The organism is Streptomyces sp. NPDC031121 (genome assembly GCF_055570615.1).
Genome location: NZ_JBVIGV010000011.1, coordinates 68,293 through 125,963 on the forward strand (window position 1 = coordinate 68,293; position 57,671 = coordinate 125,963).

At 72.5% G+C, this 57,671-nt stretch carries 43 protein-coding genes (2 of these 43 only partly in view); 22 read left to right on the forward strand and 21 right to left on the reverse strand.

The genetic code is table 11. The features are described from left to right. A protein-coding gene (locus tag ACZ462_RS21525) for an NAD(P)/FAD-dependent oxidoreductase (RefSeq protein WP_467802987.1) crosses the window boundary here: on the reverse strand, positions 1-1,166 show its 5' portion. It extends 37 nt beyond the left edge of the window; the window shows 1,166 of its 1,203 coding nt (coding positions 1-1,166); it begins with the start codon at positions 1,164-1,166; its stop codon lies beyond the left edge, outside the window. A 403-nt stretch (positions 1,167-1,569) separates the two neighbouring features. Between ACZ462_RS21525 and ACZ462_RS21530 the strand changes: the two genes are divergently transcribed. After that, on the forward strand, positions 1,570-2,265 hold the full coding sequence (locus ACZ462_RS21530) for a hypothetical protein (RefSeq protein WP_467802988.1): 696 nt from the start codon (positions 1,570-1,572) through the stop codon (positions 2,263-2,265). Between the two features lie 26 nt (positions 2,266-2,291). Here ACZ462_RS21530 and ACZ462_RS21535 read toward each other — a convergent pair whose 3' ends face one another. Continuing rightward, on the reverse strand, positions 2,292-2,912 hold the full coding sequence (locus ACZ462_RS21535; protein ID WP_467802989.1) for a PadR family transcriptional regulator: 621 nt from the start codon (positions 2,910-2,912) through the stop codon (positions 2,292-2,294). Positions 2,913-3,080: 168 nt separating this feature from the next. Here ACZ462_RS21535 and ACZ462_RS21540 point away from each other — a divergent pair, with 168 nt between their 5' ends. The 4 genes from ACZ462_RS21540 to ACZ462_RS21555 all read left to right on the forward strand — a co-directional run bounded on the left by ACZ462_RS21540 (position 3,081) and on the right by ACZ462_RS21555 (position 6,106). Further along, the gene (locus ACZ462_RS21540) at positions 3,081-4,022 is read left to right on the forward strand and encodes an ATP-binding cassette domain-containing protein (protein WP_467802991.1); all 942 of its coding nucleotides are present in this window, start codon (positions 3,081-3,083) and stop codon (positions 4,020-4,022) included. After that, positions 4,019-4,852, forward strand: coding sequence for an ABC transporter permease (locus ACZ462_RS21545; RefSeq protein ID WP_467802993.1), 834 nt, complete (start codon positions 4,019-4,021; stop codon positions 4,850-4,852). Before ACZ462_RS21540 ends, ACZ462_RS21545 begins: the two co-directional genes overlap by 4 nt. Positions 4,853-4,913: 61 nt before the next feature. Further along, positions 4,914-5,579, forward strand: a complete 666-nt coding sequence (locus ACZ462_RS21550; RefSeq protein ID WP_467802995.1) for a DUF5701 family protein — start codon at positions 4,914-4,916, stop codon at positions 5,577-5,579. A gap of 131 nt (positions 5,580-5,710) precedes the next feature. Beyond that, positions 5,711-6,106: a VOC family protein gene (locus ACZ462_RS21555; RefSeq protein WP_467802996.1), complete on the forward strand. Its 396-nt coding sequence runs from the start codon at positions 5,711-5,713 to the stop codon at positions 6,104-6,106. Between the two features lie 81 nt (positions 6,107-6,187). Here the strand turns inward: ACZ462_RS21555 and ACZ462_RS21560 are convergent, their stop codons facing one another. The 3 genes from ACZ462_RS21560 to ACZ462_RS21570 all read right to left on the reverse strand — a co-directional run bounded on the left by ACZ462_RS21560 (position 6,188) and on the right by ACZ462_RS21570 (position 10,704). After that, positions 6,188-8,644: a D-alanyl-D-alanine carboxypeptidase family protein gene (locus tag ACZ462_RS21560; protein ID WP_467802997.1), complete on the reverse strand. Its 2,457-nt coding sequence runs from the start codon at positions 8,642-8,644 to the stop codon at positions 6,188-6,190. Positions 8,645-8,778: 134 nt separating this feature from the next. Then, positions 8,779-9,189, reverse strand: a complete 411-nt coding sequence (locus tag ACZ462_RS21565) for a hypothetical protein (RefSeq protein ID WP_467802998.1) — start codon at positions 9,187-9,189, stop codon at positions 8,779-8,781. Between the two features lie 201 nt (positions 9,190-9,390). Beyond that, positions 9,391-10,704, reverse strand: a complete 1,314-nt coding sequence (locus tag ACZ462_RS21570) for a preATP grasp domain-containing protein (protein WP_467803000.1) — start codon at positions 10,702-10,704, stop codon at positions 9,391-9,393. 268 nt (positions 10,705-10,972) lie between these two features. Here ACZ462_RS21570 and ACZ462_RS21575 point away from each other — a divergent pair, with 268 nt between their 5' ends. The 8 genes from ACZ462_RS21575 (at position 10,973) to ACZ462_RS21610 (ending at position 20,247) form a co-directional block, all read left to right on the forward strand. Beyond that, positions 10,973-11,086, forward strand: a complete 114-nt coding sequence (locus ACZ462_RS21575) for a pheganomycin family RiPP precursor (protein WP_467803002.1) — start codon at positions 10,973-10,975, stop codon at positions 11,084-11,086. Between the two features lie 90 nt (positions 11,087-11,176). Then, positions 11,177-13,171, forward strand: a complete 1,995-nt coding sequence (locus ACZ462_RS21580) for a RiPP maturation radical SAM C-methyltransferase (protein WP_467803004.1) — start codon at positions 11,177-11,179, stop codon at positions 13,169-13,171. After that, positions 13,168-14,343 (forward strand): glycine amidinotransferase, encoded by a 1,176-nt coding sequence (locus tag ACZ462_RS21585; RefSeq protein WP_467803006.1) that lies wholly within the window; start codon positions 13,168-13,170, stop codon positions 14,341-14,343. The genes ACZ462_RS21580 and ACZ462_RS21585 overlap by 4 nt, the downstream gene beginning before the upstream one ends. Continuing rightward, positions 14,340-15,425, forward strand: a complete 1,086-nt coding sequence (gene dpgA, locus ACZ462_RS21590) for a 3,5-dihydroxyphenylacetyl-CoA synthase DpgA (RefSeq protein WP_467803008.1) — start codon at positions 14,340-14,342, stop codon at positions 15,423-15,425. The genes ACZ462_RS21585 and dpgA overlap by 4 nt, the downstream gene beginning before the upstream one ends. Before the next feature lie 53 nt (positions 15,426-15,478). Further along, positions 15,479-16,267 (forward strand): enoyl-CoA-hydratase DpgB, encoded by a 789-nt coding sequence (gene dpgB, locus ACZ462_RS21595; protein WP_467803009.1) that lies wholly within the window; start codon positions 15,479-15,481, stop codon positions 16,265-16,267. 229 nt (positions 16,268-16,496) lie between these two features. Next, positions 16,497-17,723 carry a (3,5-dihydroxyphenyl)acetyl-CoA 1,2-dioxygenase DpgC gene (dpgC, locus tag ACZ462_RS21600; RefSeq protein ID WP_467803260.1) on the forward strand — a complete coding sequence of 409 codons (1,227 nt, stop codon included), beginning with the start codon at positions 16,497-16,499 and terminating at the stop codon, positions 17,721-17,723. Continuing rightward, positions 17,720-19,048, forward strand: coding sequence for an aminotransferase-like domain-containing protein (locus ACZ462_RS21605; RefSeq protein WP_467803011.1), 1,329 nt, complete (start codon positions 17,720-17,722; stop codon positions 19,046-19,048). Before dpgC ends, ACZ462_RS21605 begins: the two co-directional genes overlap by 4 nt. Continuing rightward, complete coding sequence (locus ACZ462_RS21610; RefSeq protein ID WP_467803012.1) at positions 19,045-20,247, forward strand: cytochrome P450; 1,203 nt, start codon at positions 19,045-19,047, stop codon at positions 20,245-20,247. The genes ACZ462_RS21605 and ACZ462_RS21610 overlap by 4 nt, the downstream gene beginning before the upstream one ends. A gap of 71 nt (positions 20,248-20,318) precedes the next feature. On the opposite strand, the gene ACZ462_RS21615 is transcribed toward ACZ462_RS21610, so the two are convergent. Further along, positions 20,319-22,625 carry an FtsX-like permease family protein gene (locus tag ACZ462_RS21615; protein ID WP_467803013.1) on the reverse strand — a complete coding sequence of 769 codons (2,307 nt, stop codon included), beginning with the start codon at positions 22,623-22,625 and terminating at the stop codon, positions 20,319-20,321. Next, positions 22,622-23,332 carry an ABC transporter ATP-binding protein gene (locus ACZ462_RS21620; RefSeq protein ID WP_467803015.1) on the reverse strand — a complete coding sequence of 237 codons (711 nt, stop codon included), beginning with the start codon at positions 23,330-23,332 and terminating at the stop codon, positions 22,622-22,624. Before ACZ462_RS21620 ends, ACZ462_RS21615 begins: the two co-directional genes overlap by 4 nt. A 153-nt stretch (positions 23,333-23,485) precedes the next feature. Between ACZ462_RS21620 and ACZ462_RS21625 the strand changes: the two genes are divergently transcribed. Both ACZ462_RS21625 and ACZ462_RS21630 read left to right on the forward strand, forming a co-directional pair. Then, the gene (locus ACZ462_RS21625; RefSeq protein ID WP_467803017.1) at positions 23,486-24,316 is read left to right on the forward strand and encodes a sensor histidine kinase; all 831 of its coding nucleotides are present in this window, start codon (positions 23,486-23,488) and stop codon (positions 24,314-24,316) included. Then, positions 24,313-25,029 (forward strand): response regulator, encoded by a 717-nt coding sequence (locus ACZ462_RS21630; RefSeq protein ID WP_467803018.1) that lies wholly within the window; start codon positions 24,313-24,315, stop codon positions 25,027-25,029. Before ACZ462_RS21625 ends, ACZ462_RS21630 begins: the two co-directional genes overlap by 4 nt. A 30-nt stretch (positions 25,030-25,059) precedes the next feature. Here the strand turns inward: ACZ462_RS21630 and ACZ462_RS21635 are convergent, their stop codons facing one another. The 4 genes from ACZ462_RS21635 to ACZ462_RS21650 all read right to left on the reverse strand — a co-directional run bounded on the left by ACZ462_RS21635 (position 25,060) and on the right by ACZ462_RS21650 (position 30,965). After that, positions 25,060-26,871, reverse strand: a complete 1,812-nt coding sequence (locus ACZ462_RS21635; protein WP_467803020.1) for an ABC transporter ATP-binding protein — start codon at positions 26,869-26,871, stop codon at positions 25,060-25,062. Continuing rightward, positions 26,868-28,586: an ABC transporter transmembrane domain-containing protein gene (locus ACZ462_RS21640; protein WP_467803022.1), complete on the reverse strand. Its 1,719-nt coding sequence runs from the start codon at positions 28,584-28,586 to the stop codon at positions 26,868-26,870. The genes ACZ462_RS21635 and ACZ462_RS21640 overlap by 4 nt, the downstream gene beginning before the upstream one ends. After that, on the reverse strand, positions 28,583-29,659 hold the full coding sequence (locus ACZ462_RS21645) for a methyltransferase (RefSeq protein ID WP_467803024.1): 1,077 nt from the start codon (positions 29,657-29,659) through the stop codon (positions 28,583-28,585). Before ACZ462_RS21645 ends, ACZ462_RS21640 begins: the two co-directional genes overlap by 4 nt. A gap of 265 nt (positions 29,660-29,924) precedes the next feature. Then, the gene (locus ACZ462_RS21650) at positions 29,925-30,965 is read right to left on the reverse strand and encodes a hypothetical protein (protein ID WP_467803026.1); all 1,041 of its coding nucleotides are present in this window, start codon (positions 30,963-30,965) and stop codon (positions 29,925-29,927) included. A 190-nt stretch (positions 30,966-31,155) separates the two neighbouring features. On the opposite strand from ACZ462_RS21650, the gene ACZ462_RS21655 reads away from it, so the two are divergent. The 4 genes from ACZ462_RS21655 to ACZ462_RS21670 all read left to right on the forward strand — a co-directional run bounded on the left by ACZ462_RS21655 (position 31,156) and on the right by ACZ462_RS21670 (position 34,251). Continuing rightward, positions 31,156-31,791, forward strand: coding sequence for a Tat pathway signal protein (locus ACZ462_RS21655; RefSeq protein WP_467803028.1), 636 nt, complete (start codon positions 31,156-31,158; stop codon positions 31,789-31,791). Between the two features lie 227 nt (positions 31,792-32,018). Further along, a complete protein-coding gene (locus tag ACZ462_RS21660) occupies positions 32,019-32,288 on the forward strand; it encodes a hypothetical protein (protein WP_467803030.1) in 270 nt (89 codons plus the stop codon). Between the two features lie 365 nt (positions 32,289-32,653). Further along, a complete protein-coding gene (locus ACZ462_RS21665; protein WP_467803031.1) occupies positions 32,654-33,022 on the forward strand; it encodes a hypothetical protein in 369 nt (122 codons plus the stop codon). Further along, positions 33,019-34,251 (forward strand): hypothetical protein, encoded by a 1,233-nt coding sequence (locus ACZ462_RS21670; protein WP_467803032.1) that lies wholly within the window; start codon positions 33,019-33,021, stop codon positions 34,249-34,251. The genes ACZ462_RS21665 and ACZ462_RS21670 overlap by 4 nt, the downstream gene beginning before the upstream one ends. 237 nt (positions 34,252-34,488) lie before the next feature. On the opposite strand, the gene ACZ462_RS21675 is transcribed toward ACZ462_RS21670, so the two are convergent. Then, entirely contained in the window at positions 34,489-34,905 is a 417-nt protein-coding gene (locus ACZ462_RS21675; protein ID WP_467803033.1) for a hypothetical protein, read from the reverse strand. Between the two features lie 34 nt (positions 34,906-34,939). Then, on the reverse strand, positions 34,940-41,527 hold the full coding sequence (locus tag ACZ462_RS21680; protein WP_467803035.1) for a polymorphic toxin-type HINT domain-containing protein: 6,588 nt from the start codon (positions 41,525-41,527) through the stop codon (positions 34,940-34,942). Between the two features lie 546 nt (positions 41,528-42,073). On the opposite strand from ACZ462_RS21680, the gene ACZ462_RS21685 reads away from it, so the two are divergent. After that, complete coding sequence (locus ACZ462_RS21685) at positions 42,074-46,012, forward strand: FG-GAP repeat domain-containing protein (RefSeq protein ID WP_467803036.1); 3,939 nt, start codon at positions 42,074-42,076, stop codon at positions 46,010-46,012. A 56-nt stretch (positions 46,013-46,068) separates the two neighbouring features. Here the strand turns inward: ACZ462_RS21685 and ACZ462_RS21690 are convergent, their stop codons facing one another. After that, entirely contained in the window at positions 46,069-47,304 is a 1,236-nt protein-coding gene (locus tag ACZ462_RS21690; protein WP_467803037.1) for an acyltransferase family protein, read from the reverse strand. A gap of 274 nt (positions 47,305-47,578) precedes the next feature. On the opposite strand from ACZ462_RS21690, the gene ACZ462_RS21695 reads away from it, so the two are divergent. After that, the gene (locus ACZ462_RS21695; RefSeq protein ID WP_467803039.1) at positions 47,579-50,911 is read left to right on the forward strand and encodes a hypothetical protein; all 3,333 of its coding nucleotides are present in this window, start codon (positions 47,579-47,581) and stop codon (positions 50,909-50,911) included. 114 nt (positions 50,912-51,025) lie between these two features. On the opposite strand, the gene ACZ462_RS21700 is transcribed toward ACZ462_RS21695, so the two are convergent. The 5 genes from ACZ462_RS21700 to ACZ462_RS21720 all read right to left on the reverse strand — a co-directional run bounded on the left by ACZ462_RS21700 (position 51,026) and on the right by ACZ462_RS21720 (position 55,224). Then, the gene (locus ACZ462_RS21700; RefSeq protein ID WP_467803040.1) at positions 51,026-51,832 is read right to left on the reverse strand and encodes an alpha/beta fold hydrolase; all 807 of its coding nucleotides are present in this window, start codon (positions 51,830-51,832) and stop codon (positions 51,026-51,028) included. 267 nt (positions 51,833-52,099) lie between these two features. Continuing rightward, positions 52,100-53,416, reverse strand: a complete 1,317-nt coding sequence (locus ACZ462_RS21705; RefSeq protein WP_467803041.1) for a tachylectin-related carbohydrate-binding protein — start codon at positions 53,414-53,416, stop codon at positions 52,100-52,102. Positions 53,417-53,502: 86 nt separating this feature from the next. Then, positions 53,503-54,708, reverse strand: a complete 1,206-nt coding sequence (locus ACZ462_RS21710; protein WP_467803043.1) for an aggregation-promoting factor C-terminal-like domain-containing protein — start codon at positions 54,706-54,708, stop codon at positions 53,503-53,505. A 40-nt stretch (positions 54,709-54,748) separates the two neighbouring features. Continuing rightward, on the reverse strand, positions 54,749-55,030 hold the full coding sequence (locus ACZ462_RS21715) for a hypothetical protein (protein ID WP_467803045.1): 282 nt from the start codon (positions 55,028-55,030) through the stop codon (positions 54,749-54,751). 5 nt (positions 55,031-55,035) lie between these two features. Continuing rightward, positions 55,036-55,224 carry a hypothetical protein gene (locus tag ACZ462_RS21720; protein ID WP_467803047.1) on the reverse strand — a complete coding sequence of 63 codons (189 nt, stop codon included), beginning with the start codon at positions 55,222-55,224 and terminating at the stop codon, positions 55,036-55,038. 280 nt (positions 55,225-55,504) lie between these two features. Between ACZ462_RS21720 and ACZ462_RS21725 the strand changes: the two genes are divergently transcribed. Continuing rightward, positions 55,505-56,491: a LuxR C-terminal-related transcriptional regulator gene (locus tag ACZ462_RS21725; protein ID WP_467803048.1), complete on the forward strand. Its 987-nt coding sequence runs from the start codon at positions 55,505-55,507 to the stop codon at positions 56,489-56,491. A 246-nt stretch (positions 56,492-56,737) separates the two neighbouring features. Here the strand turns inward: ACZ462_RS21725 and ACZ462_RS21730 are convergent, their stop codons facing one another. Both ACZ462_RS21730 and ACZ462_RS21735 read right to left on the reverse strand, forming a co-directional pair. Beyond that, positions 56,738-57,352 (reverse strand): HAD family hydrolase, encoded by a 615-nt coding sequence (locus ACZ462_RS21730; RefSeq protein ID WP_467803049.1) that lies wholly within the window; start codon positions 57,350-57,352, stop codon positions 56,738-56,740. Positions 57,353-57,377: 25 nt separating this feature from the next. Further along, positions 57,378-57,671 carry the final stretch of an MFS transporter gene (locus ACZ462_RS21735; protein ID WP_467803051.1) on the reverse strand. It continues 933 nt past the right edge of the window, so only the last 294 of its 1,227 coding nucleotides appear in the window; the start codon falls outside the window, past its right edge; its stop codon occupies positions 57,378-57,380.

Genomic DNA, 57,671 nt, shown 5'->3' on the forward strand with positions numbered 1-57,671 from the left:
GCCTGCCGGGCGCTGGTGACGCGGCGGCGGCGAGTCGGCATCCCGAGGGTGGGGTTGGCGACGCCCCAGGTCGCGCCCTTGCAGATGATCTCCTTGTAGACGGCGGCGGTGCGGCCGGTGAGGGCCTTCTCGACGGCGCGGTCGTCGGCGGTGACGAACTGGATGAGGCCCTCCTTGCGCCCCAGCGAGATGCACTGCTGGTAGTAGCGGATCGGGACGTGCGGCACCTTGACGCCGGCGAGCCGGGCGGCGATGGCGTCGGCGGCCTGCCAGGCCATCGGAACGCCCGAGGCGCAGGACATGCGCAGCGGCCGGTCGTTGGGGCCGACGGCCATCGCGGCGTCGCCCACCGCGTAGACGTCCGGGTGCGAGACCGAGCGCATGGTGGAGTCGACGACGATCTGCCCGCGGTCGGTGAGTTCGAGGCCGGCCGCCTCGGCGATCGGGTGGACGGCGAAGCCGGTGGTCCACACGGTGGCCGCCGAGGGGAGGACCGTGCCGTCGGCCGTGGTGACCCGGTCCTCGGCGACGGCGGCGGCGTGCGTGTGCTCGTGGACGGTGATGCCGAGCCGGTCCGCGACCTTCCGCAGGTGGCCGCGGCCCTTCCGGGACAGCCAGTCGCCGAGAACGCCGCCGGTGAGCAGGTGCACGTCGAGGTCGGGGCGGGCTTCGGCGATCTCCGTCGCGGCCTCCACGCCCGTCATGCCGCCGCCGACGACCACGACGGGGCGGCCGGCCTCCAGGGCGGCCAGGCGCTCGCGCAGCCGGAGGGCGCCACCGCGGCTGGACACCTCGTGGGCGTACCGGGCGGCGCCGGGGACGCCGCCGTCGTTCCAGCCGCTGCCGAGGGCGTAGACCAGGGTGTCGTACGCGAGCTCCTCGCGGCCGGCGGCGCCCTGGACCGCGACCGTCTTGCGGTCGGCGTCGACGGCGGTGACCTCGGCGAGCTTCAGCTGCACACCGGTCCCGGCGAACATCTCGTCGAACGGGCGGGGGCGGAGCTCCTGGCCGACGGCCAGCTGGTGCAGGCGGACCCGCTCGACGAAGTCGGGCTCGGCGTTGACCAGGGTGATGGTGACGTCGTCGGCGTGCAGCCGGCGGGCGATGCGGCCGGCGGCGACCGCTCCGGTGTAGCCGGCGCCGAGGACGACGATGCGGTGCTGCATGTCCGTGCTCCTGTCTGCTCGGGATCCGCCGTGGTCCGGCGTGGTCTCGCACCTTGAACCGGACGGCCTTGCGATCCCTGACAGGATGCGGATGTGACCTGCGCCACATCGGTGAAGGGTGGCCCCGGCCCGCGTCCGGGCGGGCCGGGCCGGGGCCGTCGGTCGGGCAGGCGGTCGAGGACCCACTCGCCGATCTCGGGGGTCATGGCGCTGGGCGGGTCGTTGTCGGCGGAGAGCATGCAGTCGTCGAGCTCGGACCGGTCCGGGGCAGGCTGCCGATGTCGGTGTACAGGCCGTCCTGCTGGTCGAGGTCGCGCCGCATGGGTACGGAAGGGGCGTACCGTACCGCCGGGCCGGGCCCGCCCGGTCGGCAACGCCGCCGCTCGCCTCAGGAGGACAGCGCATGACCGACCAGCCCTCTCCCGCCGCCGACGGGGTATGGGATCCCTTCGGCACCCTGCGCCGCGCGCTGTGGATCGGCGGCGGCCAGTGGGCCGGCAAGTCGACCGTGGCGCGGCTGCTGGCCCGCCGGTACGGCGTCACCGCGTACCACTACGACTTCCACGACGCCCGCGGCCACGAGGACCGCAGGATCGCCCGGCGCGTGCGCCTCGGCGAGCCCGCCGACGGCCCCGACCCGGAGCAGGTGTGGGTGCGCACCGGCCCCGAGGAGATGGCCGCCGAGACGCTGGCAGGCTTCCCCGCCCGTTTCGAGTGGGCCCTGGACGACCTGCGCGCGCTCGTATCGGGCCGGCCAGTCATCGCCGAGGGGTGGGGGCTGCGCCCCGAACTCGTCGCACCGCTCGTCGATTCGCCGCGCCGGATGGTCGTCATGGTGCCCACGCCCGCCTTCCGCCGGCGCCAACTGCGCGAACTGCCCCGCGCCGCCTCCTTCGGGCACCCTGTCAGCGACCCGGCCCGCGCCCAGGCCAACCGGCTCGCCCGGGACGTGCTCGTCGCCGAGGACGCCGTGCGGACCGCCCGGCGGCTCGGGATCCGCGTCATCGAAGTCGACGGTTCGCACGACGCTGCCGCGGTCGCCGAGGCGGTCGCCGGGCACTTCGGCCCCTACCTCCCGCCGGAGGATCCCGCCGCCTGAGGTGGCGGGTGCGGCTCCGTGCCGGCTCAGCGGGGCGCGGCGTACGGGTTCGGCTCATCGTCGGCGAGGATGCCGACGAAGGGCTCGCCCTCCCCGGCGAAGGTGTACGCGCCGCCCTCGATCCGCTCGATCAGGCCGTTGGTCCACTCGGCCTCGCTGTCGGCCGAGTGGACCCACATGTTCATGATCTCGCCGATGTGCCCGAGCTGGCCGGGGCCGTTCTCCGGCGTGTAGTACTCGGTGACCGCGGACCGCCACTGTTCGAGCCGGGCGATCCGCTCCCTGAGGAGCGCGACGGCCTCCTCGCGCGGCAGGTCGACGATGAACCCGATGCCGGCCGAGAGGACGTCCATCTTCTGGTCGTACGAGGTCAGCGCCTGGCGCAGCAGGACGAAGTACTCCTCGGTGCCCTGCTGCGTCATCTGGTACTCGACGCGCGGCGGGCCGCCGGCGGTGCTCGGCGCGACCTCGTGGGCCAGGAGGAGGCCCTCCTTGGCCATCTGCTTGAGCGCGTGGTAGATCGAGCCCGGTTTGGCGTTGGACCACTCGTGGGCGCCCCAGAACTCCAGGTCGTTGCGGACCTGGTAGCCGTGTGCGCGTCCGTGCTGGCGGACCGCGCCGAGGACCAGCAGCCGGATCGCTGACATGGGCGTCTCCCTTCTGGACAACTCCGCACAGCGTAGGTGCGGGGGCGGCGGCCGGGGACGGCGGGGCCGCTCCGCCTCCAGAATGGTAATCAAGTTTGACTAATGGGCGCGGGCGGCGTACCGTCTTTCTTGCTAGTCAAGTTTGACCACTGACGGAGGGCTGGTGCTTTGACCGAGCGCGATCCGGCGATCCTCGCCGAGGGCCTGCGGAAGAGGTACGGGGCCAAGCAGGCCCTGGACGGACTGGACCTCACGGTCCGGGCCGGGACCGTCCAGGGGATCCTGGGCCCGAACGGCGCCGGCAAGACCACAGCCGTGCGCATCATGTCCACGCTGCTGCGCCCCGACGAAGGGCGCGTCGAGGTGGCGGGGGCCGACGTCAGGACGCGTGCCGACGAGGTCCGCGCCCGCATCGGGCTGGTCGGCCAGCACGCCGCCGTGGACGAGGAACTCAGCGGACGGCAGAACCTGGAGCTGTTCGGCCGGCTCCACCGGCTCGGCGCACGCGGCGCCGCACGCCGGGCCGACGAGCTGCTGGCCCGGTTCGGGCTCTCCGACACCGGCCCCAAGGCCGTCAAGCAGTACAGCGGCGGCATGCGGCGGCGGCTCGACCTCGCGGCGGCCCTCATCTCGCGGCCGGAGGTGCTCTTCCTGGACGAGCCGACGACCGGGCTCGACCCCCGCGGCCGTACGGAGGTGTGGAACGCGGTGCGCTCGCTCGTCGACGGCGGCACGACCGTCCTGCTGACCACCCAGTACCTGGAGGAGGCCGACCAGCTCGCCGACCGGATCGCGGTCGTCGACCACGGCAGGGCGATCGCCGAAGGCACCCCGGACGAGCTGAAGTCGGCGACCGGCGGGGACCGCATCGACGTCGTGCTGCACGACGCGGCCCGCCTGGCGCACGCGGCCGCCCTCCTGCCCGGCGACGCGGTCGTGGACGAGGACCTGCGCCTGGTCAGCGCCGCCGTCACCGACCGGATGGCGGCCCTGACCGGGACCGTACGGGCCCTGGAGGCGGCCGGCATCGAGGCGCGTGACATCGCGGTGCGCCGGCCGACGCTCGACGAGGTCTTCATGCACCTGACGAAGAGGGAGGACGCGGCATGAGTGCGGCTGCGGTACCCGGCGCGGGCACGGCGCACGGAGCGGTCACGCGGGCGGCCTGGGCCGCCGCCGACTCGTGGACGATGACCAGGCGCGAGCTGATGCACTGGGCGCGCGAGCCGGCCCAGGTGGCCGTCGGGCTGGTCTTCCCGGTGATGATCATGCTGATGTTCGGCTTCCTGATAGGCGGCGGCCGGGGCGTCGACGGGGACTTCACGGCCTACCTGGTACCCGGCATGCTCGCCATGACGATGGTCTTCGGCCTGGAGGCGACGATGCTGGCGGTCACCCAGGACCTCGGCAAGGGCGTCATCGACCGGTTCCGGTCGCTGCCGATGGCCTCCGGCGCGGTCCTCGTCGGCCGGAGCACCGCCGACATGCTGCAGTCGGCGGCCGGCCTCACCGTGATGATCGCCGTCGGGTACGCGATGGGCTGGCGCTGGCACCACGGGACCGCCGCCTTCCTGGCGGCCGTGGGGCTGCTGTTGCTGCTGCGGTTCGCGATGCTGTGGGTCGGCATCCACCTGGGGCTGGTCGCGGGCAAACCGGAACTGGTGCAGGCGGTGCAGATCCTGGTGTGGCCGGTCGGCTTCCTCTCCAACGCCATCGCCGCGCCCGGATCGATGCCGTCCTGGCTGGGCGCGGCCGTGGAGTGGAACCCGCTGTCGGCGACGGCCACCGCGGTGCGCGGCCTGGTCGGCAGCCCCGGCGGCACCGGCGGCGGCTCCTGGGCCGCCGAACACGCCGAACTGCTCGCTGTGGCCTGGCCGGTGGCGCTGATCGCAGTGTTCTTCCCGCTGGCCGTGAGGCGCTTCCGCGGCCTGAGCCGCTAGACCAGCCTTCGCCCTTCCCCCTTCTCCCTTCCTGTCGGAATCACGAAAACGAGGAAGTACCTTGCCCGAGACCGTTTCCGCCTCCGCTCCCGCTCCCGCCCCGCTCCCGTCGCTCGCCGCGCAGGCCGAGCGGCTGATCGGGCTCGGGGTGCCCGAGCTCGCAGGGATGCCCGCCGACCGCGTGCGGGCGTACGCCGAGGCCGCCGGCGGTGACGGCGGCGGCGATGTCCTGCTGGCCGTCCACCCGGACCTGGCGCCCGCGTCCGCCCTCGCGCCGCTGCTCCGCCACGGGGACAAGCCCGGCTTCACCGTCACCGACATGGCGGACGTCGACCGGTTCACCCCGGACGGCATCGACCTGCCCGACGCGCCCCTCTACCTCGTCGCCGGCCCCGACCGCGGCGACCGCATGGCCAACTGGAGCCCGGAGGAAGCACTGCCCGCACTCCACCGGGAGGACCGCACGCCGCTCCTGCTCACGGAGGGCATCCACTGGCTGCTCCAGCAGCCGGCCGTCCTGGAGCGCAACCGCTGCTTCATGACGATCGGCTCGCGCCTGCGCAAGCCGAACGGCACCTTCGACGCCCGTACGCCGGCCATCTGGATCAGCAACGGCACCGGCCGCGACGGCCGCGAGCGGCGCGACGCGCCCAAGGTCGGCTGGTGCTGGTGGAACAACCGCCACACCTGGCTCGGCTTCGCCTCCACCACCGGCCGCCGCCCCTGAAGCCCGCCCGAAACCGGCGCGCAACCTCCGGGCTACGCCCGAGATTGAGGACAAGAACTGACCTCATTGGCGCCTACTGTCGGGGCATCAGCCGGGATGCGGTATCCACGGCGGGGAGAAACGGGGACACCATGCTGCGAGGGCTTACCACCGTCAGCTTCCGGGCAGCCGACCTGGCGGCAGCACAGAGCTGGTACACGGAACTGCTCGGTGTGGAGCCGTACTTCCAGCGGCCCGGGTACGTCGAGTTCCGTCTCGGGGACTACCGGCACGAGCTGGGGCTGATCGACAGCCGCTACGCGCCCGCAGAGGCGGGGCCCGGGCCCGGCGGCGCCGTCGTGTACTGGCACGTCGACGACGTGAGCGCGGCTCTCGCAAGGCTGCTGGCCCTGGGGGCGAAGGAGTACGAACCGCTCACGGAGCGCGGAGCAGGGTTCGTCACCGCCTCCGTGACCGATCCCTTCGGGAACGTCCTGGGCGTGATGTACAACCGGCACTACCTCGATGTGCTGGCCGCACGCGGGTGACAGCAGGGGCCCGGACCCGGCGGTGCCCCGGCGGGGATCCCACCGGGGCACCGGCCTCATGCGCCTCACGCGCTCCGGGCGTCAGCGCAGGCGGGTGAGGCGGGTGCCGAGGGAGGGCTCCTCCAGGGCGGTGCGGACGGCCACCGGCACGCTCTTCGCGCCGTCGCCCTCGCCGGCCGTCAGGGTGCCGACCTCGGTACCCGCCTTCGCCTCGCGCCGCAGCGGCGACGCCCCGGGAGACAGCGTCAGCGTGAACTGCTGGCCGGGGACGGCGATCGCGTTCAGGTCCTTGGCGGCCACGAGCGGCGTACGGCCGCCGAGGCCGTCGTCCACGTGCCCGACGACATCGCCCTTGCGGACGAGCGGGGCGGACGCCAGGGCCGAGCGCACCGCCTCGACGATCTTCCTGCTGTTGGAGAGCACCAGGGCCAGGCTCTTCGTGGCGTTCGGGTCGGGGCCCTCCACGCGCTGCTCCATCAGCGTGCCGAGGATCAGCGGGGTCTCGTCGCCGACCGACTTGTACGCCGCCCACATCAGCGCGCCGCCGGCCGGCGTGCTGGACCCGGTCTTGATGCCGCGGACGCTGAGGCCCTGCACGGTCAGCAGGGTGTTGTTGTTGACCAGCGGCTGGGGCAGCCCCTTGATGGGCGCGCTGGGCATCGCGACGATCGAGCGGAACACCTCGTCCTTCATCACCGCCTCGGCCAGCTTCAGCTGGTCGGCGGCGGTGCTGACGGTGCCGGCGTCCAGGCCGCTGGGATCCGTGTACGTGGTGTCATTCATGCCGAGGTCGCGGGCCGCGGCGTTCATCTTCTCCACGAACGCGGCCTCGGAGTCGGTGCCGGTGTCCCAGCGGGCCAGCAGGCGGGCGGCGTTGTTCCCCGACGGGATCATCAGCATCTTCAGCATGTCCAGCTGGCTGAACTTCTGGCCGGCCGTGAGCCCCTCGATCCGGGACTCGTCCTCGGACTTGCCCTCGGCGACGGCCTTCGCGTCGACGGTAAGGGTGGGGCCGGACTCGTTCTTGCGCAGGGGGTGGCCCTTGAGGATCACGTAGGCCGTCATCACCTTGGCGACGCTGGCCGTCGGAACGGGCTTCTGCTCCCCGAACGAGCCGACGTCGCCGGAGCCGGAGACGCGGACCGCGCCCTGGCCCTTGGCCGGCCAGGGGACGGAGAACTGCCCGTCGACGCTACGGGTGGTCTCGGCGGCGACGAGCCGGGGCGCGGGCAGCGGACGCAGCAGCTGGGCGCCGACGAAGCCGCCGGCGAGGAGCAGCACGACCGGCGTCCACAGCCTGGCGCTGCGCAGCAGCGGGCGGCGCCGGGGCTCCGTGTGCGGGAGCTGCACCGCCGGCAGGTCCAGCGGCGGCGGCTGGAACGCCACGGGGGCCGGGGCCGGGGCCGGCGCGGGGGGCTGCGGGCGCGGGCCCGGCCGCGGAGCGGCGGGCGCCGGAGCGGTGGGGCGCGGGGCGGTCGGTGCTGAGGCGGTGGGCTTCGGTGTGGTGGGGCGCGGGGCGGTGGGCGGCTTGAGGGCGGGGAAGCGGGTCGTCCGCTCGGGGTCGGCTTCCCCTTCCTCCGTACGCGCCCACGCGGGCGCCTTCCGGCCGTCGCCGCCGGACGGGCCGGGCCGGTCGCCTCGTGCGGGCGGCTCCCCGGTTCCCTTCGCCGGGGGTGTCGGGCCGGACTCCGGCCTGGGCTTCCGGGCCGCCGTCGCCGTGTCGGGGGCACGGAAGACGAGGGTCCGCGTGTCGTCGTCCGCGCCCGCCGGGGCGGCCGGGGCGGGCTCGGCACCGGCATCGTCCCCCGGCGCCTCGGTGCGCGGCGTGGCGGCCGGCTTGGCAGGGGTGTCGGCAGGGCCGCGCGGCGGCTTGGTGAACACCAACGTCGCATCCGCCTTCGCGCCGCCCTCGGCCGCGTCGGACTCCTCCGGCGCGGGCTTGGCGGCCGGCTTGGCGGGGGTGTCGGCAGGGCCGCGCGGCGGCTTGGTGAACACCAGCGTCGCATCCGCCTTCGCGCCGCCCTCGGCCGCGTCGGACTCCTCCGGCGCGGGCGGCGCCCCGGCTCCGGATGCCGCGTCTGCCGCCTCCGGTTCCGGGCCGTCCTCGGCGGCCTCCGCCCGGGTGTCGGCCGCCGGGGTCGCGTCGGCGTCGTGGGCGGTGTCCGCCTCGTCCTCGTCGGCGTCCGCGGTCGCGTCGGGGGCCGTCGTACCGGTGTCGGCGTCGGCCTCGGAGGCCGCATCCTTCGGGGAGGCGCCGGCTGCGGGTGCGCGCCCGGCCTCGGGGCCGGTGCCGTCCTCGGGCCCGGCGCCCGGTGCCTCGGCGGGGTCGGTGTCCCCGTCGGGGTCCGCCGCGAGCGGCCGGGCGGCAGGCGCGTCCTCGGACGCGGCCTCGTCCGCCGCGTCCGCCTCGTCCGCCGCATCCCGGGTGTCCGGGGTGTCCGGTTCCGCGGCCTTGTCCTCCGGGCCCGCCGCGGGTGCGGTCGTCCTGTCGCGCTCCGGGTCGCCCGGAGAACCGCCCGCCACCGTCATCGCCTTCATCCCAGCCCCGCCTTGCCACTCACACCGTGCAGTTACGTGCGGCGCCGCCCCCGCGGAGCCGCACCGTACTGCTAGATGTACGCAGGGCCCCGCGCGTTCCCGATCGGACCCGTTCGGCGTGGCGTACCGGCTGATCAGTAGAAGCGGTGGCCCTGGACCAGAATCGTCCGCCTCCCGTCGGGCCGGACCAGGCGGTGCTTTTTGACGCCCTCGTAGCGGCGGCCGAACCGGAAGAGCGTCAGTCCGGCGATGAATCCGACGGCGACGAGGGGCACGAGGACGGCCATGGGGTTCATCGACGGGTCGTCCTCCTCGCGGACCTGGCCGCCGAGGTGGAAGGCCATGGGGAGGGTGACCAGCAGGGAGAGCAGCAGCACGCTGCCGATCACCAGGTAGAGCGTGCGCTTGCGCCGGGCCTTGGCGGCGCTCTCGACGGTGGCGGTGAAGTCCTTCCGGCAGCGCGGGCAGGAGAAGGCGACCGGCGCCTCGCCATGCTGCGGGCGGCGCATGTCGGGTGACGACAGCCTCGCCATGCTCCAGGTCACCGTCGTCAGGCTCCCTTGGTTCTTCACACTGACCCGGCATCCGACGCTCAACGCATAGCGGTCATCCAGCGCCAACTCGTCCACCCCCGACGGTTTCCCACGCGGCCCCGCGTGCCGCGGGCGCAGCGGGAGCGTACCGCCGTACCGGGCGCCGCGGACCCCCCTCGGCACAATCGGGGGCCGCTGCCCCGTCCGGGCCGGTCAGGAGGCGGGGGTGAAGAGCCGGGCGACCTGTTCCTCACGGTGGAGGGCGGCTTCGACGGTGTCCTCCGCGAAGCAGAGCATGACGCCCTTGCGGCCCGGGTGGTAGGCGGCCAGGATGATCGCGCCGCGGCGGGTGGCGGGGTCGTAGGCGTGGCCGGAGTCGCGGAGCCTGGTGAGGGCGGCGGTGAAGGAGGGCACCTCCCAGTGCCGGGGCCACACCCGTTCCAGCAGGATGCGGTCGGTGCCGAAGCCCGGGCCGACGACCCGCTTGCCGACGATCTCGTAGATGTGGGTGGAGCCGGTGGCGCGGCCGTTGTACTCGGTGAAGAGGACGTCCCCTCCCGGGGTGACGACGGCGTCGGCGCTGAGGATGCCGCGGTAGCCGACCGCGCGCAGTCCCTCCGAGATGCGGCGCCCGCCGTCGAGGAGGACGCCGAGCTGGTGCTCGGTGAGGTCCGGGGCGGGCATCACCTGGGCGTTGGGCAGGGGGCGGTACTGCATCTCGCCGTGCCCGCCGAGCCGGACGCCCGCGTCGGAGATCCAGTACTCGGCGAAGTAGGCGCGGCTGCCGGGGTGGTAGCGCTCGACGACGACCCGGTCGCGGCCGCCGACGGTCAGCCAGTCCCAGCGTTCGGCGAGGTACGCGGTGACCGCCGCCCGGTCGGGGAGGGCGCGTACGGTCCGTGCGCCCCGCAGGTCGACGTCGGCGGTGCGGCCGAGGATCTCGTTGCCGTCGCTGCCGGAGCCGAAGTCCTGCTTGAGGATGACCGGGCTGCCGTCGTCCAGCAGGCGGACGATGTGCTCCTCGGCGCGCCGCGGGTCGGCGCAGACCGCGCCGTCGGGGAGGGGGGCGCCCACGCCGGCGGCCAGGGCCCGGAAGACTGCCTTGCTGCTGCCGAGGAGTCCGCCGCTCTGCGTGAGGAAGGCGTGCCCTTCGAGGGCTTCCGGGCAGCCCAGGGCGTCTGCGAGGGCCGCGACGGCGGCGTCGGGCCACAGGGCGAACACCTCGTCGACGGGCCTGCCGGCGGTCCGCTTGCCCAGGTCGGCGAGGAAGGCGGGGTCGGTGAGCCGGTCCGCGGTGAGCGCGCCGGTGCCGAGGCGGCCGGGCGGCGGGACGACGACCTCCAGGGAGTCGCGGCGTGTGCCCGTCAGGGAGGTGACGTAGGAGAGGAACTCCTCCTCCGGAGAGACGGGGAGGACGAGGACGTCGCCGTCGCGGGCGAACCACAGCAGGCGCTGCACGGCCCAGCCGGTTGCGGCCCGCTCTTCCAGTTCCTCGCTCCAGTCGTTCCCGATCAGCAGTCGCGGCATCCGGCAATACTCCCTGTGGTCGCAGTGCCCTTTTCCGGCGGGACAGAAGAATGCCGCCCGGCCGGACCGGCCAATTGTCAAAAGCGGTGTGAGACGCCGTCAAGAGCGCCTCTCCCGCCTCCGAGGCCCCACGGGACTCGGCCGGGGCCGCCCGCCCGATTGTTGCGGTGGCCGGATCGCCACCTTGTCCGCCTCGCGCGCGCTTCCTACGATCGTTGACCGCTCACCGACGGAATCTCATATCCGGATATGAGGAAGGAGGTGAACCATGGAGCGTGAAATCGTCTGGACCGAGATCGAGGACGCCGATGTCGCCGCGATCGCCTCGAACAGCGACGTCTCGGACAGGCCCATCGTTTCGGCCAGCAACGTGAAGGACTGAGTCTGAGCCAGCCGACCAGTGCGCGACCCGGGTCCTTCCCCGCCCGCCGGGGAGGGGTCCGGCCTGCCGGAGCGGACGTACGGAGGAATCGTGTCAGGCGGCGCTGAGTTGAAACTGATCGGCCGGCCCCTGTTCCCGCCGGACTGCGTCCCGGCGAGGCCGCTGCGGATCGGGCTGGTGAACATGCCGTGGGCGCGCACCGACACCCCGTCCATCCAGTGCGGGCTGCTCCAGGCCGCGCTCCGCTCCTTCGGGCACGACGCGCGCAGCGTCTACCCGAATCTGGAGCTGGCCGCCGAGCTGGGGACGGACCTCTACGAGATCATCACCGAGGCCCCTTCGGAACGGGTCCACCTCTTCGGCGAATGGCTCTTCGGGACGGCGGCCTTCGGGGTGACCGAGGACGTCGAGGATTACCGGCTGCGTTTCCCCGAAGTGGCCGAAATGTGCGCCGAAGCGGGAGTGGACTGGGACGCCGTGGCCGATTTGCGGTGCCGCCGCCTTCCCGCGTGGATCGACGAACTCGCCGACCGCGACATCTGGCCGGAACTCGACATCGTCGGATTCACGTCGACTTTCATCCAGAACGTCGCCGCGCTGGCGCTCGCGCGCCGCCTGAAGGAAGCCCGCCCCGACCTGGTCGTCGTTTTCGGCGGCGCGAACTACGACGGCGACATGGGGCCCGAGTACCTGCGGAATTTCGACTTCATCGACTACGTGGTCGTCGGCGAGGGCGATGTGACGCTCCCCCGGCTCGCGGCGGCCGTGGCGCGCGGCGCCGACCCGGCCGCCCTCCCCGGCGTCTGCGGCCGCACCCCCGACGGCCGGGTGACCACCCCCGCCCCCGGCGTCCGGACCCGGGAGATGGACCGGCTGCCCGTACCGGACTACGACGACTACTTCACCGCCCTGGAGGCCCTCGGCCGGGACCGGGTGATCGGCCGGAACACGCAGCGGCTGCTGGTGGAGTTCTCCCGGGGCTGCTGGTGGGGCGCCAAGCACCACTGCACCTTCTGCGGGCTGAACGCGCTGGGCATGCAGTACCGGGCGAAGTCCCCGGAGCGGGCGCTCGCGGAGCTGGAGGAGCTGATGCGCCGGCACCGGGTCCTCGCGGTCGACGCCGTCGACAACATCCTCGACATGGCCTACCTCGACACCTTCTGCTCAGGGCTGCGCGGGGCCCCGTGGGACACCGCCCTGTTCTTCGAGGTGAAGGCGAACCTCACCAGGGACCAGGTGCGCCTGCTGGCCGAGGCCGGGGTGTGGAAGATCCAGCCGGGCCTGGAGAGCCTCAGCACGCACGTCCTCGGGCTGATGCGGAAGGGCTCCTCGCGGCTCCTCAACGTCCGGCTGCTGAAGTGGGCGCACTACTACGGCGTCCGCGTCGACTGGAACGTCCTGACGGGCTTCCCCGGCGAGACCGACGAGGACTACACCGGCCAGGCCGCCCTCGTTCCGCTGCTGACGCATCTGGAGCCGCCCGCCGGGGTCGGGCGGATCTGGCTGGAGCGGTTCAGCCCGTACTTCACCGACCCCTCCTTCGGGATGGGCGAGATCACGCCGAAGAGCGCCTACCGGCTGGCGTTCCCGGTCCCCGGGCTGGACCACAGCCGCATCGCGTACTTCTTCGACTACCGGGCCCCGGACACCGCCTCCCCGGACGCCGTCGCCGAGCTCGCCAAGGCCGTCGAGGCGTGGGGGCGGGAATGGGCCTCGGAGGACCGGCCCACCCTGGCCTACCGGCGCGGGCCGGACTGGCTGACCCTGTTCGACACGCGGGGCGGGCGGCGCCGCAAGACCACCCTCGCCGGGTGGCGGGCGCAGGCGTACGAGCTGTGCGGGGACGCCCCGCGCAGCGCCGCCCGCGTCCACCGGGAGCTGGGCGGCGGTACGGGACCGGGCGGGGCCGTGGGGCGGGCGGAGGTCGAGGAGTTCCTCGCCTCCTGCGCCGCGCACGGGATCTGCCTGGAGGAGGACGGCAAGTACCTCTCCCTGGCGCTGCCGCTCCGGTCCGGGCTGCCCGCACTGCCCGGGCGTACGGCCGCCGGGCCGGCCACTTCACGCGACCGAGGGAACTCACGATGATGCTGAACAGCTTCGACGAATGGTCCCCGCTCAAGGAGGTGGTCGTCGGCTCGGCCGCCCACTACACCTCCCACGAGCGGGAGCTGTCCTTCGACCTCTTCTTCCACGACAACATCGCCGGCGACAACTCGACCCGGTCCGAGTGGTACTACCCGCGGCTCACCGTCGGCGGGGCCGGGCAGGGGAGCGCCGGACCGGACGGGGACCGCCGCGGCCGGGTACCCATCAAGCAGCGCTACGTGGACGAGCTCGTCGAGGACCTGGAGGGCATCGCGGCGACCCTGACCGGCCTCGGGGTCACCGTGCTCCGGCCGATGGACCTCGACCCCGGCACCAGCGAGGTGCGCACCCCCGCGTGGTCGGCGTCCGTCGTCCCGCCGCTGAACATCCGCGACAACACGCTGATCCTCGGCGACGAGATCATCGAGACGCCGCCGATGATCCGCTCCCGGTACTTCGAGACCCAGTTCCTCACGCCGGTGTTCCAGAGGTACTTCGCGCAGGGCGCCCGCTGGACGGTGATGCCGCGCCCCCTGATGACGGACGCGTCGTTCGACCTCGACTACGCCCGCGAGAGCACGATCGGCGGCCCGACCGAGCCCATCGGCACCCCGAGCCCCTCCCCCTACGACGTCGGCATCGAGATGATGTTCGACGGGGCGCAGGTGCTGCGGCTCGGCCGCGACCTCGTCGTCAACGTCTCCACCGCGCACCACGCCCTGGCCTGCGACTGGCTGGAGCGGCACGTCGGCGACCGGTTCCGGATCCACCGCGTGCACCGGCTCAGCGACAGCCACATCGACAGCATGGTCCTGGCGCTGCGGCCCGGCACCCTGCTCGTACGCTCGGAGGCCGTCGCGGAGAAGCTGCCCGAGGCGCTGCGGAGGTGGGACCGGATCGTCGCGCCCGCCCCGGAGGGCGACAACTTCCCCCGCTACGAGGACGAGGACCTGGTGCTGACCAGCCCGTTCATCGACCTGAACGTGCTGTCCGCCGGCCCGGACACGGTGCTGGTCAACGAGGCCTGCCCGGAGCTGGCGCGGACGTTGGAGAAGCACGGTTTCACGGCGGTCCCGGTCCGGCACCGGCACCGGCGGCTGTTCGGCGGCGGCTTCCACTGCTTCACGCTGGACACGGTCCGCGAAGGCGGGTTGGAGGACTACCTCGGATGAGCCCGCCGGACACGGGGGCCGCCGCCCGGCTCGCCGGGGTCGGCACCGCCGTCCCCGACACCAGCTACAGCCAGCGCGAACTCCTCGACCTGCTGGCCGTCACCGACCCCCGGATCCGCTCGCTCTTCCTGAACAGCGCCATCGAGCGGCGCGGCCTGACGCTGCCCGCCGCCGGTCCCGACGGCTCCCGGGCGGTGGAGTCGCAGGGGGCGCTCCTGCGCAAGCACACCGAGCAGGGGCTGCTGCTGGGGCGGCGGGCCATCGAGAACTGCCTCACCGACACCGGGGCGGCGCTGTCGGACGTGCGCCACCTGTGCTGCGTGACGTCGACCGGCTTCCTGACGCCCGGGTTCTCCGCCCTGCTCATCAGGGAGATGGGCCTCGACGTCGGCTGCTCGCGCCTGGACGTCGTCGGCATGGGCTGCAACGCCGGCCTCAACGCCCTGGGCGCGGTCACCGGCTGGGCCCGGGCGCACCCCGGGGAGCTGGCGCTGCTGGTGTGCGTGGAGGTGTGCTCGGCCGCGTACGTCTTCGACGGCACGATGCGCTCCTCCGTCGTCAACAGCCTGTTCGGGGACGGCGCGGCGGCGGTCGCCGTCACCGCGCCCGGCGGCGGCGGACAGGGGGCGGGCGGGGCGCTCTCGCCGGCCCTGCTGCGTTTCTCCAGCCGGATCATCCCCGACGCCGTCGACGCGATGCGCTACGACTGGGACGAGGGGCACGGCAAGTTCAGCTTCAGGCTGGACCCGCAGATCCCGTACGTCGTCGGTGCGCACGCGGAGGGGGCGCTGGAGCGGCTGCTGCACGGCACGGGGCTGCTGGCCTCGGACATCGACCACTGGGTGGTGCACTCCGGGGGCAAGAAGGTCGTGGACTCCGTCCGCGTCAACCTGGGGCTGACCCGGCACGACGTACGGCACACCACCGGCGTGCTGCGCGACCACGGAAACCTGTCGAGCGGCTCCTTCCTCTTCTCCTACCAGCGCCTGGCGTCCGAGGGCTCGGTCCGCCCGGGCGACCTGGGGGTGCTGATGACGATGGGGCCCGGCTCGACGATCGAGATGGCGCTGGCGCGGTGGTGACCCGCACCCCGGGCCGCTCGGCGGGCGGCGGCACGACGACGAAGGGAACTGCGATGCGGACGCACGACACGCTGCCGCCGCCCGCGGAGGGCGAACCGGCGGACGGCACGGCGGGGGCCGTGCCCGACGGCCCCGCGGACGGGCTGTGCACCACCCTGGAGCTGGACGCGCGGCAGCCGCTGCCCGAGCTGACCGCCGCGGTCAGCGGCGCCTGCGACCGGGCCGAGGCGCGGGCCGACGGCTCGGTGGTCCTGCTGCGCCTGCCGGACGCGCCCGCCGGGGCGCGGGCCTGGCCGGGCCAGGTGGACATCCGGCAGATCAACCGCTGGGAGCGGGCCGTGCGGAGGCTGGAGCGGCTGCCCGCGCTGAGCATCGCCGTCGCCTCCGGGGCGTGCGGCGGACCGGCCCTCGACCTGCTGCTGGTCAGCGACTACCGGATCGGCTCGCCGGACCTGCGGCTCCTCGCGCCGGTCAACGACGGGCACTTCTGGCCCGGGATGGCCGTGCACCGGATATCCCGGCAGCTCGGGGCGGCCCGCGCCCGGCAGATCGTGCTGTGGGGCGACGACATCGACGCCGGGCGGGCCCGCGACCTCGGCCTGATCGACCAGCTCGCGGACGACACGGAGGAGGCCGCGCACACGGCGGCCGTGCTGATGGGCCGGATCTCCGACCGGGAGCTCGCGATCCGCCGGCAGCTGCTGCTGGAGGCGCAGAGCCTGGAGTTCGACGAGGCGCTCGGGCCCCACCTGGCCGCCTGCGACCGCGAACTGCGCCGCCTGGCGGCGGCCGCAGCGGCGGTGGCGGAGCCGGGCGGTACGGCGGGAGGGCCGGGTGAGTGACGGCGCGGGGCGCCGCGGGGCGGGCCTCCCGGCCGGCGGCCCCGCCTCCGCCGGCGGCCCCGCCGCCTCCCTCGGTCGCGCCCTCGCCGACCCGGGAGACCCCGCCGTGTTAGGCCCCGCCGTGGAAGGCCCCGCCGTCTACGGCGACCCCGGTTTCTGCGGCGAACTCGCCGCCGACGCCAAGCTGCTGGCCGGGCACGCCGCCGACACCGAGCGGAGGCTCGCCCTCCTGCCGCCCCGTCCCGACCGCACCGCCGCCGAGGCCGACCGGGCGGAGCGCATCCACGAGGCCTGCCGGGCGGTCCGGCACGCCTTCCTCACCCGCCACGCCGACGCCGTCTACGACGAGCTCACCGCCGGGCGGACGCGGCGGCCCCGGCTGCCCGACCTGGCCGCGGAGGCCGCCGTACGCTTCCCCGGGCTCGTACCGGACGCGGCCCAGCTCGCCGCGGAGCGCGGCCGCCTCCAGGCGCACAAGGAGGGCCGGGAGATCGACCAGGGCGTCTTCTTCGGGGCCCTGCTGCGCTCCCCCGCCGCCGGCACGCACCTGATCGAGAGCATGCTGCGGCCGGTGCCGGGCTCGGCGGCCCGCCTCGCGGAGTTCCGGCGCACGGACCGGCTGGAGCTGCCCGCGGTGCTGCTCGAACGCCGCGGGGAGGGGGCGTACGTCACCTTCCGCAACGGCCACTGCCTCAACGCCGAGGACAACCGGCTCATCACCGACCTCGAAACGGCCGTCGACGTGGCCCTCCTCGACGACCGGATCCGCGTCGGCGTCCTGCGCGGCGGGCCCGTCACCCACCCTCGCCACGCCGGGAGGCGGATCTTCAGCGCGGGCATCAACCTCAAGGAGCTGCACGCGGGCCGGATCTCCTTCGTGGAGTTCCTCCTCGGCCGCGAACTCGGCTACGTCAACAAGCTGGCCCGCGGCCTGCTCCGCGAGGGCCCGGACGCCGCCGGCGGCGCCACGGCCGGCAAGCCCTGGGTCGGCGTCGTCGACGCGTTCGCCATCGGCGGCGGCATGCAGCTCCTCCTCGTCCTGGACCGCGTCATCGCCGAGGAGGGCTCCTTCCTGAGCCTGCCCGCCGCCGACGAGGGCATCGTCCCCGGCCTGGGCAACCTGCGGCTCACCCGGCTCACCGGAGCCCGCACGGCCCGGCAGGTCATCCTCTCCGGCCGCCGCATCCACACCTCCGACCCGGCGGCCGCCCTGCTGGTCGACGAGGTGCTGCCCGCCGCCGCGCTCGACGCCGCCGCCGAGCGCGCCGTACGCGAGCTGGCCGGGCCGGCCGTGGCCGCCAACCGGGCCATGCTGACGCTGGCCGAGGAGCCCCTGGAGCTGCTGCGCGGCTACCTGGCGGAGTTCGCGGTCGTCCAGGCCCGCCGCATCCACAGCCCCGACGTGCTGGCCAAGACCGAGCGGCTCGGGGCGCGTTCCGGGCGGGGCCCGGCATGACCCTCCTCGCCCGCGAGGTGCTGCACGCCTCGCTCCAGGACCCGGTGCTGGAGTCGATCGGCTTCCTCAACGAGATCATGGGCCGCTACCCGGACGCCCTCTCCTTCGCCCCCGGCGCCCCGCACCCCGCCCCGTACGAGGGCCTGGACACCGCCCGCTACCTGGACCGCTTCACCGCCCACGCGGCCGCGGCCGGCCTCGGGCCGGACCGGGCGGCCCGGCTGCTCTACGAGTACGGGCCCGCGCGCGGGCTGATCAACGGGATCGTCGCCGACGCCCTCCGCCGCGACCAGGGCATCGACGCGGACCCGGACTCGCTGGTGATCACCGTCGGGGCGCAGGAGGCGATGTTCCTCGTGGTGCGCGCCCTGATCGCCTCCCCGGAGGACCTGCTGGCCGTCTCCGACCCGTGCTTCGTCGGCATCACCAGCGCCGCGAGCCTGCTCGGCGCCGGGGTGGTGCCCGTCCCCGAGGACGCCGACGGCCTCGACGTCGACGCGCTGGCCGAGGCGTGCCGGGCGGCCCGCCGCTCCGGCCGCCGCATCCGCGCCTGCTACGTCGCCCCCGACTACGCCAACCCCGGCGGCACCCGCATGGCGGCCGGGCGGCGGCGGCTGCTGCTGGAGCTGGCCGAGCGGGAGGACTTCCTCGTCCTGGAGGACAACGCGTACGGGTTCACCGCTCCCCCGGGCACCGAACTGCCCGCGCTGAAGGCCCTGGACGGAGGACGGCGGGTCGTGCACATCGGGACGTTCGCGAAGGTGTGCTTCCCCGGGGCGCGCGTCGGCTACGTCGTCGCCGACCAGTCCGTGTCCACCGCCGGGGCCCCGGCCGTCCCGCTCGCGGCGGAACTGGCGCGGCTGAAGACCGCCGTCACCGTCAACACCTCGCCGGTGTGCCAGGCGCTGATCGCCGGGATGCTGCTGGAGCACGGCGGCTCGCTCGCCGAACTGGCCCGGGCCCGGTCCGTGCTGTACCGGCGCAACCTCGCCCGCCTGCTGCGGGCGCTGGACCGCGAGGGCGCGGCCGGGCTGCCGCAGGGGGTGGAGTGGAACCGGCCCGGCGGCGGGTTCTTCGTGCGGATGCGGCTGCCCGTGCCGGCGGACGCCGGGCTGCTGGAGGCGTCCGCCGCCGGGTACGGGGTGCTGTGGACCCCGATGGCGCCCTTCCACCCGGGCGGCGGGGGGACCCGTACGCTGCGGCTGTCATGCAGCTACCTGGAGCCGGAGCAGATCGACGAGGGCGTGCGGCGGCTCGGGGCCTTCCTCAGGGAGCACGCCCGGCCGCGGGCCGGAGCGGGTGCGCGGCCGGGGGGTTCCTCGTGAACAGCGGCCGCGTTCCCGTCCACCCCACCGCCCGCGACCGGGACCGCCCGTTCGATCCGCCGCCGGAACTCGCGGCGCTGCGCGCCCGCGGCCCGGTCAGCCGCCTGCGCTACCCCGACGGCCACCTCGGATGGCTCGTCACCGGCCACGAGGCGGCCCGCCGGGTGCTCGCCGACCCCCGGTTCAGCGCCCGCTCGGAGCTGAAGCGGGTGCCGGTGGCCCGCCCGGGCACGGACCCGTTCTACGGCAGCCCCGCCCTGCCGGGCTGGCTCGTCGACATGGACGCGCCCCACCACACGCGGCTGCGCAGGCACCTGATGGGCTGGTTCACCGCCCGCCGTACGCGGGCCCTGGCGCCCCGCATCGAGCGGATCGTCGGCGACCACCTGGAGACGATGGCCGCCCTCGGCGGCCGGGCCGACCTCGTCGAGGCCTTCGCGCTGCCCGTCCCCTCCCTGGTGATCTGCGAGCTGCTCGGCGTGCCGTACGGCGAGCGCGCCTCCTTCCAGCGCAACAGCGCCACCCTGTTCCGGATCGACGCGACCGCGGCGGAGGCCGAGGCGGCGATGGCCGAACTGGACGCGTTCCTCACGGAGCTGGCCCGGCACCGGCGCCGGGCGCCGGGCGGCGACCTGCTGAGCGCGCTCGCCGCCGGGGGCGACCTGTCCACGGCCGAGGTCGCCGGCGTGGGCGCCCTCCTCCTGTCGGCGGGGCACGAGACGACCGCCGGCTCCCTCGGGCTCGGCACGTTCGCCCTGCTGTCCCACCCGGGCGAGGCGGCCCGGCTCGCGGACGACCCGTCGCTCGCCGGGAACGCGGTGGAGGAGCTGCTGCGGTACCTGACCATCTTCCACTTCGGGGTGCCCCGCTCCCCGCTGGAGGACGTCGTCCTGGAAGGGCAGACGCTGCGCGCCGGGGAGTCCGTCACGGTCTCGCTGTCCGCCGCGAACCGCGATCCGGCGCGCTTCGCCGACCCCGACCGCCTCGACCTCGCCCGCCCCGCCTCCGGGCACCTCGCCTTCGGGCACGGGCCGCACCAGTGCATCGGCCAGCACCTGGCCCGCACGGAGATGCGGATCGCGTTCCCGGCGCTGTTCGCGCGGTTCCCCGGGCTGAAGCTGGCCGTGCCGCCGTCGGAGGTGCCGCTGGGAGAGGACATGGGCTTCTACGGGGTGCACCGGCTGCCCGTGGCGTGGTGAGGGGCCGCCCTCGGCAGCCCCTCACCTCCCTCCCGGTGTGCTTCGCCTGCGACGGCCTCGCCCGACGCCGCCTACTCGTTGTGCAGCGCCTCGGCGACGGGGAGCCGCGCCGCCGACCTTGCCGGGGCGAGCGCACCGAGGACGGCGATCGTGACGCCCGCCAGGAGGAGGGCGGCCAGCTGCGGCAGGTGCCAGACCTGCTTCATGGATTCCGGGAACGCGATCACCCCGACGTGGTCCACCACCAGCCGGTGCGCGGCGATGCCCAAGGGGATCCCGACGAGCCCGCCGATCGCCCCCAGGGCCGCGACGGACGACACGGTCATCACCATGACCTGCCGCGGCGTCATGCCGATCGACTTGAGCATTCCCAGGTCCCGACGGCGCTCCCGGACGGTGAGCAGGACGGTGTTGAAGACGCCGAGTGCTGCGGCGGAGGTCAGGAGCACGGTGAACACCGACGCGAAGCCGACGACGGCCGTGGTGGCCGGGCTGTCGGAGTGCCTGAGTGCGGGACGGAGGGCCGGGTCTGCGGCTTCGACTGACTCGATGTAGTGCCGCGCGTCGGCGCCGGGCGCGAGGCGGACCGTGTACTCGGTCGCCCGCACCGTCGGGTCGAGCCGGGTCAGGGACTGCCAGTCGGCTGCGAGCGCCTTGGCGTTGCCCTCCATGAGTTCGCCCACGATGGTGAGGGGCGCCTGCCTGCCGTTCAGCCGGATCGTGACCCGGTCGCCGACCGACAGTCCGTGCTGGGCGAGGAACGCCGGGCCGGCTGCCGCTTCCCCTGCGTCGGCGGGCCAGTGTCCTTTCACGATCTCGGCGGCGAGGTCCCGGGTGTCCCCGCGGTAGAAGTCGGCGAACACGGTCTGCGTGTACCCGGCGAGGTGCACCTTGGTGAGTGCGCGGGCGGTCACCCGGTCGGCGCCCGGCAGGGAGAGCAGTCGTCGTTCGGTCTGCCCGTCGCCCGGTCGCGCAGCGTCCTGGCGGAGCGCCGGGGTGTCCGCCTGTATGTCGACGCGGGTGGCGCCCTCGCTCGTGCGCATGTCTCCGTAGGCGACCATGGTGCCGGTCAGGCCGGTCGTCAGGGTGACGGTGGCGACCCCGAGGACGATGGCTGCCATGGTCAGCAGGGAGCGGCCGGGTCGGGCGGACGGCTGGCCCAGCCCCAGGCTCACGGGGCGCGGCAGCCGGCTCCTGCCGAGTCGGCGCTGGAGGCGCAGTCCGCGTCCGGCCCGCGGTGCGCTGCCTGCCGTCAGCGCCTGGGCTGCGGAGAGCCGGTGTGCGCGGGAAGCGGGGATCAGGGCAGCCATCGCGACCATGGCAGGCATGCCCACCATGCAGACGGCGGACGGCCACCAGCCGATGCCGATGGAGGCGCTGCCCGTTTCGATGCCGGAGAAGGCCGCCTTCAGGATCGGGCCGGCCGCTGCGTTGCCGACCAGGGTGCCGAGGGCGCAGCCGATGACGGCGGGGAAGGACACCATCGCCAGGTAGACCGCCACCACCTGGTTCGGGGTGTAGCCCAGCGACTTGAGCACGCCGACGTGCCGGTGCCCGGAGACGACCGCCGAGCTGACGACGTTCCCGACGATCAGTACGGACACCAGGAGGCCGAGGACGCCGAAGAGGGTCATGAACGGCAGATAGGCATCGGCCTGTGCGGAGAAGGCCCGCTTGAGGGTGAGGTGGGACTGTGCGGTGGTCAGCGAGCCGGCGGGGAGTTCGGCGGTGGCCGCGGTGAGGCCCGCACGCAGCTCCTGTTCGGTCGCGGCGTCGGTGAAGCGGTACAGCATCTGCGCAGTGGTCGGCGTCAGCCGGTCCATCTGCTCGGGTGAGACCCACGCTCCCGCGGACTTGCTCGTGCTGGTGGCGAAGCCGACGACGGTGAGGGTCGGGGCGCCCCTGGCGGTGAGCCGGGTGCCGAGTCGGTCGGGGCCGGGCGTGCCGTCGACGGGCCAGTTGACGACGATTTCGCCCGGGGCGGTGGCCCAGCGGCCCTCCAGGAGCCGGATGCGGTCGACCGGCCCGCCCGGATCGGCCCGGCCCACGACGGAGAGGGAACCGGCCGACATCCACAGCCAGTCCTCGGGCATCTCCAGCACGGTCTGTCCGAAGGGGCCGGCCGCGGCTGCGACGCCGGGCCGACGGGCGGTGTCGGCCAATTGCCCGGGCGATGCCTTCGCCGTGTCGAACGAGGCCACGGCATGGGCGCCGCGGTGCCGGGAGAAGGCTTCGTCGAAGGGGGCCGATGCCGCGGTGAGCAAGCCGAGGCCCAGGAGGGTCGTGGTGGTGGAGCACAGGACCACGAGCCCGATGACGAACGTCTGGAGCCTGCGGCGTCTGACGGCTGCGTACGAGGCCCTCCACACGGCGCTCATGCGGTCGGCTCCACAGTGCTCTCGCGGGCCACTCGGCCGTCGGCGACTTCGATCAGGCGGTTGGCGCACCGGGTGGCGAGGTGCGGATCGTGTGTGACGATCAGCAGGGTCTGTCCGATCTGGTTGAGGTCGATCAGGAGGTCCATGACCTGTTCGCCCGAGCGGCTGTCCAGTGCGCCCGTGGGCTCGTCGGCCAGGAGCAGCGCCGGACGGTTCATCAGGGCCCGGGCCACGGCCACTCGTTGGCGTTCGCCTCCGCTCAGGGCGGCCGGATAGGCGTCCTTGCGGTCGGCGACGCCGAGTTCTCCGAGGAGTTCCAGCGCGCGGCGGCGGGCCTGCCGGGCGGACGTACCGGTCAGCTGGGCGGCGAGTGCGACGTTGTCCAGTGCGGGCAGGTCGTCGATGAGGTTGAAGAACTGGAAGACCATGCCGATGTGCCGCCGCCTGAACAGCGCCAGACCGGTTTCGTTGAGCGTCCCCAGGTCCTGGCCGTGGACCTGGACCGTGCCCGAGGTCGGGCGGTCCAGGCCGGCCACCATGTTGAGGAGCGTGGACTTCCCGCAGCCGGAGGGTCCCATCACCGCGACCGCTTCCCCGGCCCGGATCTCCAGGTCGATGCCGTCCAGGGCCTTCGCGTCGCCGTACTCCTTGTGCACGTTGTCGAGCCGGACGACGACCTGCCGGGGACTGCCGTGATCAGTTGTCATGGCTCGAACCTAGAAGCGGTGCGGCTTCCACGACGTCCCACCCCGGATGTAACCGAACGGGCAGGTCATCCCGGGGATGTAGGGGCCTGGACCCGGGGGATGAGGCGGACGGTGCGGCCGCCTGACATCCTTGCTCGGGTGGGGAGTTCGTGGGTGATCTGGCTTGTGGCGGCGGTGGCGGCGGCGTGCGCGGCCACGGCCGGGGCCCTGGGTGCGGCGCTCGTGCGGGCACGCCGGCGGCACCGGGCGGCCATCGAGGAGCGCGGCTGGCTGCTGGAACGGGAGCGGGAAAGCGCCGCACGGACCGCCGTCGACGGTGAACGGGCGCGGATCGCGGCCGAACTCCACGACATCGTCAGCCACAACGTGAGCCTCATGGTGGTCCAGGCCGGGGCCGCCCGCGAGGTGCTGGCCACCTTGCCCGGCGAGGCGGAGGCCGCGCTGAGCGCCGTGGAGAACGCCGGACGGGCGACGATGACGGAACTGCGGCACCTGCTCGGCCTGCTCGCCCCCGCGCAGAACGGCGACGACGAGGTGTACGGCCAGGACCTCGCACCGCAGCCCAGCCTGAGCCGGCTCAGCCCGTTGATCGACCGGGTCGCCTTCGCCGGCGTGCCCGTGGAGGTGCGGATTTCCGGTGAGCCGCGCCCCCTGCCCTCCGGGATCGACGTCACTGCCTACCGGATCATCCAGGAGGCACTGACCAACGCCCTCAAACACGGAGACGGAGCGAAGGCCCAGGTGAGCGTGCGGTACGCGGAGCACTGCCTGCGCGTCGAAGTCCTCAACAGCGGACCCAGCCTCCTGACCGGCGATGCCGTCGGCGCTCCGCGGCATCCGGGCCCGGGCGGGGCCCGCGGAACCGGACGGGGACTGCTCGGTCTGCGGGAGCGGGTCGCCGTCTACGGCGGCGACCTGGACGCCCGGCGCCGCCTCGGCGGAGGCTACCGCGTCCGCGCCAGGATCCCACTGGACCGGCCGTGACGACACCCGCCCCTGCCCCCCGGGTCGTCATCGCGGACGACCAGGAGCTGGTCCGCACCGGCTTCCGCCTGATCCTGACCTCCCGCGGAGTCGACGTCGTCGGGGAGGCCGCGGACGGAGCCGAGGCCGTCGAAGCAGTCCGCCGCCTGCGCCCCGACGTCGTCCTCCTGGACATCCGCATGCCGAACACGGACGGTCTGGAAGCGGCTCGCCGCATCCTCGCGCAGGTACCGGACTGCCGGGTGATCATGCTGACCACTTTCGATCTCGACTCGTACGTGTACGCCGCCCTTGCCGCCGGTGCCAGCGGCTTCCTCCTCAAGGACGTGACACCCGCCCACCTGGCAGCCGCCGTACGCCTGGTCGACACGGGTGACGCCCTGCTCGCCCCGTCGATCACCCGGCGCCTGGTGGAACGCCATGCCTCCGTCTCCGGTCCGGCCTCTGCGCGCTCGGCAGCGCCCGCCGTCCACCGCGACGTGGCCGTGCTGACACCCCGTGAACGCGAGGTGCTGACCCTCCTGGGCAAGGGCCTGTCCAACACCGAACTCGCCCGGACACTGACCTTGAGCGAGGCGACGGTGAAGACCCATGTGGCCCGCATCTTCGCCAAGCTGACCCTGCGCGACCGGGCCCAGGCCGTGGTCCTCGCCTACGAGACGGGACTCGTCACACCGGGCGAATCCGGGCACTCTGCCGACGTCCGCAGCTGAGCGTCCCCTGCCGGGAGAACACACGGAGCGTCAGCCGTGCCAGGACTTCCACAGGCGGGCGTACGCCCCGCCGCGGGCCACCAGTTCGGTGTGGGTGCCGGTCTCGGTGATCCGGCCGTCCTCCAGGACGACCACGCGGTCGGCGTCGTGGGCGGTGTGGAGGCGGTGGGCGATGGAGACGACCGTGCCGCCGAGCAGGCCGGCCAGGGCGCGTTCCACCGTGCGCGCGGTGTGCGGGTCGAGGAGGGCGGTCGCCTCGTCGAAGACGACGACCGGCGGGTCGAGCAGCAGCAGCCGGGCCAGCGCCAGCTGCTGGGCGCGGGCCGGGGGCAGTTCGGCCGCGCCGGATCCGACCTCGTGGTCCAGGCCCAGCGCCGACGCCCACTCCCAGGCGGCGACGGCCCGCAGGGCGCGCTCCAGGTCCGCGGGGGTCGCGTCGGGGCGGGCGACGAGCAGGTTGTCGGCCAGGGTGCCGCGGAAGACGTGGTACTCCTGGGTGACGAGGATGACGCCCCGGCGCAGTTCGTCCGGCGGCAGCTCCGCCAGGGGTACGCCGCCCAGGCTGACGGTGCCCCGGCCGGGGGTGTCGATCCCGGCGAGGAGGCGGCCGAGGGTGGATTTGCCGGCGCCGGAGGGGCCCACGACGGCGAGCCGCTCGCCGGGCCGTACGTGCAGGTCGACGCCGCGGAGGCTCTCCTGCCGCTCCCGGTAGGCGAAGTGGACGCCCTGGACGTCGAGCGCGCCGTCGCGGGGGGATCCGGGGTGTGGGGCCGTGTCCGGGACGGCGGCGGCCGGGGCGGCGGCGTCGCGGACGCCGAGGATGCGGGCCATGGAGGCGCCGCCGACCTGGAGTTCGTCCATCCAGTACAGCATGGTGTCGACGGGCCCGATCACCTGCTGGACGTACAGGGTGGCGGCGGTGACGGCGGCCAGGCCGACGAGCCCCTCGATGTACATCAGCCCGCCGATGACCAGGGTCGCGGCCACCGGCAGGATGTAGCCGGTGTCGGCGATCGGCAGGTAGGTGCTGCGGAGGTTCAGGGTGTGCCGTTCGGCCGCGTACGAGGCGGCGATGTCCGCGTCGGTGCGGCGGCGGCGGCGTCCCTGGAGCCGGAGCGCCTCCACCGTGCGGGCGCCCGCGACGGTCTCGCCGAGGGTGTCGGTGAGGCGGGCGTACGCGTTGTTGGAGCGCAGGTAGCCGGCGCGGGCCCGCCGCAGGTACCAGCGGGTCGACAGCCACAGCACGGGGACGGCCACCAGGCAGGGCAGCACGAGCAGCGGGTCGGTGAGGCAGACGGCGCCGATGGTCAGGGCGATGGTGGTGCCCGCCACGAGGGTGTCGGGGACGGCCCGCTGCACGGTGAAGGCGAGGACGTCGACGTCCCGGGTGGTCCGGGTGACCAGCTCGCCGGTGCCGGCCCGCTCGACGGCGGGGGTGGGCAGGGACAGCACCCGGTCGACGAACTCCTCGCGCAGCTCGGCCAGTACGGTCTCGCCGAGGCGGAGGGAGGCCAGCCGGGCGAAGCGGGTGAGGACCGCCTGGAGGACGACCGCGGCGCAGATCGCGAGGGCGACGGGGGTGACGTCGAGGTGGCCGTGCGCGGCGTCCTCGACGATCCGGCCGAGGAGCTGGGGTGCGGCGAGCGCGGCGATGCAGGCCAGCGCGTGCAGGGCGAGGGAGCCGGCCAGGGGGCCGCGGTGCCGGAGCATGGTCCGCCGGGCGTGCGCGCGGACCTCGCGGGCGGAGGCGACGGGCAGCCGCTCGGCGGGCGGGGCGCCGGGGGCGGCGTCGGGGGCGGCGCCCGGTTCCGGGGCGGTGTCGGCGGGGGCGGGGGCGGTCATGCCAGGACCTCACGGGTGACGACGGCGCGGTAGTCGGGGTCGGCGAGGAGGGTCCGGTGGTGCCCTTCGGCGACGGCCTTGCCGTCCTTGACGAACACCACCGCGTCGGCGCGGTCCAGGACGATCGGGCTGGTGGTGAAGACGACGGTGGTCCGGCCGGCGCGGTGGGGGCCGAGGTTGCGGGCGACGCGGCCCTCGGTGTGGGCGTCGAGGGCGTTCGTCGGCTCGACGAGGACGAGCAGCGGCGGGTCGGCGAGCAGGGCACGGGCCAGGCGCAGCCGCTGCTGCTGCCCGCCGGAGAACTCGCGCCCGCCGGTGGAGTCGTGTGCGAGGCCGTCGGGGAGGGCGTCGACGACGTCGCGGGCGGAGGCGGCGTCGAGGGCGCGGAGGAGGGCGTCGGTGCGGGGGCCGTCGGCGTGGTCGTCGCGGGGGTCGAGTTCGGTGCCGAGGCGGCCGGCGAAAAGGGTGGCGTCGTTGTCGGCGAGGAGGGCGTGGCGGCGTACGTCGTCGGTGCGGTGGGCGGACAGGGGGGTGTCGCCGAGGAGGACCGCGGAGTCGGTGTGGCCGCAGAGCCGTTCCGCGAGCGTACGGGCGTCCCCTTCGGTTCCGCACACGACGGCGAGGAGCCGGCCGGGCGGGACGGTCAGCCCGGAGTCGGGGTCGTGCAGCGGGAGGCCGTCCGCGCCGTCGTCGAGGGGGCGGGTGCCGCCGGGCCGCTCCCGTTCCAGGCGCAGGAAGTCCAGGACGCGGCCGGCGGCGACGTTGGCGCGGGTCAGCTGGTCGAGCATGGCGGTGACCTGCCCGAGCTGGTCGGTGAGGAAGACGGCGTACCCGTAGAAGGCGACGAGCAGGCCCGGTTCGAGGCGGCCGGTGCTCACCTGGTGCGCGCCGAGCCAGACGATCGCGACGAGCAGCGCGCCGGGCAGCAGGACGCGCAGGAAGGCGATGTCGGCGACGGTGGCCGCGACGCGGGTGCCCTCGGCGCGCACGGCCTGGGAGCCCTCGCGGTAGCGGCGGCCGTACGTCTTCTCGCCGCCGAAGCCGCGCAGGACCCGCAGCCCGTCGATGATGTCGACCGACAGGTCGGTGAGGTCGCCCTGCTGCTCGCGCAGCCGCTGCTGGCGGCCGTGCAGGACGCGCATCAGCCGGGTGACGGCCGCGGCGATCAGCGGGACGCCGACCAGCACGACCAGTCCCAGCTGCCAGGACGTGACCAGCATGAACACGGCGGCGAAGAGGATCGAGACGACAGCGCCGCTGCCGCGCGCCGTGCCCTCCAGGGCGGTGCCGAGGTGGCCGACGTCCGAGGCGCTGACGCTGACGACGGAGCCGGTGGAGGCCCGCCGCGGCAGGTCGGCGCCGAGGTCCGCGGCGTGGCGGACGACGAGCTGGGTGGTCCCGTACACGGCGCCGAACCGGTTCGTCGTCGACGCCCGGTCGCGCAGCATGCCGATGACGGCCTGGAAGACGCCGAGGGCGAGGACCGCGCCGCCCCACAGCAGCAGCGCGTCCCGGTCGCGCTGGAGCAGCCCGCGGTCGATGCCGAGGGCGACGGCCGCCGGCACCAGCGCCTGGGCGAGGGTGCACAACACGCCGAACAGCGTGGCCAGGGCGAGGCTGCCGCGGTGGCGGGTGGCCAGCCACAGCAGGAAGCGGACCGGGGAGCCGGTGGCGGGCGCCCCGGGGTCGGCGGCGGGGAACCGGCCGCGGTTCACGGCTTGGTGCCGATGGTCAGACCGTGCTCGTAGGGGTAGCCGGTGAGTGTGCGCACGGCGTCGAAACCGGCCCGGCGCATCCACTCCTCGTAGTCGCGGGCCGGGTAGGCCATGCCCTGGCCGCTGGCGAGCACGTTGAGGTAGAGGGAGAGGCGCGCGGAGTACCAGCCGCGGGTCTCGTCGTCGGAGGCGTTGTAGCCGTAGACGAACACCCGCCCGCCGGAGGGGAGGACGGCGTGCGCCTTCGCCAGCAGCGCCGTGATCTGCTCGCCGGAGAAGATCTCCAGGACGTGGCTGAAGAGGACGGCGTCCGCGCCGGGCGGGAAGGGGTCGGTGAAGAGGTCGCCGGGATGCAGCCGGATGCGGTCCTGGGCCTCGGACTTCGCCTCGGCCGCCAGCTGCGCGACGGACGGGATGTCGAAGACGGTCGAGCGCATGCCCGGGTGGCGGGCGAGCAGCCGGGCGCTGGTGGTGCCGTCGCCTCCGCCGACGTCGAGGAGGTGCCGTACGGTGGCGAACTCCCCGGTGTCGACGAGCGCGTCGAGGCTCTTGAGGGTGAAGGCGCTCATGCTGCGGTGAAAGACCGCCTCCCGCTCCGGGTCGTGCGCGAGGCGGCGGTAGAGCGTCGGCTCGTCGCCGGGGTGCGCGTCGAGCGCGAGGTTGGTGCCGGCGGCGAGGGCCTCGCTCATGCGGGAGAAGGCGGGATAGTAGATCTCCCGCCAGCCGGTGAGGATGTGGCGCCAGCTGTCGGGGCCGTCGGGTACGAGGAGCTCGGCGGCGGCGGGCGCGTTGCGGTACCCGCCGTCGGGGCCCCGTTCCAGCAGGCCGGTGGTGCACACGGCGTGGAGCAGGACCCGCAGGGAGTGCGCCGGCACCCCGACGGCGGCGTGCAGCTCCTCGAAGGAGGCGCCGGGGCGGGCGGAGAGATGGCCGAAGACGTCCCATTCGAGCGCGGTGGCGACGGCGTTGAAGAGGGCGGGTGCGTTCACGAGGAAGTGGAACCGCTCGACGACCGGATCGACGGCGGCGCCGTCCGGTCGGGCGCCGCCCGGCGGGGAGACCTGGCCGGGCACGCGGGCCGGCTCGGGACGTCCGACCTGGCCGGACGGATTCGTTCCAGCGGATGGTGCCGTGTCGGCAGACGAATTCAACGTCGCACCTCTCGTCAGCGGATCGCCGGGGCCCGCTCGCGGGGGCACCACAGCCGACTCCAAGATCACGATCACGCCCTCGCATGCTGGCACACCCCCCGAACCCCGGCAAGAACACCCTGCACAATCCGGCCGGTGCCGGACCGGGGGCCCACGAACCCGCCGCGCGGGGGCGGGGCGCGGCGCGTCAGAGGAGGTCGGGCTTCCAGAGGGTGCGGTCCGGGTAGACGTGGGCCGTAGGGGAGAGTTCGTACGAGCCGGCGTCGGCGTTGGCCGGGATCACCCAGCCGACGCCCTGGTACGCGTACGGCACCGGCTCGCGGGGGATGGAGCAGCGGGCCGGGTCGGTGATGACGGTGCGGCCCGGGGGGACGTCGACGGGCTGCGGGTTCGGTGCCTCCGGGCACGGGTGGAAGGCCTTCAGCCGTGCGTACTGCACCCTGACGCGGACGCGGGCCGTGGCCGCGTGGTCGGCCTGGTTGGTGAGTTTGACGGCGAACGCCACATGGTCCGCGTCCACGCGGGCGCACACCCGCCAGACCACCGACTCCGGGCCGGGGACGGGTTCTCCGCAGCGGCTGTCGGCGCCGAGGGTGTTCTTCTCCAGGCCGGGTCGTTCGACGGCGGCAGCCGTGGTGGTCGCCGCCGTCGGCGGGGGCGTGGGGGGCTTTGCGGTGCCGGGGGCCGTGCGGGTGGCGGCGAGGTAGGCGACCAGGGCCGCTGCCGCCACGCCCGTCGCGGCCGCTGCCGCCGGTCGGGGCAACGTCCGGCGCCTGCGTCGCGGGGTGGGGTGGGTGCTCGGGGGCGGGGGCGTGGTGGGGGCGTCCGGGGTCGGCATCGGCGCGGGAGCGGGGGCGGCGGCGCGGAGGTGCTCCACCGTGCGTTTGCGCCAGTCGCGGGGGTGGAGGTCCTCCAGTTGGCGCTGGAGGTCGTCGATCCGGGCCGCGAGGGCGGCCAGGCGGTCCGCCGGCGGGCCCTCCAGGCCGAGTTCGCGGACGATGGCCCGGGTGGTGGCCGCGCCGGGCAGGCCCGCGCCGCTCAGCCAGACCTGCTCCCGCCCCCGCAGCCACAACGACACCTTCGGCGCGGTCGTGCCCAGCCGGCGCGCCAGCCAGTTCTGGTACCGGCCCTCCGCGGCGAGGGCCTCCCTGACCGCCGCCGACCACTCGTCCAGTGCCCCGCCGAACGCCCCGGCCAGCTCGATGAACGACGGACGAGCACTCCCCAACGCGACCACACCCCTGCAGAAGTTGCACCGATTCGCTGAAACCACAGGTCGGAGCGGTGAAACCAGGGGTGCAGCATTCCACCGGCCGCCACCCCTCCTCCGGCCCCGGACCCGCGGTCATTGTCGTTCTCGGCGGTGCGACGGACGCACCGCTCAGGCCGGGGTTCACCCCGGAGAGGAGAAGAACGACATGATCCGATCACTCACCCGGGCAGACCGCCGCCGCGCCGCGTTCGCGGTGCCGCTGCTCACCGCCGTCCTGTGCGGCGCCGCCTCCCCCGCCGTCCTGCCCGCGGGGCAGGCGCAGGCCGCCTCCGGCGGGCGGGTCTGCTTCTTCCAGGACGCGGAGGGGGCGAGCGGGGCCGGGCACATCGCCTGGGCCGTCCGCGACCCGAAGAACGCCCGGCACTGGATCTGGGGCGCCACCGAGAACGCCGAGGGCGACTCGTACACCGAGCCCGGAAAGCCGAACGGCAGCTGGATCGCCGGCGGTACGTGGGAGGCGCTGCGCAAGAGCCTGAAGCCGGACAGCGGACACCGGAAGGGCTTCTACGACCACTACCGCTGCACGAGCACCCCCGGCGGCGACCTGCGGGCGGCGCAGCGCACGTACGAGAACATGAAGGCCAACGGCTACCAGGTCACCCACAACAACTGCCTGACCAAGGCCGTCGCGATCTTCCGCAAGTACAGCCCCTCCCTGGGCGGCAGCCGCCTGCCCGACGGTGCGGCGACCCCGCCGAACCGGTACTTCGGCGCCGTCCTGAACAAGGCGCCGGGCTGGGAGAAGGCCCACGTGTACACGCCCGCCAAGGGCCGGAAGTGAGGTCGGGCATGTGCCAGCGCTGCAAGGGCGACGGGAAGTGCACGACCTGCGGGGGCTCCGGGTTCCGGGGCTGGAGCGGGGCGAAGTGCGACAGCTGCAAGGGGAGCGGGGACTGCAAGGCGTGTGACGGGCGGGGCTGACCCGCCCCACCCGCCGCCGCCTTCGCCCGGTCCGTCCGTATGTACATACGTGCGTACATCCGCCGTCAAGACGAAAGGGGTTGCGCCATGCCGGCGTGGCTGGTCATAGCCGAAGAGGACTCCGGCGCGCAGCGGCGCGTCACGGTCATCAAGAAAATGAGCGGGAACAGGACGCGGGAGGAGGCCCTGGGCGAGCTGCTGAGGGCGGCCCGCACGCACGTGCCGTCCTCCTGGAAGAGCAAGGCACGGGTGGTCGGGCGCGCCGTCGACGGCTCGTTCTGGGTGCTGCCGAAGGGCGGCGGTGAGCAGGGCGCCGCCTCCTGCCGGATCCATCTCGTCGAGCAGATCCAGCTGTAGGGCCTGCCGCGGGCGTACGGCGCCGGCCGTCCGCCGACCTTCTCGGTCGGCGGGCGGCCGTCCCGTGCGTAGTCACTGAACGAGTCAGATGATCAGACCGCCAACGTGAGGCTGAGACCACGTCTCCCGCAGCTGTCGGTACATCGGACACGCTGGGCGCGAAACCGCAGGTGGGGCCTCGTATTTCGTTCGTACGGACCGGTGCGGTCGTGCGAGACTCGCGTCCTCATCGAAACGGGGGGTTCAGGGTGTACAGGCGTACGACGCCGGTTGCAGCGGCGGTGGCCGCTGCGGCGGCGGTTCTGATGCTGGGCGGGTGCGGTGCCGGTGGGGAGGCCGGGACCGGGTCCTCGCCCTCATCCGGAGTGAAGGCCGGTGCCGCCCTCGACCGGGACGCCGTCGACCGCGACCTCCGCAAGGCCGTCGCCGCGGCGGAACTCGACCACGCGCAGGGGTTCACCACCTCCGAGCGGGGCGACAGGAAGAGCCCGGACACAGTCGACTGGTATGCCACCGTGAAGACCCCGGAAGCCGAGAAGGCACTGCCCAAGATCGGGTCGGCGCTGGAGCGCGCGGGCTGGAAGCCCGAATCCGACCGTTCGAAGGCCGACATGCTCGTCTACCGGAAGTCCGACTGGAGCCTGATCGTGAGCGGTATCGCCGGAACGGAGCTCAAGAACGCCCCAGAGGGCAGCAGCATGCTGTCGGTCACGGCCAGCCGGCTCGGCGGGTGAACGCCCGCCCCGGGCCCGGCATCCGCGCACTCGCTCCGGAAGCGGGCCGCGTCGACGGTGACGGCCTCCGGACGTACGACGCCGAGGCGCTGGCCGACTGCGTCGTCGACCGGGCGGAGCCGGGGTGGCGGCGTCTGGCCTGTGCCGAGGCGCTGCGCGGCCGGGTCCCGCAGACCCGCCTGGAGGCGCTGCTGGCATGCGTCCGCGACCCGCACGACACACACGAGGTGCGCGTGCAACTCCTGGACCTCCTCTCGGACCGCGAAGAACTGCTGCCCTGGCTGCGCCACGAGGACCGCCAGGCAGAGCGTGGCTACCGGATCGAGCAGCCCGTCCTCCGGGCCAGGACCCGGCTCGGCGACCTCACGGCCCTCGCGGCGGTGGCGGACCTCGCGTTCCGCCCCGGCTGGCGCGACCGGATGGCCGGCGGGGAGTGCCTGGAGTCCCTGGTGGACCGTCACGGCCCCGCGGCCGTGGCCGGCGCACTCGACGGCCTCGACGAGGCCGAGCCCTCCGTCCGCGCCCTGCGCATCCGCCTGCGCGACCTCCGCGGCGAGGACATCACCGACGCGCTGACCGACCCCGATCCCGAAGTCGCGTACGTCGCCCAGGACCTCATGGCCGACACGGACCGGCTGCGCGCGTACCTCGCGGAGGCGCCGACGGTCGACGCCGCGCTCTGGGCGGCGTACGCCCTGTACCGCCTGACCGAGGACCCGGCCCCGGCGCGCGCCGCGTACGAGGCGCTGGGCCGGCCGCGGGTCGAGGTGGAGGGGCTGGACGAGGACGTCCGGCGGGCGATCGTGCACGAGTACGTCCCGTACTGCGAGAACGGCACCGACCCGCGCTGGCGCCTGGAGGCGATCTGCACGGACCCGCCCGCACGCCCCGACCAGGAGGACCAACTCCGCCGCGCGTCGGCGGCCCTGACCGCGGCGGGCCTCGCCCCGAAGCCCCCGGTCCACTGCGGCGAAGCACACCAGCAGGGCGACGGCACGTACCACGTGATCGAGTACGCGGACGGCCGAGAGGTCTCGATCAGCACCCTGGGCCCCTGGGCAGGCGACTTCGAGGGCGACCCGCGGGCCCGCACGGCCCTGGAATCGGTCGGCTTCCACTGGCTGGACGCAACAACGGGCGCGACATGCGTAACGGGCCTGAGTGTCTACTACTTCGGCTCCCGCCAGCCGATGGACATCCACACACTCCTCTACTACTGGCAGGGCTAAGGGATTGCGGGGAATCAACGTGTTCCGTATAAGCCCTTAGCCGCCTCTTCGCATCTCTTCGGCAGTGGTCTCGCAGCCCCGGAATGCCCCCGTGGCCTCGGCGCCACCAACGAGGCCGCCGTCCAATGACACTGCCGTCGACTATCGTACAGCCGCCACCTCATGCAGAAGCCCCGCCAAGCGCACTTGGCGGGGCTTCAAATTGGCCTCAGCGACTCATTATGAGACCGCCCCCTATCAAGCCTTACCTCCGTACTCCGACTGGAGACGGACTGCGAGAGCAGATACTTCCTCTACCTCGGGATCGATTTTTACCGTCCACCAGGTACTGTCACTGGCAGTTAGAACCAGAAGACATTCTGCGAAATCCCCTGCACCGAACTTCTCCGGATCGAGCAGACGGCGATCCTTTACCGCTACAAGCAGCAGATCGAAGCACTGCTGCACGCTGGCCGCGAAGTCTTGGAGCCGATCCCACGACATGACGCACCCTTGGGGCGAGGAGGCCACCCGCTGCAAAAATTCCCTATATCCCAAACCCGCCGTTTCCTGCAAAATCCCGTCGAATTCGAGCACGGACCATACCCAGTCATTGTCAGGGACCAGGGCAAGCAGACTGCCGAAACCGATCATCCCGCCTTCAGCGTCCCGCATCTGGAATTCTAGAATTCCATTCATCGATCACCCCTCAATCCAGCGGCTCCGGAATACCACGACTACGGGTGCCGCCAGTCGCATTTTCATTCCAGCGATGCTGATGCGGATTGTCATGGTTCTGCGGCCTTCCGTGGTCAGTGAAGTCGATGTCCCTCACAGGCTTGCCATCTGCATCAAACTCCCGAGCCTGAGCGTACGGGGGATTCCGCTTGCTGACCTTCACCCCAAGCTGCGTGTGTGGATAACCGGCGGCCGCCGGGTCAGGAGCTGGCTCACCGGTCCGAGGGTCCCTCGGGAGCTCCCTGTTCGGAAAACCCCGAGGTGTACCGCAGTTGCTGTTGTGTACCAGTACGGTGGTATTACCCGCCAGCACATAGTACGTGTGGAGGTCTGCGACCGTGAGGTTGTAGGTCTTTGCGTGCTGGGTGAAGGGGTGGTTCGCCGTGAGGATGGCCGTTGTGCCGTCGCTCGTCTGGAGCGTCATGCCGGGCCTCAGGTCGGCGGCCTCCAGCCAGGCGTTTTTCGATGGCGACCAGAAGGGATGCTCGTAAGTGGCTGTGAGTTCGCTGATTCCGTCCTGCGTCGCGATGGACAGCTTGTTGAAGTGCTTGTCGTTCTCGGTGACGATCAAGCGGGTGACCGGGCGCTTGCCGGTTTCACCGGAGCGCGGGTCGGCGGCCAGGACCTCGTCGCCGAGTTGCACGTCCTCGATGTTCTTGGTCGTGCCGTCGGCCATCTCGACCTTCGTGCCCGCGAGGAAGCACTGGCAGCCGGTTACCTTTTCTGTCGATATCTTGCGGTAGTTCGCGGGCATCGCCCTCGGCGTCGCCCGGACGTTGATGTTGCGACCCTCGAAGGGCCCGTACACGGCTTCGACGGCCAGGCCGTGCTGGATCACGTAGTCCCTGAGCTCGGCACACTTGATCGCTTGGCAGGCATTGATCATCGCCTGCGTTTTGTTGATCCAGTCATGCTGCTCGGAAAACCCGTAGCTCCAACCAAACCTCAGAGTCTGCTTGACGTATTGCTGGATGTACAACTCAATGAAGAGCTGCTTCTTCTCCTTGGGAAGCCGGATCGAGAGGCCGTAGTCGTCCTCCAGCAGCGTCGGCTTCCGGTACGGGTTGTAGCTGTTGTAGCCGCCCGTTATTCCCTTCTTGCGGGTCGGGTCCGTTACGGGCTTCTTGTCGTCGCGCGGGTCGTAGTGGCCGTCGCAGTGGCCGTTCAGGCAGTCCGTTTCGATCAGGCCCGACGGGTCGGAGAGGGTGACCGGATTGTTGCTCGAGTAGACGTACCCGTGCATCTGCTGCGAGCTGGACAGGTCCATCAAGGGGTCAACCGAGACGAAGCGGCCCGTCAGCGGGTCGTACTCGCGGGCTCCCAGGTGGGTGAGGCCGGTGTCGGTGTCCTTCGTGCCGCCGACGAAGCCCTTGTCGCCCGCCCACGACTCCGGCTGCGGGCCGCGGGCCTCGCCGAAGATGCCGGTCTTGCGGCGGGTCACCGTCTGCGCGGCGTCCCCGGTCACCTGGATGGTGCCGGTGCCGTGGTGGTCGGCGAAGAGGTACGTCAGCTTGCCGCCCTCGCGCATCGCCACGCCGCCGTAGTAGCGGGTGCCCGATACCGTGCCGGCCTTGTCCAGGCGCAGTTCGTTGCCGCCCGGCAGGTACAGCGTCGTGCCCTTGCTGTCCTTGCGGAGCAGGCGCTGGCCCGCGGTGTCGTAGACGAAGGAGTTGCTGGAGGTGCCCTGGTTGAGGGTCTTCAGGTGTCCTTCGGCGTCCCAGTCGAGGTACTGCGTCTCGGTGTCCGCGCCGGTCTTGCGGGTCTTGGTGTTGCCGGCCGCGTCGTAGGTGAAGACCTCCTCGTGCGGGTCGGCTCCGGTCTGCGTGACCTTGGGCAGGTCGTGCTTGCCCGGCGTCGGGGCCTGGTAGGTGCGGACGATGTCGGCGGCCGGGCCCGAGGCCGTCTTGCGCTTGGTCTCGGTCTTGCGGTTGCCGACCGCGTCATAGGTGTACGAGGTCCAGTACGGGTCCTCGCCGCCGATGACCGCCGCCGACGGGGACGCCGCGCAGGTCTCGCCCTGGTTGGTCCACGCCTGCGTGATGCGGTTCAGCGCGTCGAGTTTGACGCACTGGGTGTCGGTGGTGCGCAGTGCGTCCTGGCCGTAGGCGGTCGCGATGGAGGTGATGCTGCCGGCCGGGTTGTAGCCGTACTTGGTGTCCTCGATCCGCTGGGGGGCGGTGTCGCGGTCGGTGTAGGAGCGGGTGACCTGGCCGGTGTGCTCGTCGTACTCGGTGGTGCGGTACAGACGCTGGCCGAGGGCTCCGTGCTCGGAGCGGGTGGTGCGGCCGTAGTGGTCGTACGCCATGGCCGACACGAGTCGGGTGGTGCCGGCGCCCATGCTGTTGAGGAGGCCGGAGACCGACTTGTAGGTGCTGCCGACCGTCTCCGCGGGCAGGCCGCCGATGGCGGGGTGCTTGGTGGTGAGGACCTGGCCGGCGATGTTGTAGGTGTTCGTCCACTGGTAGGTGCCGGCTAGGGCCCCCGTGTCCGGGGTGGCCGGGATGGTCACCGTCGTGGCGAGCGGCTGGTACAGGTCGTTGTAGGAGAGGATCTCCGACTCGTACGCCTTGCCGCCCTCGTAGCGGACGGACTTGGCCGGGTGCCCCTTGGCGACGGTGTCGTGGACGTGCGCCGTCAGGGTGGTCGCGCCCTGCTTGGTCGCGACCGGGCGGCCGAGGTCGTCGTAGTCGGTGTGGAGGGTGATGCCACGGGCGTCGGTGACGTCGGTCGCCCGGTCCCCGGCGTCGTAGGCGGTCTTGGTGACGCCCTTGTCGGGGTCGCTCGCCTCGATCTGGCGGCCGCGGACGTCGTACGTGTACGTCCACTTCGCGTTGCCCGGGTCGGTGACCTGCGCCAGCAGCCCGAGCTTGTTGTACGTGTAGTGCGTCGACTGGGACGCCGTGCGCGCGGGGTCGGTGTACTGCTTGCGCTCGACGACGCGGCCGAGGGCGTCGGTGACGTCGGTGGTGGCCACTCCGCCCGCGGGCGGGACGACCGTGGTGGTGTCGCCGGTGTAGCTGGTGGTGGTGCGCCGGGTCTCGGTGCCGAACTTCTTGGCGATGACCGCCGTGGGGCGGCCGGCGCCGTCGAAGACGGTGTCGGTGGACGACGGGTAGGCCGTCTCTGCGCCGGTCACCAGGTCGGGCGACGGGGCGCCGTCGGCGTAGTAGGTGCCGGAGCTGCGCCAGGCCAGGCCGCGGGTGTCGTAGAACGTCTCCGAGACGAGGCGTCCGGCCAGGTCGGGCGACTGCGACTGCGCCTGGCGCTCGCGCAGCAGGCCGTCCTGGATGGAGTGGACGACGGAGTACTTCTGGTCGTGGGTCAGGGTCTTCGAGGTGGTGACGTTCGGCCCGCTGTTGCGGATCGTGTACTCGAAGACGCGGCTGGGCGAGTCCGGGTAGGTGGCCGGGGGCCGGTTCGGCAGCCAGACCTTCGTCATGCGGCCGAGGGCGTCGTAGGCCGTGCTGGTGGCCTTGCCGTTGGCGTCGGTGACCTTCACCGGCTGCGAGCGCAGCGGGTCGACCTCGGAGGTGACGGTGTGGCCCAGCGAGTTGGTGACCGTCATCGAGGTGGGCGCCTCGCCCGTGGCCGGCGTGTACGCGGTCGTGGTGACCTTGCCGTAGGCGTCGGCCGAGGCGAGCTGCCGCCCGTATATGTCGTAGCAGAGCTCGTTCTTCGCGGGGCCGCAGGTCGAGGGGACGCTGGAGACGGTGTCGTAGCCGTCGCCCTTGCCGTTGATCCTCTCGATCCTGGTCATCAGGCCGCTGCCCGGGACGCTGCCGAGGGCGGCGTTGTCGAAGTAGGTGCGGACGTCGCTGATGGTGTCGGCGGGGCCGCTCGCGGGCGTGCCGCAGGGCGCGGCGACCGAGGTGATGCGGCTGACCTTGTTGAGGATCCAGGTGGCGGTGTTGCGGGCGTAGGTGCTGGTGGTGCACTTCTCGTCGCCGGTCTTGGCCGTGTTGCCGGTTTCCGAGACCCAGTCCACCATGCCGAGGTCGTCGTGGTGGGTGGTGGATTCGACCGTGCGCATGCCGCCGGCGGTCGTCGTGCGGGTGGACTGCTTCTCCGTGCCGGTCTTGACGGCGACCAGGTCGGGCAGGCCCGTGCGCGTACGGGTGGCACTGGCGGCCGAGACCCACGGCGTGACGGACGTGGCCGTCAGGAGCTTGGCCGTGTCGTCGCCGTTGTAGAGCGCGGTCTCGCGCGGGGTGCCCGCGAAGACCTCCCGGTCGGTGACGGCCGCACCGGCGGAGTCCTTGACCTCCTTGCCGTCGAAGCCACGGAAGTAGCGCGTCTCCGTCAGCGTCTTGGCGTCGCCGGCGGCTCCGGTGCGGGTCTGCACCAGTCCGTAGCCGCGCGACACGGAGTGGACGCGGTCCTCGGCCTTGGTGAACTCGTCGGTGCTCTTCGCCCAGGCGGCGCCGCCCACGTAGGCGTAGGACGTGACCTTGTCGGGGGAGGCGGCGATGTTGTCGCCCTCCACGATCTGGGTGGCCACGTACGTGTTGAACCAGTCGACCTTGGAGGTGTCGCCCTCCCAGGCCCACTTGACGGGGTAGCAGCGCGTCGTGTTCGTCTCGTCCGGCTTGGGCAGCGCGGCCGCGGTGCAGTCCGGCTGGGAGTAGGTGACGCCGATGGTGCCGCCGGTCTCGGTGGTCACCTGGTACATCCGCAGCCGGATGAACGGGGCCAGGCCGTCGCCGGTGGCGTCGACGCGGTTGGGCCGCTGCTCGCCGGCGAAGGTGACGGGCGGCAGGGGCACATCGGGCCCGCTGCCGGACTTGCCGGTGCGGGTGATGGACTTCAGCCACAGGGCCCGGGAGATGCCGTCACCTGAGGGCGGGAAGTCCTGCTCCAGCTTCCAGGAGTCGACGTCCTGGTACGCCCCGCCGGTGAGGACCTTTGTGTTGATGCCGGTCAGGCGCATGCGCGACCAGAACGTCGGGGAGTACTGGCCCTTGCATTCGGTGGACCCGTCCTTGCAGAAGAGGTCCTGCGGGGAGTCCGGCCAGTTCTTGGCGTTGGCCTCGTCGAAGGTGGAGCAGCCGGTCAGGCAGCGCTCGTCGACGTCGAAGGTGACCTGGCCCATGGGCTTGGCCGTGTAGACGGCGTCGGCGCGCAGGCCGTAGTCGATGCGGTCGAGCCAGCCGCCGCGGATGTACTGGGTGACGGTGGCCTTGCCGGTCGTCTCGGAGACGTTGCGGCCGTAGTTGTTGGTCTCGGTCTTCCAGTAGTACGCCATGGCGCTGCCGCCGGGGGCGACGACGAAGTCGAGCTGCCAGCGCCACGCCTGCCGGCAGTGGGCGTTCGCGAAGGTGGCGTTGTAGCAGGGCTCGCCCGCGTGGTTGCCGAAGACGGGTACGGTCCAGGCCGAGTTGGTCGTCGGCGTGGAGGCGTCCTTCCAGCCGGGCAGGCGGTTCAGGCCGAAGTAGTACTGGGTGCCGTCGACGGTGGTGATCTTCCAGTGCTCACCGTTGTCGTCGCCGTTGGAGGCGTTGGTCAGCTTCTCGATCTTCTCGCCCGAGTCGGCCGCCGGGTGCCAGCCCTTGCCCTGCTCGTAGACGAGTTCCGTCGACTTGCCGTTCAGCGACAGCGTGGCGTTGTCGTTGAACCAGCACAGGTCGCCGACCTTGGTCGTGTGGGTGCTGCCGGTCTTGTCGTCGTTGCAGGGCTTGTACCTGCGCTCGATGAAGCCGGGTTCCCAGGACCAGCCGTCGCCGATCCAGGATGCCTGGGCGTTGGAGGCGGCCATCCGGCCGTCGACCGACTGGGAGCTGTACGACAGGCTGATCTTCGGGTCGAGTCCGCCGGGCGTGGTCGGGACGCTGACGTTGTACGAGTACGAGAAGGCGCCGGTGGACCCGCCGGCGCTCCAGGATCCGGAGGGCTGGAGCGGGGTGGCCTTGTAGTCGCCGGTCGCTCCGGACGCGTCGGCCGTCGCCGCGAGCACGGTGGCGCCGGCGGCGCCTACGCCCGCGGCCATGGCGGCTCCGCCCGACTTCGCCACGGGGGCGGCCGCGGCGGGTGTTGTGACCTCGGCGGTGAGCTTGCCCGAGCGGGTGTCGTTGCGGGTCCGGAGGGGCTTCTGCGTCCGGCATTCCGGGCGGTCCGGGGTCGTCAGCGCGCACGCGGGGAGTTCCACCAGGTGCAGGCGGGCGGCGTAGTCGCCGCCGTAGGCGTTGCGGAAGGCGTTGTAGTCGACCTCGATGTTCGCCGCGGCCGCCCCGGCCGCGCCGTCCGAGCGGCCGACCGACAGCAGCACACCGTCCACGCCGGCCTTCCGGGCGGCGCCCCTGCCGGACATGGACACCTTCACCTTGGCGGGCGCCTCGGCGGCCCGGCCCGGTGCGGTGTACACCGCGACCGGCAGCTTGCCCGCCTGCTGCGAGCGCGCGCCGACGGACGGGGCCTGGGCCGGGCCTCCGACGAGGAACGACTTCGACACCGGGGCGGACGCCAGGTCCACCTCCGCGGTGCCGGGCGCCGGCCAGGCGACCTTGGGCGCCTTCCACGGGTTCTGCGCGGCGGCGTCGGGCTTCTTCGTCCCCCCGCTGCGCACGGGCTTGACCGCTACGGCCTTGGGCTGCCGAATATCCGGAAGATTCGGTTCCGATTTACTGTCGGCCACGGCAATCGAGCCTGGCAAGACACCTGAGAGGACTACCGCGGCCAACGCCACGGAAAGTCCTCGCCTGGGAAATGTTCTCACACCCCACCCCATCTATCCACACAATTCACCGGCGCAGGCTAACAGGGATCGCCGACATAACCCGGGGGCGCGGCAAGCAGTACGCATATCTGCCTTATGGGCCCCAAGGCGAACAAAGTGGATGTTGGTATCCAACGGACACGTAGTGTAAGGATGGCTTAAAATCTGCTGGTCACGGCAGCGCAGGCGGCCACGAAACCGGTAGAGTCGCGGGAGAATCCAACCGTTGGAGTTTGCGTGAGAATAAGAAAGGCCCGCCCGTCCATTCGGGGCGGGCGGGGGATTTCAAGGCCGATTTCCGCCGTATTGGCAGGCGTTATCTCCGCCACCGGGATCGGTATTCTGCAGCCGTCCGCGACGGCCTCGGCCGCGGTCGATCCGGTCGCTGAGGGTTCCATGTCGGCCGCGGATTTCGCGCTCGCCAAGGCGAAGGAGACCGGGCAGCCGTACGAGCTCGTCGCAGCGCGTACGGAGACATCCGACACGTGGGCGCTGCCGACGGGCAAGTGGTCGGTCAAGCGTCACGGGACGACGGTGCGTGTGCGGCGCGCGGGGGGCTGGGTCGCGACCGACCCGACACTGGAGTTCGCGCCAGACGGGAAGGTGCGGCCCAAGGCCTCGGCGGTGTCGATCGCCTTCTCAGGCGGCGGCACGGGCCCCCTGCTGACCGGCGTGAAGAACGGCCGGACCCTGTCGTTCTCCTGGCCCGCGGCGCTGCCCAAGCCGACGCTCGCCGCGAACGTGGCCACGTACGCGAATGTGCTGCCGGATGTCGATCTCCAGGTGAAAGCCGAGGTCGAGGGCTTTTCGCAGCTGCTGGTCGTCAAAACGCCCGCGGCGGCGAAGCACCCGGACCTGGCCACGTTGCGGCTGAAGATCGACACCGTGGGACTGAACGTCAGCAGGGACGCTGTGAACGGCCTGCTCACCGCCGTCAATCCGGCGGGTGAAATCGTCTTCACCTCGCCCACACCCCTGATGTGGGATTCGACCACCACCGCGGGTACGGCCGCCCCGGCCGCGGCGGGAGCGCAGGCTCTCGGAGCGGGCGCCGGAGCGACCGCGGGCACGGGCACCGCCGCAGGCACGTCCGCCGCGGATACGGACCCGGCCCCGTCGGACGTGTTCATCACCCCGTCCGGCGCGAAGAACGCCCAGATGCCCGCGACTGTCGCCAACGGCACGCTGGAGATCAAGCCCGACCAGGCCCTCCTCACCGCCGCGGAGACGAAGTACCCCGTCTTCATCGACCCGTCGGTGACTTGGGGCCAGCGGCAGAACTGGGCGTGGGCCTACCGGACCTGGCGGTCGAACTCCTACTGGAACACCAAGGAGGACGTGCGGGTCGGCTACGAGTCCGAGACGAACGGGCTCTCGCGGTCGTTCTTCCAGCTCGACACCTCCAACGTCAAGGGGGCGCAGGTCACCGCGGCCACCTTCCGGATCAAGGAGACCTGGGCCTGGTCGTGCACGAAGACCCCGGTCGACCTGTACGAGACCGAGCCCATCTCCCCGGCCACCACCTGGGACCGGCAGCCCCGCAAGGGCGAGCACCAGAGCACGGTCAAGGACGCCAAGGGCCGCCCCGGCTGCGAGGCCGGCAACCTCGAGTTCGACGCTACCAAGGCCGTACGGGCCGCTGCGGCCGCCCACCGGTCGAGCGTGACCCTCGGCCTGTACGCGCCGAACGAGAGCGACGTCTACCAGTGGAAGCGCTTCGACCCGAAGACGATGACGCTGGAGATCCAGTACAACAACCCGCCGGACACTCCGTCGGACCCGGGCACCTCTCCGTGGGTGCCGTGCGCCCAGGGCGGCACGATCGGCAATGCCACCGTCAGCCTCTTCGCGACGGCCTCCGACCGCGACTCGGGGAACCTGACCACCGAGTTCCAGGTCTTCAAGGCCGGCCAGAGCACGCCCGTCGCGAGCCAGTCCATCGCCGTGAACAACGGGAAGGTGGCGGCCTGGGCCGTACCCGACGCCACCCTGCCGAACGGCGGCTACGAGTGGAAGGCGCGGACGACCGACGGCGACGGCGCCCAGTCGGCCTGGACCCAGCCCTGCAAGTTCACCATCGACCGCGACCGGCCCGCCAGGGCTCCGAAGATCGCCTCGACGGCCTTCCCCGACGGCAGGGACGGCTGGCCGCAGAACACCGGCAAGGCCCGCCAGGAAGGGGACTTCGTCCTCTCCTCCAACGGTGTCGGCGACGTCACCTGGTACGGCTACTACACCGACTGGGACCCGGAGGTGAAGAGCGCCACCGTCGCCGCAGGCACCTCGTTCACCGCCAAGATCACCCCGCCGGGCCCCGGCCCGCACTTCGTCTACGCCTTCAGCCAGGACGCCGCGGGCAACCGCTCCGACACCACGGCCTACCTGTTCTACGCGGGGCGCACCACGACCGTGGACATCCCGCACGACCTCGACGGCGACGGCCGGCGCGACATCTGGAGCGCCGACCTCTTCGGCAGCCTCCTGACCTACACCGGCAAGGGCGGCAACAAGTTCTCCGCGTCGATCAGCTCCCCGGAGTCCTTCGCCGGAGCGCAGGTCGCCACCCTCGGCGACTGGGACGGGGACGGCACGAACGACATGCTGGCCCTCCAGCAGCCCGCCGGGTTGCCGGGCAAGACCCTGTCGGTCTACTCCAACGCGGGCGGGGGCGCCATCCACAACCCCACGTCATTCGCGGTGGGACAGCCGACGAACGACCACTGGTCCGACGCCGAGCAGATCATCGCACCAGGGGACCTCAACGGGGACTCCGTCCCGGACATCCTCGTCAAGCAGGGCAACAAGCTCTGGGCGTACTTCGCCACCATCTTCGGCAGCCTGGACGATGCGGACCCCGTACTCGTCGGCGGCACCGACTGGGACAAGTACACCGTCGTCGCGCCGGGCGACACCAACAAGGACGGTGTGCCCGACCTGTGGCTGCGCGACAACGCCACCGGTGACGTCCTGCGCTCCCACGGCATGCGGAGCCAGGAGTCCGGCCGGGCCGTCGACCTCGCCACCTGGGGCACCCTGTCGCGATCCAAGATCGGCTCCGGCGTGTCCCGCGCCGCGTACCCGGCGGTGGGCTCCTCCGGCGACCTCGACGGTGACGGCGTCGCCGACCTGTGGGCGCGGCAGTCCGACAACACCATGGTCGGCTGGCCCGGGCGGCCCACCGCGGACGCCGCGACGGTCGGCTCCTTCGCGGCCCGCTTCGAGATCGACGGCGTGCCCGGCGCCCGCATCCCCTCTGGCACCACCCTCGCCTCCGGGCAGGAGTTCTCCAGCGGCAACGCCAAGCTCGTGATGCAGGCGGACGGCAACCTCGTCCTCTACACGAAGGACAAGAAGCCCATCTGGGCGACCGGCACCGGCGGCAACCCCGGCGCCGTGGCCCGCATGCAGAGCGATGGCAACCTCGTCGTCTACAAGGCCGACGGCACGACGCCGGTGTGGAGCACGAAGACGAACACCCCGTACTCGTACGCGGTGCTGCACCCGCGGGGCGTGCTCGTCCTCTACAACGCCTCCGGGCAGAGCCTGTGGACCAGCAACAGCCAGGGCCGTCCGGACTACAACGGCGACGGCTACACGGACGTCGTCACCCGCGACGCCAACGGCGAACTGTGGATCTACCCCGGCACCGGCGGCAGTGGCACCGGCACACTCGGAACGCGGTACTTCGCCGGCAACGGCTGGTGGCGCGACCACTGGACCCGCCTGCACACGGCCGACCTCAACAACGACGGCTACACCGACATCGTCGCGCGCAACCACCGCGGCGGCCTGTACCTCTACCCGGGCACGGGCCGCACCGGAACCGAGACGCTGGGCAACCCGGTCCTGATCGGAACGGGCTGGAACGCCTACGACCTCGGCTTCGGCGACATGAACGGCGACGGCCGCACCGACGTCATCGGCCGGGACGGCAGCGGCAACCTGTGGGTCTACCCCCACCAGGGCGGCACCGGCACCCAGACCCTGGGCAACCGGGTCTCGATCGGCGTCGGCTGGGGAGCCGCGGACTGGACGACGCTCCGCTTCGCGGACCTCAACAACGACCACAGGGTGGATATCCTGGCGCACCGCAACGACGGCAGGCTCCACCTCTACCCGAACACCACCAAGGAGGGGCCGATCACCCTGGGCAGCCCGAGCGTCGTCGGTGTCGCCTGGTGGAACAACGAGTGGACGCCGTACGCGGCCGACCTCAACAGCGACGGTGCGGCCGAGCAGGTCGGCCTCACCAAGACCGGCGAGCTGTATGACTTCGTCGGCCCCGACCGGTTCCTGATCGGGACCGGCTGGGTCACCTACGACGTCGTGCTCTGATCCCGGCAAACAGCGAGGGGGGTGGGGTCCGCGAGGACCCCACCCCCCTCAGCCGTTCACCCGACGGCTTCGGGTTGTCGCACCGGGCCCGCGGAGGGCCGCTCCGGCCGGGGCTCCTGACGGGGCTTCCGGCGGCTGCCGATGTCCTTCAGCCGCATGGCGGGGCCTTCTACGCAGTGCCACGACAGCATCGCCAGCAGAGCGGTCACCGCCAGGCTCAGGCCGAGGTAGGGCAGCAGACCCCAGCGGGCGAAGCCGAGCACGGCCATCCCCTGCTCGACGACGAAGCCGTAGATGTAGATGCCGTACGAGTAGTCGTGGCGCGCACCGATCCGGCGGAAGGGGGCCGGCAGCCGGATCGCCAGCCACACCAGGAAGTAGGCGAACGCGGGGATGCCGACCACGAAGAGGTATCCGTAGCGGGCGCTGGCGAGGAGTACCAGCAGGGACAGCACCCCGAGCGCGTCGCTGACGGGGATCCGCTCGCGGTACAGCTCGATGACCGCGCCCAGCGCGAAGGCGAACCCGAGGTAGATGATCAGGACGGGCTTCGTGTAGCCGAAGACCGGCAGGTCGATCGGATGGAAGTAGGAGGCTTCGAAGGCTCCGGCCCAGAACCGGTCACCGACCGCCTGCCGGAGCACGAGCCAGCCGAGGACGCCGGCGAGCAGCAGGACGGCGCGGCGGGCACGGGCGAGTACGCCCGTCACCAGCAGGACCGCCACCCCCGCGTAGCAGAGGACCTCGTAGTACAGCGACCACAGGGCCCCGTCGAGGCTGCGGTCGTGCGAGAGCCCCCGGCTCATGGCATCGGCCATCACGTCGGACACGTCGTTCTGCTGCAGAGCGATCGTCCAGTTGGCGCGCAGGTACTCCCACGGGCCCGAGGCGCGCCCGAAGAACCCGTCCAAGGTGCCGTGCAGGCGCCAGTACAGGACGGGAGCCGCGACGAACGCCGTCAGGAACAGGCACATCCACAGCCCGGGCAGGAGCCGCAGGCCCCGGTGCCAGAGGAAACGGCCCAGGCTCAGGCGCACACCGCTGCGGGTCACGAGGATCCCGGAGAGGACGAAGAAGCCGTACACGGACCACTTGCCGAGGTCGACCTGGCCGCGGGTGAAGGAATGGCCCAGTTCCGATCGGCCGAAACCCAGCACGTAGGCGTGCGAGACGACCACGGCCGTCGCCAGGATGAGCCGGATGAAGCCCAGACTGTTGTTGCGGCCGACGAGCAGGTCGGCAACGGTCCCGTGGGACCACCGCACCTGCCTTCGAGAAGTGCGGGTATCCACGTACTACGCCTATCCCTGGTGTGATGAACCGCGGGATTGTACCAAGCGGTAATCTGATGGTCGGAAATCTCCGGCAATGGCGGCGCGATCCCGTCGGCACGCCGCGGGGGCCGGGCCCGCCCCCAAACTCCTGCGCGATGCACGGACCGCGTTGTTATGCTCCGTCGCGTTCGGAGGGGGCCGAGTGCGCACAGTGATGCCTACGGGTCATCACATGCGTACCCGTGACGGAGCACTGTTCCCTTCCTCCCGCTTTGCCCAGGAGAGGGTGGTTGTGGAACTGACTGCACGACGATCGTCGCGATGGCGACGGGGGCTGGGGGCCGCCGCGCTCGCGCTGGCCACCGGCACGGCACTGCTGAGCGCGGCACCGCCCGAGGCGGTCGCAGCCCCGGCCGCCGCAGCCGCCGGGGCTCCCGGCGAGCTCGTACTGCCGCCCGCTCCGCGGGGCCTGCCCGCGAGGGAGCGGCTCTTCTCGGCGGGCGAAACCGGCCTGCTGCACGCGCACGAAGGCAGCGACCGGCTGCTGTGGACCCGGTACGGCAGCGGCACCACCACCGACACGGGCCTGCGGCTGCCCGCCCCGATCGAAGCGGGCCTCGACCGCGGCCAACTCCCCGGCGGATACACGGGAGCCCCCGACCACCGCTACGGAACCGGTTCGGACACCGTGGCCGTTCCCGTCGCGGCCACACCGCAGACACCCGCCAGGGTCGACCTGTACGACATGGCCACCGGCCGGCTTGTCGCGGTGGGCAGCCTCGCGATCCCCGCCGGGCAGACCTACCACGGGACGTTCGGGCGCACCGTGCTGACCTCCGAGGGCAGCGGCTCCACCGTCACCGGCTGGTACCTGAACCGGCTGGACGGCGGTTCGGCGGTGCGCGCCAAGGTGGCGCTGCCGGACGGCGCCGTCCTCACTCCGTCCGTGCACGACGGGGACCGGGACTCGCTTATCCTCCGCCACCGTCTCGACGGCCTCATGCACTCCGTGCTGGTCGACGTGGTGACGGGGCAGGCCACCGCGCTCCCGGACGAAGGCCAGTACGACCACACGCACACCTTCCACCTGGCCAAGGGCAAGGTGATGCGCACCGGCGCCGACGGCGCCCTGGACGTACTGGACCGGGGGCGGCCGCAGACCGTGCTGCTGTCCGACAGCACCCCATGGGATCGGGATCACGGCCGGCAGCGCATGCTGGGCGACGGGGACTGGTTGGTGACCACCGACTCCCCTGTGGGTGATTCCGGTGACAACCGGGGCCGCCCGCTCAGGCTCAAGGGCTTGGGCCCGAACTCCGGCAGGTACGGAGAACCGATGGAGTTCACCGACACCCAGCTCCTGCCCGCGCCGGACGGCTCGCTCGTTGTCATCGGCAGTGTGAAAAGGCCCGCGTACGGGACCCAGCCGGAGACCGCCGTCCACCGGCTCACCGTGGACGGGGGGACCGGCGAGCCGGTGCTCGAGAGGCTGGCCGACGTGCCCCCGGCGCCGGCGACCGTGTTCGGCCTGGCGATCGGCGGCGGTGTACTCACGGCAGCCTCCGACACCGTCCACTTCCAGCCGGGCGACATCACGGGCGCCTACCGCAGCTATCGGATCTCGAACGATCCGACTCCGGTGAAGACCGCCGAGTACCTCGACGGAACGCACGCCCTCCGGGACTGCAGCGGGCACTCCTCCGCTTGTGTCGGCCTCCGGTCCACCGGGGACGGGCGGTATCTGGAGTACGAGCCGGCTGAGAGGCAGAGGGCGGTCTTCCGCCGGGCGGGCAGCAAGGAATGGGCCGGCACCTTCCCAACCGGCGACGCCGGCGGTCTGCAGACCGCGGACGCCTCCGGCCGGTACGTGGTGCTCGCGCAGACCGCATACGGCGGCTGGTCGTCGAACCACCTCGTGCTCGTGGCCGATCTCGACACGAACGCCGAGGTGTTCCGGACGCAGGCCGCCGCTGTCGCCGTGCAGGGCGACACGCTGTGGACCGCCAGGGAGGGCGACACCACCGTCCGCGCCACCGACGTGCGGGGCAACCTCGACCGCGGGACGTTCACGACCCCCTGCACGGCCACGCTCCTCGAGGCCGTCGGACGCTTCGTCTCCTGGGGATGCCAGGACTACACCGGTGCCCTGCGCACGAGCGGCGTGTACGACACGGTGACCCGCCAGACGCTGTCCGTTCCGGTGCACAGCGTCGGCTGGAGCAGCCAGTACAGCGGGCGGGAGTCGCTGCTCGGCGACGGCTACCTGGTACGCCAGGACCTGTCCACGGGCCGGCTGCTGCTGCTCGACTTCCACGACGGCATCAAGGTCTCCGGCGGCGAGGGCACCGTGCGGGTCCGGACCCTCGCCCAAGGCGAGGAGTGGAAGTCCTTCCGCCGCCCGCACCGCTCCTGGGCGGTGGACCGCACCGGCTCCACCGTCGTGTGGGTCGACGCCGACAACCAGCGCATCCACGTCGTCGACAACGGGATCGCGGCGGCCAGGGCGGGCGACCGCTTCACGGCGCTCTCCCCGGCGCGGCTGCTGGACACCCGCACGGGCCTGGGACGCCCCGGGGCCGGCCCCGTCGCGGCGGGAGGCGAGGTTCAGCTGCAGGTGGCCGGACGCGGAGGGGTCCCGCAGAGCGGGGTCAAGGCGGTCGTGCTGAACGTGACGGTGACCGAACCGCAATCCGACGGCCACCTGACCGTCTGGCCGTCGGGCAGCAGCAGACCCGACTCCTCCAACCTCAACTGGACGGCCGGCCGAACCGCGGCAAATCAGGTCGTGGCACCGGTGGGCGAGGACGGCAGGGTGAACCTGCGCAACGCCGGCTGGGGGACCGCCCACGTCATCGCCGACGTGTTCGGCTACTACTCGGCGGACGCGGGCGGCAGCACCTTCACCGCGACGGGCCCCGAGCGGCTGCTGGACTCGCGGGCGGGAGTGGGCCGGCCGGGGACCCTGCCGGTGCCGGCGCGCTCGGAGGTCACGCTCCGGGTCGCCGGGCGCGGAGGCGTCCCGCAGAGCGGCGTCAAGGCCGTCGTGCTGAACGTGACCGTGACGGATGCGGTGGAAGCCGGGCACCTGACGGTGTGGCCGTCGGGCGTCGAGCGGCCGAACTCGTCCAACCTGAACTGGGCGGCTGGCCAGACGGTGCCCAACCATGTGGTGGTCCCGGTCGGCGCGGACGGGACGGTGAAGCTGTTCAACGCGAGCTGGGGCACCGCCCACTTGATCGCGGACGTGTTCGGCCACTACTCCGCGGACCAGGCCGGTGCCCTCTTCCACCCGGCCGGCCCCACCCGCCTACTGGACACCCGGGGCACCGGTGCGGTTCCCGCACGCGGAAGCATCGGGCTCGACCTCTCCGGCAGCCCTGAACTCGGCCGGGCCAAGGCGGTCGTGCTGAACGTGACGGTGACCGAGCCGCAATCGGACGGGCACCTGACGGTGTGGCCGGCAGGCACCGCCCGCCCGGGCTCCTCCAACCTGAACTGGACGGCCGGCAGGACCGTGGCCAACCTCGTGACGGTGCCCGTGGGGAGCACGGGGAAGGTGGATCTCGCGAACCTGGGCTGGGGCTCCGCCCATGTGGTGGTCGACGTCTTCGGCTACTTCGGCTGAGGCGGACAGCCCGCGGCACCGGCCGCGGGCGCACCGCGCTTGACGGCCCCGGACACTGCGCCGGGGCCGTCGGCATGCGGGCGGCCGGCGTCCGGGCGGCGGGGTCGCCTCGGCTCAGGCGGCTTCCGCGCTGTGCTGGGTGGTGGTGAGGGTGCGGATGGTGTGGGCGATCGTGGGGGCGTCCCGGCGGAGGATCTTCGAGTGGTTGCTGGGGACCTTTGCGCTGATGCGGATGTTCGGATTGCGGAGGGTGGCCGGGGTCAGGCCGGCTCGGATCTTCTCCATCAGTTGCGCTTCGCCGCCCAGGTTGCCGCCCGTCGCGAGGACGTAGCGGACGGGGAGGGTCAGGCGGTCGAGGACCGGGTTGAGGACCGCAGGCGCGCAGAGTTCGTTCACCTCGATGTTGATCTCGGCGTGCTGGGCGGCGCTCATCCGGGCCGCCATGCCGAGGCGGCGGGCGATCGGGAACAGCGGGCTCAGCCGGCGGAACAGCTTGCGGATCTCCACCCGGGCGGCGTCGTCCAGCCATTCGTGCGGCAGCGCTCCGTCCACGCACACCGCGCCCTCGGCGCGGCCCGGGTTGCGGGCGGCCCAGTTGACGGCGAGGGCGGCGCCGTAGGACCAGCCCACCAGGATCGGCCGCTCCACGCAGCGCGCCGCGAGGACGGCGTCGATGTCGCGGAGGCACGCCTCGAAGGAGTAGTCCGCGGAGCGCTGCGACCTGCCGCGGGCGCGGGCGTCGAACGTGATGTGCCGGAAGTCGGGGCCGAGGTCGGCGATGACGCGGCGCCAGTGCGACTGGTCGGCGTAGCAGCCGTTGAGGTAGACCACGGGGCGGCCGGGGCCGCCCGTGTCGGTCACGGCCAGTGCGGTGTCGTCGACGGTGACCGTGCCGGTCCAGGGTGAGGGGGTCTTCGTCATGGTGTCGCTTCTCCGATGCGTCGCGCTTTTGTTTCCTACACCGGAAAAGCTACGTTGCGTTTTATAAAGCCACAACGGAACTGATGCCCTGCGAAGGAATAAGCGCAGGTCAGCGCCGTCAAATCGTTGCGCTGAGCATGGAGGGTAATGCAATGAGCCATGGCCTGTCGTTGCAATGAGATGGGAGTGAATGCGCTTCTCGGCAGAAGGGCCCGCGGGGTGCAGCCTGTGTGCTGCTGTCCCGCGGGCCCCTCGTGTGTGCCGGTGTCAGCCGTTGATCACCTTGTCGTAGCGGAGGGCCACGTAGCCCGAGGCCGCGTGGCCGGCGATGCGGCCGTCCGAGCCGCCGTTGAGGTAGTCCTGTCCGCGCATCATGTCGTCGTTCGGGTTCGACTGGTGGATGAACGAGAACTTGCCGGCCGCCTTGTCGACCCACTTCTCGAAGAGCACCACATGCCCCGACGACGTGTTCAGCGCGTCCCCCGGCTGAAGGTCGGACTTGGAGATGGTGGCGCTGACGCCCGGGAGGCTGGCGGTGGTGTAGCTGCTGTCGGCGTGCCAGGCCATCGAGATGAAGCCCGAGCAGTCGGTGCGGTACGAGTGGCCGCCGTCCGGGTCGGAGGCGTACGCGCTCTGGCTGTACGGGATGTCGCGGTTCAGCCAGTTCACGGCGCGGCTCATGATCTCGGTGCGGGTGATCTGGCCGCCGCGCGTGGACGGGGTCGGGGTGGGCGGCGCCGGCGGCTGGTAGGTGCAGTCGTTGGCGTACGCGGAGAGCAGGGTCTGGGTCCAGCCGCTCGCGTCGACCGGGTCGTCGGAGTGGTAGGCGATGTCGCCGCCCTTGCCGTCGGTGGGGTCGGCGTCGTGGTACCAGTACATGCCGCTGTTCGTGCGGCCGTAGTAGAGGCCGCCGCCGGGCGAGACGAGGCTGTCGACCGCCGACCAGCCGCTGCTCTTGAGTTCCGAGCGCTCCCAGTCGCCGACGCCGTTGATCTGGTACGAGAGCAGTTTGCCGTCGGCGGTGGTGGCGATGAGGACGTCGTCGCCGGCCGCGGCGAGGGTCTTGAGGACGAAGCCCTCGTCGATCACGACGTGCTTGGCGATGTGGGCCGGGCCGGCGGGCTTGGCCTGGGAGACGTTGTAGCGGTGGAGCTGGCCCCCGACCGTGCCGTAGAGGTGGCCGGCGCCGTCGTAGACCATCTTGTCGAAGGTCCAGCCGCTGTCCCAGATCCTGGTCACGCCGGCCAGGGCCAGGGCGTTGTCGTTGGTCTGGATGTCGACGCGGTACAGCTCGCCCGCCGTGGACGTCACGAGGACGGTGTTGAAGTTGAGGGTGGCCATCGCCTTCGGCGTGAAGCCGAGGTTCGCGCCGATCAGCGTCTTGACGCGGTCGCCGGTGTTCGGGGCTATCGCCGTGTACGTGAGGCGCCCGTCCGGCAGGGTGCCGTAGATCGAGACGTTGCCGCCGCAGACGGCGGCCGCCTGGGCCGGCGTCGCCGTGGTGAGGGTGACCAGGCCGAGGGAGGTCGCGGCCGCGGCGAGGGTCGCGGTGAGGCGGAGCGTGCGGGACGACGAGCGACGCATGGGTTCTTCTCCGGTGGTTTCGGGCAGCCCTGAGCCGGGCGGGGCGGAAGAGGGTGAGGCAGGGGAGGTGCGGTCGCGGCCGCGCCTCAGTACCAGTTGTTCTTCAGGAAGTGGTTCCAGGCACCGCACGGTGTGCCGTACCGGCCGTCGATGTACGACAGGCCCCACTTGATCTGCGTGATCGGGTTGGTGCGCCAGTCGTCGCCAAAGGCGTCCATCTTGGAGCCGGGCAGGGCCTGGGGGATGCCGTACGCGCTGGAGTTCGGGTTGTCGGCCCAGTACCGCCAGCCGCTCTCCTTGTCCCAGAGCTGCTCCAGGCAGGTCCACTGGGTGGAGTTGTTCCAGACGCCGCCGTCGTGGCGGTTCATCAGGTCGCGGCCTGCCGCCTTCACGGCGGGGATGTCACGGCCGTCGAGCGGGTCCGCGGTGGTGGTGCAGGTGAACGTGCCCGGCTGGGCGGAGAGCAGCTGCTGGGTCCAGCCGCCGGTGTTGACGGGCGTGTCGTTGTGGTAGGCGATGTCGCTGCCGCTGCCGTCGGCCGGATTGGCGTCCTTGTACCAGTACATGGCGCCGGTGGTGGCGATCCGGCCGTAGTAGAGGCCTCCGCCGGGCGAGACGAGCTGGTCGAACGCGGACCAGCCCGAGGCCTTCAGGTCGTCGCGGCTCCACCCGCCCGCACTGTCGATCTCGTACGAGTACAGGGCGCCGGCCGCGGTGGTCGCCAGCAGGCGGTCGTCGCCCGCGGCGGTGAGGGTCTTCAGGACGAAGCCGCTGCCGATCTCCTTGCGCTGGCCGATGTGCGCCGAACCGGTCGGCTTCGGCTGCGACACCAGGTACTGCAGGAGGAGGCCGCCCGCGGTGCCGTACAGGTGGCCGTGCCCGTCGTAGGTGAGCTTGTCGTGTGTCCAGCCGCTGTCGAAGAGCTTGACGGGCGGGCGCTCCAGGACGAGCGACGTGTTGTTGGTGAGGACGTCCAGACGGTAGAGGGCGCCGGCGGTCGAGGTGACCAGGACGGTGTTGAAGTTGAGGGTGGCCATCGCCCGCGGCTCGAAGCCGAGGTCGGCACCGACGAGGACCTTCTTCAGCTCGCCCGTGGCGGGCGTGATCGTGCTGAAGGTGAGGCGGCCGTCGGGGAGGACGCCGTAGATCGAGGCGGTGCCGCTGCATGTGGTCGCGGCTGCGGCGGCGGGGGCGGCGGCGACGGTCGCGGCCGTGAGGAGCCCGGCCCCGAGCACACCGGACAGGGCGGCGACGGCGGTCTTGCGGGCGGCCTGGAGGAGGGTGTTCGTCACTGCGTTGGTCCTTGGTCCTTGGTCCTTGGGCCTGGGCCGGTCAGTGGCCCGGGGGCGGGGTGGCGTAGCCCTGGGCGCGCAGCGGGGCACGGGCGCCGGAGAGGAGGGCGCGGGCTTGGTCGAGGGCGGCGGCCTCGGAGGCTGCGCGGAGGAAGAGGTAGAGGTCCACGCCGGCGTGGGAGGGCCTGGCCCGGACGTGTTCTAGTCCGTGTGCTGCTCGGGCGTGCGCCCAGATGAGGTCGGAGAGGACGGCGAGGGCACCGTCGGCGTCGGGGCCGGGGAGGGGGCGTGGCCCGTCGAGGGTGGCCCGGATGACGCGCACGCCGGTCAGTCCCAGTTGATGCTGCCGGTCGCGTACTTGGGGGCGGTGTCCCAGTTGATGCTGCCCGGGCCGGTGCCGGCGGCGGCCGTCGGCGTGGAGGCGGCGCTCGCGGTGGTCGCGGCGCCGAGGCCGGATCCGGCGCAGAGCAGGGCGCAGAGGGCGGCGGCAGCGGCGGTGCGGGCGGTGCGGGACATGGATCCCCCCAGGATCGAAAGTCGGGAAGCGGTGGTGTGGTGCGGTGTGCTGAGCGCGCTGTCCGGGCCGGCCGGGTGCCTCCGGCGCCCGGGGCCGGGGCCTGTGCCCCGCCGTTCCGGTGATCACCATGCTGCTGCCGCCGGTGCCCGCGGGAAAGGGGTTGCGGCTGTCACCAACGGGCCTGGCACCTTGGTGTCAGGTCTCGTTTACGATCATGGGAACGGGCGTCCGCGGCGGGCCGCGGGGGCGAGGGGCCGTACGACAGCTGGGGGCTGGGGCATGCTGCAGGCGCTGGGGCTCGGGGCGGACGTGGAAGCCGTGTACCGGGGGATGCTCGCCGATCCGTCCGGGGGTGTCGCCGAGTTGGGGGCCCGTCTCGGCCTCACCGAGGAGCAGGTCCGCGCGGGCCTCGACCGGCTCGTCGACCTCGACCTGCTGAGGCCGTCGCGGGACTCTCCCGGCGCGCTGCGCGCGGTCCGGCCCGAGCTGGGCCTGGAACTGCTGCTGCGCCGCCAGGAGGAGGAGCTCGTACGGCGGCAGCAGGAGCTGGCGCGCAGCAAGGCGGCCGCGGCGCAGGTGGTATCCGAGTTCGCGGAACTCCGGCCGAACACCGAGGTCGACGGCGCCGAACGGCTCGTCGGGATGGACGCGATCCAGAGCCGGCTGGAGGAACTCGCCCACGGGCTCGTCGGGGAGTGCCTGGCGATCCTGCCGGGCGGCGCCCTGTCCGAGGCGAGCCTGGAGGCGTCCCGGCCGCTGGACCGGCGGGCGCTGGCCCGCGGCATCGATATGCGGTCGGTGTACCAGGACAGCGCCCGCAACGACCCGGCGACGCTGGCGTACGCGCGCTGGCTGACCGAGCAGGGCGCCCAGGTGCGCACCAGCCCGCTGCTGCCGCCGCGCCTGCTGGTGTTCGACCGCATGGTCGCGGTCGTGCCGATCGACCCGGCCAACTCCCGCCTGGGCGCGCTGTGTACGCGTGCGCCCGGCATCGTCGCCTCGCTGATCACCCTGTTCGAGCAGACCTGGAACGCGGCGGTGCCCCTGGGGGCGGACCGCCCGCGCCCCAGCGACACGCGGCCCACGGCGGCCGAGCTGGAACTGCTGCGGCTGCTGGCGTCGGGGATGACCGACGAAGCGGCCGGCAAGCGGCTGGGTGTGTCGCTGCGGACGGTCCGGCGGCAGATGGCCGCGCTGATGGAGCGCCTGCACGCCACGAGCCGCTTCGAGGCGGGCCTGAAGGCGGCGCAGCAGGGCTGGCTCTGACGGGGCGGGGCCCGGTCGGCCTGCTGCCGGGGCCCCGGGTTCGTGTCCGGCGGCCGCGGCGAGGAGGCGTCATCCTTCGTGCGCAGCACGACCGTCTTGGCGGTCGATCCCGCGTCGTCGGCGGGGTCAGGCCAGGTCTCGGTGGAAGCCGAGCCGAGCGGCTTGACGGCCGCGACGTAGCCGTTGCGGCAGGCGGCGGCGTCAGGCTTCGGCGCACAAGGCAGAGCTGCGGCGTCGCGGGGACCGTCACGGCAGGCCCGTCTCCAGGGCGGCCCGGAGGGCGGTCCGCAGCGCTTCCGGGCCGGTGAACAGGTGTCCCTGCATGCCGAGTTCGCGGGCGGTGCGGACGTTGTCCTCCCGGTCGTCGACGAACAGCACCTCCCCCGGGGGCAGTCCCAGCTCCCGCAGGCACCACTCGTACGCCGCGGCTTCGGGCTTGGCGCTGCCGATGCGGCAGGACAGGCCGCGTACGGCGAACCGCTCCAGCCAGGGCTGGGTTGCCTCGTACCGGACGGCGAGCTCCTCGGGGATGTTGGAGAGGAGCCCGAGGACGACCCCCCGGTCGGCCAGCTCGGCGAGCAGGGCGACGGCGCGGTCGTCGACCTCGCTCCAACTGGCCAGATCGGCGGCGATGAGGTCGCGGGTGAGGCGCTCGTCGGGGGTGGTTCCGAGGGCCGCGCATACGCCCTGCCAGTAGGCCGGGCCGTCGACGTCGCCGCGGTCGTAGGGGGCGCGCTGCGCCCAGTACGCCTCCCAGAATCGGTCGGGGTCGCCGCCGGCGACGGCCTGGAGCGCGGCTCTGGACTCGGGCGACTGCAGGCGTGCGATGACGCCGAACATGTCGAAGAGGACGGCTTTCATGCGCGGTTCCCTCGCTTTCCGGGGTTCACGGTGTGGTGGCGGCTTCGGGTCGGCCCGCGCCGCGGGGGTCTGGCAGGCCGTCGGGGTCGGGGGCGTGGCGGCGCAGCCAGAGGCTGAGCACGCCGCAGACGACGGCGAGGGCGAACAGCACCAGCGGCGCCGTCTTCACCTCCATCGTGTCGATGACCCCGCCGAGCAGCGGCGGGAAGGCGACGCCTCCGATCATCGAGGCGGCGATGACGTACGCGCCGGCCGCGGCCACGCCGGGGACGGCCCGGTTCAGCCAGGGCAGGCAGGTGGGGAAGATGGGCGCGATCAT

What these genes read in the sequence shown, in the direction of transcription:
- ACZ462_RS21635 (WP_467803020.1), bottom strand. Translation starts at nt 26,871, where the DNA reads ATGACCGCCCCCGCCCCCGCCGACACCGCCCCGGAACCGGGCGCCGCC.
- ACZ462_RS21615 (WP_467803013.1), bottom strand. Translation starts at nt 22,625, where the DNA reads ATGAGCGCCGTGTGGAGGGCCTCGTACGCAGCCGTCAGACGCCGCAGG.
- ACZ462_RS21730 (WP_467803049.1), bottom strand. Translation starts at nt 57,352, where the DNA reads ATGAAAGCCGTCCTCTTCGACATGTTCGGCGTCATCGCACGCCTGCAG.
- ACZ462_RS21725 (WP_467803048.1), top strand. Translation starts at nt 55,505, where the DNA reads ATGCTGCAGGCGCTGGGGCTCGGGGCGGACGTGGAAGCCGTGTACCGG.
- ACZ462_RS21700 (WP_467803040.1), bottom strand. Translation starts at nt 51,832, where the DNA reads ATGACGAAGACCCCCTCACCCTGGACCGGCACGGTCACCGTCGACGAC.
- ACZ462_RS21555 (WP_467802996.1), top strand. Translation starts at nt 5,711, where the DNA reads ATGCTGCGAGGGCTTACCACCGTCAGCTTCCGGGCAGCCGACCTGGCG.
- dpgB (WP_467803009.1), top strand. Translation starts at nt 15,479, where the DNA reads ATGCGGACGCACGACACGCTGCCGCCGCCCGCGGAGGGCGAACCGGCG.
- ACZ462_RS21585 (WP_467803006.1), top strand. Translation starts at nt 13,168, where the DNA reads ATGATGCTGAACAGCTTCGACGAATGGTCCCCGCTCAAGGAGGTGGTC.
- ACZ462_RS21570 (WP_467803000.1), bottom strand. Translation starts at nt 10,704, where the DNA reads ATGCCGCGACTGCTGATCGGGAACGACTGGAGCGAGGAACTGGAAGAG.
- ACZ462_RS21685 (WP_467803036.1), top strand. Translation starts at nt 42,074, where the DNA reads ATGTCGGCCGCGGATTTCGCGCTCGCCAAGGCGAAGGAGACCGGGCAG.
- ACZ462_RS21560 (WP_467802997.1), bottom strand. Translation starts at nt 8,644, where the DNA reads ATGAAGGCGATGACGGTGGCGGGCGGTTCTCCGGGCGACCCGGAGCGC.
- dpgA (WP_467803008.1), top strand. Translation starts at nt 14,340, where the DNA reads ATGAGCCCGCCGGACACGGGGGCCGCCGCCCGGCTCGCCGGGGTCGGC.
- ACZ462_RS21655 (WP_467803028.1), top strand. Translation starts at nt 31,156, where the DNA reads ATGATCCGATCACTCACCCGGGCAGACCGCCGCCGCGCCGCGTTCGCG.
- ACZ462_RS21575 (WP_467803002.1), top strand. Translation starts at nt 10,973, where the DNA reads ATGGAGCGTGAAATCGTCTGGACCGAGATCGAGGACGCCGATGTCGCC.
- ACZ462_RS21545 (WP_467802993.1), top strand. Translation starts at nt 4,019, where the DNA reads ATGAGTGCGGCTGCGGTACCCGGCGCGGGCACGGCGCACGGAGCGGTC.
- ACZ462_RS21705 (WP_467803041.1), bottom strand. Translation starts at nt 53,416, where the DNA reads ATGCGTCGCTCGTCGTCCCGCACGCTCCGCCTCACCGCGACCCTCGCC.
- ACZ462_RS21535 (WP_467802989.1), bottom strand. Translation starts at nt 2,912, where the DNA reads ATGTCAGCGATCCGGCTGCTGGTCCTCGGCGCGGTCCGCCAGCACGGA.
- ACZ462_RS21720 (WP_467803047.1), bottom strand. Translation starts at nt 55,224, where the DNA reads ATGTCCCGCACCGCCCGCACCGCCGCTGCCGCCGCCCTCTGCGCCCTG.
- ACZ462_RS21660 (WP_467803030.1), top strand. Translation starts at nt 32,019, where the DNA reads ATGCCGGCGTGGCTGGTCATAGCCGAAGAGGACTCCGGCGCGCAGCGG.
- ACZ462_RS21530 (WP_467802988.1), top strand. Translation starts at nt 1,570, where the DNA reads ATGACCGACCAGCCCTCTCCCGCCGCCGACGGGGTATGGGATCCCTTC.
- ACZ462_RS21675 (WP_467803033.1), bottom strand. Translation starts at nt 34,905, where the DNA reads ATGCGGGACGCTGAAGGCGGGATGATCGGTTTCGGCAGTCTGCTTGCC.
- ACZ462_RS21620 (WP_467803015.1), bottom strand. Translation starts at nt 23,332, where the DNA reads ATGACAACTGATCACGGCAGTCCCCGGCAGGTCGTCGTCCGGCTCGAC.
- ACZ462_RS21605 (WP_467803011.1), top strand. Translation starts at nt 17,720, where the DNA reads ATGACCCTCCTCGCCCGCGAGGTGCTGCACGCCTCGCTCCAGGACCCG.